Source organism: Streptomyces sp. NPDC050617 (genome assembly GCF_040654795.1).
In the GTDB taxonomy this organism is placed as follows: Bacteria; Actinomycetota; Actinomycetes; order Streptomycetales; family Streptomycetaceae; genus Streptomyces.
In genome coordinates, this window is sequence record NZ_JBFAIS010000033.1 from 1 (window position 1) to 57,671 (window position 57,671).

Here is a 57,671-nt window from a genome sequence, read left to right on the forward strand (position 1 = left end):
CCCCACCCAGCCCGTCCGGCGCTTGAGGACCGGGGCCCGGGGCGGAGCCCCGAATCAGCCCGTCCGGCGTTTGAGGACACCCCCCGCCCCCACGCCCACGCACCCACCGTCCGCCGCCCCACCCAGCCCGTCCGGCGCTTGAGGACCGGGGTCCGGGGCAGCGCCCCGATCAAGCCCGTCCGGCGATTGAGGACACCCCCCGCCCGCACCCGAAAACCCCTCCGGCGCCACGGGACCGGCGTCCGGGGCGGCAACGCCCCGAGTGGCAAGGCGGGGCGAAGCACCCCACAGGGCGCGGCCGCGCATCGGCCGGGAGTTAGGCTCGCGGCAAGCGCCTGGCGACCGGCACCATCCACCGGCCGGCCGAACTCAACGGAAGTAGGGACCCCACCACCGTGACTGCACTGACTCTCAGCACCTCCAGCGCGGCGACGCTGCGCGCCGACGCCCTCGTTGTCGGCGTGGCGAAGGGCCCGAAGGGCCCCGTCGTCGCGCCCGGCGCGGAAGCCGTGGACAAGGCGTTCGACGGCAAGCTGGCCTCCGTCCTGGAGACCCTCGGCGCCGCCGGCGGCGAGGGCGAGGTGACGAAGCTGCCGGCGCCGTCCGGTGTCAAGGCCCCCGTCGTCCTCGCGGTCGGCCTCGGCGACGCCCCGGCCAAGGGCGACGGCTTCGACGGCGAGGCGCTCCGCCGCGCGGCGGGTTCCGCCGCGCGCGCCCTGGCGGGCACGAAGAAGGGCGCGTTCGCGCTGCCCGTCGAGAGCGCCGCGGACGTCGCCGCCATCGCGGAGGGCGCGCTGCTCGGCGCGTACGCCTTCAACGCCTACCGCAACGGCAGCGCCAAGAACGGCAAGGACGACAAGAGCGCTCCGCTCGCCGAGGTCGCGATCCTCGGCGGCAAGCCGCGTGACAAGGCGTACAAGGCCGTCGCGGACCGCGCCATCGCGCTGGCGGAGGAGATCAACCGCGCGCGCGACCTGATCAACACGCCCTCCAACGACCTCACCCCGAAGTCGTTCGCCGCCGCCGCGCAGGCCGCCGGCAAGGAGCACGGCCTCACGGTCGAGGTGCTGGACGAGAAGGCGCTGGCCAAGGGCGGCTACGGCGGTCTGACCGGCGTCGGCCAGGGCTCCGCCAACCCGCCGCGGCTGGTCAAGATCGCCTACACGCACGCCAAGGCGAAGAAGACCGTCGCGCTGGTCGGCAAGGGCATCACGTACGACTCGGGCGGCATCTCGCTGAAGCCGGCCGGTCACAACGAGACGATGAAGTGCGACATGAGCGGCGCCGCCGCCGTGTTCGCCGCGGTCGTCACCGCCGCCCGGCTCGGCCTCCAGGTCAACGTCACCGGCTGGCTGGCGCTGGCCGAGAACATGCCGTCGGGCACCGCGACGCGCCCCGGCGACGTGCTCACGATGTACAGCGGCAAGACGGTCGAGGTGCTCAACACCGACGCCGAGGGCCGGCTGGTGCTCGCCGACGCGATCACCCGCGCCTCGGAGGAGAAGCCGGACGCGATCGTGGACGTGGCGACGCTGACCGGCGCCATGGTGGTGGCGCTCGGCGACCGCACGTTCGGGATCATGGCCAACGACGACGCCTTCCGCGCCTCGCTGCACGAGATCGCGGGCGAGGTCGGCGAGCAGTCCTGGCCGCTGCCGCTCCCCGCCGAGCTGCTCAAGGGCATGGACTCCCCCGTCGCGGACCTCGCGAACGTGGGCGGCCGGATGGGCGGCGGCCTGGCCGCCGGGCTGTTCCTCCAGGAGTTCGTGGGCGAGGGCATCGCGTGGGCGCACCTGGACATCGCCGGCCCGGCGTTCCACGAGAGCGCGCCGTACGGCTACACGCACAAGGGCGGCACCGGCGCCTCGGTCCGCACCCTGGTGCGGCTGGCCGAGCGCACCGCCGCGGGCGACCTCGGCTGACGTTTCGCGCACTGCCGTCCGTACGGCCCCGGGTCCCGTGCCCGGGGCCGTACGGACGTCATGCCGCCCCCGCTCGCCAGGGAGCGCGTTCCGTTCGTCGTTCCGTTCGTCACGTTCGCCCTCGACGAAATCCGTACGTCCGCGCGCCCGAGCGAGGTCGGGGAGGGTCATCGCGCCGCCCCCGACACCGGCCCGGCGTCCCGCCACCCGTCAACAAGTGCGAAGATGTTGTCACGGCAGGACAGGGCCCCCCTTACACCCAGGGCCGATCTAGAAGCGGCCGAACAACAGCCGCCGCCCGGTCACCGACGACCGGCTACGGCGTATCCATGCATGGAGGACGTGACGTGGCGAACGACGCCAGCACCGTTTTCGACCTAGTGATCCTCGGAGGCGGTAGCGGCGGTTACGCCGCTGCCCTGCGCGGAGCGCAGCTGGGTCTGGACGTCGCCCTGATCGAGAAGAACAAGCTCGGCGGCACCTGCCTGCACAACGGCTGCATCCCCACGAAGGCTCTGCTGCACGCCGGCGAGATCGCCGACCAGGCCCGCGAGGCCGAGAAGTTCGGCATCAAGACGTCCTTCGAGGGCGTCGACATCGAGGGCGTGCACAAGTACAAGGACGGCGTGATCGCGGGCCTGTACAAGGGCCTGCAGGGTCTCGTCGCCAGCCGCAAGGTGACCTACATCGAGGGCGAGGGCAAGCTCTCCTCGCCGACCTCGGTGGACGTCGCCGGCCGGCGGGTGGAGGGCCGCCACGTCCTGCTGGCGACCGGCTCCGTGCCGAAGTCGCTGCCCGGCCTGGAGATCGACGGCAACCGCATCATCTCCTCGGACCACGCGCTGACGCTGGACCGCGTCCCCAAGTCCGCGATCATCCTGGGCGGCGGCGTCATCGGCGTCGAGTTCGCCTCGGCGTGGAAGTCCTTCGGCACCGACGTCACGGTCATCGAGGGCCTCAAGCACCTCGTCCCGGTCGAGGACGAGAACAGCTCCAAGCTGCTGGAGCGGGCGTTCCGCAAGCGCGGCATCAAGTTCAACCTCGGCACCTTCTTCGAGAAGGCCGAGTACACCGCCGACGGCGTCAAGGTGACCCTCGCCGACGGCAAGACCTTCGAGGCCGAGGTGCTGCTGGTCGCGATCGGCCGCGGGCCGGTCTCCCAGGGCCTGGGCTACGAGGAGCAGGGCGTCGCGATGGACCGCGGCTACGTCCTGGTCGACGAGTACATGCGCACCAACGTGCCGACCATCTCGGCCGTCGGCGACCTCGTCCCGACCCTCCAGCTCGCGCACGTCGGCTTCGCCGAAGGCATGCTGGTGGCGGAGCGGCTGGCCGGTCTGAAGACCGTGCCGGTCGACTACGACGGTGTGCCGCGTGTGACGTACTGCCACCCCGAGGTCGCCTCCGTCGGGATCACCGAGGCCAAGGCCAAGGAGATCTACGGTGCGGACAAGGTCGTGGCCCTGAAGTACAACCTCGCGGGCAACGGCAAGAGCAACATCCTCAAGACCTCCGGCGAGATCAAGCTCGTCCAGGTCAAGGACGGCGCCGTCGTGGGCGTCCACATGGTCGGCGACCGTATGGGCGAGCAGGTCGGCGAGGCTCAGCTGATCTACAACTGGGAGGCGCTGCCGGCCGAGGTCGCGCAGCTCGTCCACGCGCACCCGACGCAGAACGAGGCGCTCGGCGAGGCCCACCTGGCCCTGGCCGGCAAGCCGCTGCACTCGCACGACTAAGTCCCGAGCGCACCACCATCCGCACTTTTCGTAAGGAGCAACCGAAACCATGGCGGTTTCCGTAACCCTGCCGGCGCTCGGCGAGAGCGTGACCGAGGGCACCGTCACCCGCTGGCTGAAGGCCGAGGGTGAGCGCGTCGAGGCCGACGAGCCTCTGCTGGAGGTGTCGACCGACAAGGTCGACACCGAGATCCCCGCCCCGGCCGCCGGTGTGCTCGCCTCCATCAAGGTGGCCGAGGACGAGACGGTCGAGGTCGGCGCCGAACTGGCGATCATCGACGACGGCTCCGGCGCCCCGGCGCAGGAGTCCGCTCCGGCCGCCGAGCCTGCCCCGGCGGCTCAGCCGGAGCCCACCCCCGCCCCGGCCCAGGCCGAGGCGCCCGCCGCCCCCGCGCAGGAGGCTCCGGCCCCGGCCGGCGGCTCCGCCGAGGGCACCCCGGTCACGCTCCCCGCGCTGGGCGAGTCCGTGACCGAGGGCACCGTGACCCGCTGGCTGAAGGCCGTCGGCGAAGAGGTCGCGGTGGACGAGCCGCTGCTGGAGGTGTCGACGGACAAGGTCGACACGGAGATTCCGGCGCCCGTCGCGGGCACCCTGCTGGAGATCGTGGTCGGCGAGGACGAGACCGCCGAGGTCGGCGCGAAGCTCGCCGTCATCGGCGCCGCGGGCGCTGCTCCGGCCGCCCCCGCCGCCCCGGCCGCGCCCGCCCCGGCGGCTCAGCCCGAGCCCGCCCCGGCTCCGGCGGCCCCGGCCGCTCCGGCGCCGCAGGCCCCCTCGGCCCCGGCTCCGCAGCAGGCCACCACCCCGGCGCCGGACCCGGCCCCGGCCGCTCCGGCCCCGGCGCCCGCCCCCGCGCAGGCTCCGGCCGCCCCGGCGACCGGTGAGGCGGACGGCGCGTACGTCACTCCGCTGGTGCGCAAGCTGGCCTCCGAGAGCGGCGTGAATCTCGCCGAGGTCAAGGGCACCGGCGTCGGCGGCCGTATCCGCAAGCAGGACGTCATCACCGCTGCCGAGTCCGCCAAGCAGCAGGCTCCGGCCGCCGCTCCCAAGGCCGCCGCCGCTCCGGCGCAGCCGTCGGCGCTGCGCGGCCAGACGGTGAAGATGACCCGCATCCGCAAGGCGACGGCCAAGCACATGGTCGAGTCGCTGAAGGTGTCGGCGCAGCTGACGACCGTGGTCGAGGTGGACGTCACCAAGATCATGCAGCTGCGTGCCAAGGCGAAGAACAGCTTCCTCGCGCGGGAGGGCGTCAAGCTCTCGCCGATGCCGTTCTTCGTCAAGGCCGCCGCCGAGGCGCTGAAGGTCCACGCGTCGCTGAACGCGAAGGTGAACGACGACGACACGATCACCTACCACGACGTCGAGAACATCGGCATCGCGGTGGACACCGAGAAGGGCCTGTTCGTCCCGGTCATCCACGAGGCGGGCGACCTGAACCTGGCCGGCATCGCGAAGAAGACCGCGGACCTGGCCGGCCGGGTGCGCGACGGCGGCATCAAGCCGGACGAGCTGGCGGGCGGCACCTTCACGGTGACCAACACCGGTTCGCGCGGCGCGCTGTTCGACACCCCGATCCTGAACCAGCCGCAGGTCGGCATGCTCGGGATCGGCGCGACGGTCAAGCGTCCGGTCGTCGTGACGACGCCGGAGCTGGGCGAGACCATCGCCATCCGCGACATGGTCTACCTGGCCCTGTCGTACGACCACCGGCTGGTGGACGGCGCCGACGCGGCCCGCTTCCTGGGCACGCTCAAGGCCCGCCTGGAGGGCGGCGAGTTCGAGGGCGACCTCGGCCTCTGAGGTTCGCAGCACCGTATGGAGGGAAGGCCCCGGCTCAGCGAGCCGGGGCCTTCCCCGTTGCCGGAAGGCGCTGCTGGAAGTTGCTGGAAGAGAAGAATGGCGGCCGACCGGTGCGCCCCGAAGGAGCCCTCATGACCCCGCCCGTCGTCCACTCGCTGCGTGAGCAGATCCGCGAGCACATCCTCAAGGGGATCGTCAGCGGCCGCTGGCAGCCCGGCGAGCGGATCGTGGAGCGGCGGATCGCCGTGGAGCTGGAGGTCAGCCAGACGCCCGTACGGGAGGCGCTGCGGGAGCTGGAGTCGCTGCGGCTGATCGAGTCGGCGCCCAACAAGGGGGTCCGGGTGCGCAATCTGACCGCCACGGATCTCAAGGAGAGCTATCCGGTGCGGGCCGGGCTGGAGCGGGTGGCCGCGGGGCTGGCCGCGGAGCGGCTGGCGGCGGACCTCTCCGCGCTGGAGCGGGAGGTCGCGGCGCTCCGCGAGGCCGACCGGACGGACGACGGCGAGGCGCAGGTCAGGCATACGGTGGCGTTCCACCGGGAGATCGTGCGGGCGGCCGGGAACGACGTGCTGCTGCACACCTGGGAGTCGCTGGGGATCGAGGTCTGGACGACGCTGTCGATCCGCTGGCTGAGCCCCGAGCCGCGCTCGTACGCCGACGATCACCAGGAGCTGGTGGACGCTTTCCGGCGGCGCGATCCGCTCATCGGAGACGTGCTGACCACGCATGTGCTGTGCTGCGCCCCGCAGGTCTGACACCGGGTGCCAGCCCCGGAGACACCCCGTGCCACCTGGGGTTTTTTCTTTTGATGAAACATTGATCGATCATCGATCAGAGGCGTATCGTCGATCGTGGGCGCAACCCCTGCCTGCCGCCTCCCACCTTCCTTTCGTCCGGAAAGGGGCCCACCCCATGCCCGATCCCGTGCGCCAGCCGTACAGCCAGCTCGACCAGCTCCCGGACGTCGACCCCGAGGAGACGGCGGAGTGGGGCGAGTCGCTCGACGCCGTCACCGCCGCGGCCGGCCCGCACCGGGCCGCCTACCTCATGCGCCGCGCCCTGGAGCACGGCGAGGGCGACGGCCTGGGGCTCCCCCCGCTGCTGGAGAGCGAGCACCTCAACACCATCCCCACCGCCGCGGAGCCCGCCTATCCGGGCGACGAGGAGATGGAGAACCGGATCACCGCCTACAACCGGTGGAACGCCGCCGCGATGGTGACCCGCGGCAGCACCCTCGGCCTCGGCGGCCACATCGCCACCTACGCCTCCGCCGCCTGGCTGTACGAGACCGGCTTCCAGCACTTCTTCCGCGGCAAGGACGACGCCGCCTCCGGCGGCTCCGGCGACCAGCTCTACCTCCAGGGCCACGCCTCCCCCGGCATCTACGCCCGCGCCTTCCTCGAAGGCCGGCTCACCGAGGGCCAGCTCGACCGGTTCCGCCAGGAGGCGAACGGCGACGGCCTGCCCTCCTACCCGCACCCGCGCCGGCTGCCCTGGCTGTGGGAGTTCCCGACCGTCTCCATGGGCCTGGGCCCGCTCTCCGCGATCTACCAGGCGCGCTTCAACCGCTACCTGGAGCACCGCGGGATCAAGGACACCTCCGGCTCCCGGGTCTGGGCGTTCCTCGGCGACGGCGAGATGGACGAGCCCGAGGCCACGGCCGCGCTCGCGCTGGCCGGCCGGGAGGGCCTGGACAACCTCACCTTCGTCATCAACTGCAACCTCCAGCGCCTCGACGGCCCCGTCCGCCCCAACTTCAAGATCGTGCAGGAGCTGGAGGCCCAGTTCCGCGCCGCGGGCTGGAACGTCGTCAAGTCCCTGTGGGGCGCCGCCTGGGACGACCTCTTCGCCCGCGACACCGACGGCGCGCTCGTACGCCGGCTGCGCGAGACCCCGGACGCCCAGTTCCAGACGTACGCGACGCGCGACGCCGCGTACCTGCGCGACCACTTCTTCGGCGCCGACCCGGCGCTGCGGGCCATGGCCCAGCAGCTCACCGACGCCAAGCTGCTGGAGCTGTTCCAGACCTCCCGCGCCGGCCACGAACCGCGCAAGGTGTACGCCGCCTACCGCGCCGCCGTCGAGCACAAGGGCGCGCCGACGGTGATCCTCGCGCAGACCGTCAAGGGCCACACCCTCGGCGCGGGCTTCGAGTCGCGCAACGCCAACCACCAGATGAAGAAGCTCACCGGCGAGCAGTTCCGCGACATGCGCGACCTGCTCGGGCTGCCCATCCCGGACAGCGCGCTGGCCGACGGCCCCGTGCCGTACGCGCACCCCGGCGAGAACTCCCCCGAGATGGCCTACCTCCGCGAGCGCCGCGCCGCGCTCGGCGGCCCGTCCCCGGCCCGCAAGGTCGTCGCCAAGCCGCTGCCCGAGCCGTCCGCGAAGCCCTTCGAGGCGCTCCAGAAGGGCTCCGGCACGCAGGAGATCGCCACCACCATGGCGTTCGTCCGGCTCGTCAAGGACCTGATGCGGGAGAAGGAGACCGGCCGCCGCTGGGTCCCGATCGTCCCCGACGAGGCCCGCACCTTCGGCATGGAGTCGCTCTTCCCGTCCGCCGGGCTCTACTCGCCCAAGGGCCAGACGTACGACCCCGTCGACCGCGACCAGCTCCTGTACTACAAGGAGGCCAAGGACGGTCAGATCCTGAACGAGGGCATCACCGAGGCCGGTTCGCTGGCCGACTTCACCGCCGCCGCGACCTCGTACGCGACGCACGGCGAGCCGATGATCCCGTTCTACATCTTCTACTCGATGTTCGGCTGGCAGCGCACGGCCGACCAGTTCTGGGCGCTCGCCGACCAGCTCGGCCGCGGCTTCGTCATCGGCGCCACCGCGGGCCGTACGACGATGACGGGCGAGGGCCTCCAGCACGCCGACGGCCACTCGCACCTGATCGCCTCCACCAACCCGGCGGCGATCTCGTACGACCCGGCGTTCGCCTACGAGGTCTCGGTGATCGTCCGCGAGGGCCTGCGCCGGATGTACGGCCCCGAGGCCGAGGACGTCTTCTACTACCTGACCGTCTACAACGAGACGAAGGTGCAGCCCGCCATGCCCGAGGGCGTGGAGGAGGGCATCCTCAAGGGCCTCTACCGCTACCAGGAGGCCCAGGGCACGGCCGCGGACGCCCCGCACCTCCAGCTCCTCGCCTCGGGCACCGCGATCCACTGGGCGCTGGACGCGCAGCGGCTGCTCGCCGAGGACTGGGGCGTCGCCGCCGACGTCTGGTCCGCGCCCTCCTGGACCGAGCTGCGCCGCGAGGCCCTGGACTGCGAGGCCGCGGCGCTGCACGGCGAGGAGCGCGTCCCGTACGTCACCCAGGCCCTGCACGGCGCGCCCGGCCCGGTCGTGGCCGTCAGCGACTGGATGCGGGCGGTGCCGGACCAGATCGCGCCGTGGGTCGAGCAGGACTGGACGTCCATCGGCACGGACGGCTTCGGCCTCTCCGACACCCGCGAGGCCGCCCGCCGCCACTTCGGCGTCGACCCGCAGTCGGTCGTGGTCTCCGCCCTGTCCGCGCTCGCCCGCCGAGGCGAGGTCAAGGCGTCCCTCGTGAAGGAGGCCGCGGAGCGCTACGGCCTCTGACCCTCCCCCACACTCGGCGGCCGCGCCCGCCTGTCCCGGTCGACTACCGAGGGCGCGGCCGCTGAACCACGCCTCCGGCGGGTCACCTCTTTTAAAGAGGGGGCCCGCCGGAGGTCATTGACGCCCCGGAGGCCACTGGCAGACGCCGGGGGCCGTCTGTCAGTGGCCCCCGGCATGATGGGCGCATGCGCGCTGCCCGGCTCATCACGATGGTGTTGCTGCTCCAGTCCCGGCCGACGATGACGGGGGCGGAGCTGGCGCGCCGCCTGGAGGTCTCGGAGCGTACGGTCGCGCGGGACGTCCTCGCGCTGTCCGAGGCGGGCGTCCCCATCTACGCGGACCGCGGCCGTACGGGCGGCTACCGCCTCGTCGGCGGCTACCGCACCCGGCTCACCGGGCTGGGCCGTACGGAGGCCGAGGCGCTGTTCCTGTCCGGCGTCCCCTCGGCCCTGCGCGAGATGGGCCTGGCCGACGCCGCCTCCGCCGCCCGGCTGAAGGTCTCGGCCGCCCTGCTGCCGGAGCTGCGCGACGCGGCCGCGGGCGCGGCCCAGCGCTTCCACCTGGACGCCCCCGCGTGGTTCCGGGAGGCGGAGCCCCCCGAACTGCTGCCCGCCGTCGCGGACGCGGTCTGGGACGACCGCCGGCTGACGGCCCGCTACCGGCGCGGGAACACCGGGACCGAGGCGGAACGGGACCTGGAACCGTACGGCCTCGTGCTCAAGGCGGGCGTCTGGTACCTGGCGGCGCGCGTGGCGGACGGCGGCGAGGCGGGTACGGACACGGGCCCTGACGGGGCGGCGGCGGACCGGCGGGACTTCCGGGTCTACCGGGTGGACCGCTTCACGGCGGTCGCGAGCGGCGAGGAGCGGTTCCGCCGTGCCGAGGGGTTCGAGCTGCCCGCGTTCTGGGAGGAGCGGGCCGTCGAGTTCGCGCGGTCGATTCTGCGGGAGCAGGTGGTGCTGAGCCTCACGCCGGCCGGCGCGCGGCGGCTGCCGCACGTCACGGACCGGCTGGCCGCGCAGGAGGCGCTGGCCGCGGCCGGGGACGCCGACGGGCAGGGGCGGATCACCGTCACCCTGCCCGTCGAGTCGTCCGACGTCGCGTACACCCAACTGCTCGGGCTGGGGCCGGAGGCCGAGGTGCTCGCCCCGGCGGCGCTGCGCGAGCGCTTCGCGCGGGCGGCGCGCGAACTGGCCGAGCGGTACGGACCGTACGGGCCCGTGTGACCACCCCCGCGCCCGCGACCCCGCCCCGCGCGTCCGTCAGCGGTAGTCCGCCGCGGTGGCGTCCCTCCCGCCGAAGACGACGTCACGGAAGTACGCCATGGCGTCCGGCCGCGACCCGTCGGTGTCCGTGAAGCCGTACTCCCTGGCCATCTCGCCGCTGGAGACCGAGGCGCCGTTCCACCGCGCCCGGTCACGGTCGGCGGCGAGCGCCACGACGGCGCGCCCGATCAGGGCGGGCGACTCGGCGATGGCGAAGTGCGGCACCTTCTCCACCGCGTCGCGCCAGGTGGGCTCGGTGACCCCGAAGTGGTCGAGCATCTCCTCGGAGCGCAGGAACCCCGGCGTGATGGAGAGCGCGGTGCCCCCGTATTCCTTGAGCTCCTCGGCGAGGCCGAAGGCCATCCGGTGCGGGGCGGTCTTGGCCAGGTCGAAGGGGAGGTTCCCCCGGTAGGTCTTGTTGAACTCGGCCGTGCCGTCGGTCACTTCGATCACCAGGCCGCCGCGGTTGCGGATCAGCAGCGGCAGCGCGTAGTGGCTGGTGATGAGGTGCGTGTCGATGCCGAGGCGGAGCATGCGCAGACCGTCCTCGATCTTCACCTCCCAGATCTTCTTGTCGAACTCCAGCAGGCGGTCGCCGCCCCAGACGTCGTTGACCAGGATGTCGAGCCGCCCCGCCTCCCGCTCGATGCGCTCGACCAGCGCCTTGACCTGCTGCGGCTCCAGGTGGTCGGTGACCACGGCGATGCCGTCGCCGCCGGCCGCCGTCACCAGTTCGGCCGTCTCCTCGATGGTCTCGGTGGGCCGGCCGACCTCGCTGACGCGGGCGCGGGTGGTGCGCCCGGTGGCGTAGACCGTGGCCCCGGCCCGCCCCAGCTCGACGGCCATCGCGCGCCCCGCGCCGCGGGTCGCCCCCGCGACCAGCGCGATCTTGCCGGCCAGTGCCTTCGCCGATGCGTCCGCGTCCCGTGTGCTCACGTCCGTATGTCCTCTCGCTCCGCCGGTTGGCTACGCGCCGACTCTGACAGCGATACCGGACACCTTCTGTCGCCTTTTCGCGGCGCATCGGACGTCGGCGGCGTGTCGGTCCCTCGCGGCCCGCCGACTCGCTGACTCGCTGACTCGTCGGCTCGTCGGTCTGTCAGCCCGTCGGCCCGTCGGCCCGGTGCCCGCCGCCCGCCGCCCGCCGAACTGAGGCAGGCTCAGCACCCCCGCGCCGCCCCGCCTCGAACGGTCGGTAACGACACAGCCGCATCTGGGCCGCTCCGCGTGCGTGGTCCGGCCCCAGGCCCGATGCTGGTGCCGTGATGGACGAGACGGAGTTCTGGTCGTTGATCGACGGCGCCCGCCAGGCGGCCGAGGGCGACCCCGAGGACCAGGCCGATCTGCTGATCGAGCGGCTGACGCAGCTCGACCCGGACTCCGTGCTGTACTTCGCGCGGCACTTCGAGGCGCGCTACAACCGCGCGTACCGCTGGGATCTGTGGGGCGCGGCCTCGGTGCTGCTGGGCGGGGCGAGCGACGACGCGTTCGACTGCTTCCGCTGCTGGCTGATCGGTCAGGGGCGGGAGGTCTTCGAGGGGGCGCTGCACGAGCCGGACGACCTGGCCGATCTGCTGGACGAGTTCGACGAGCGGGTCGACGGGGACGCGGAGGACCTCGGGTACGCCGCCGACGAGGCGTACGAGCAGCTGACCGGCGCCGAACTGCCGGACCTGGGGCTGCCGGAGCAGCCGTCGGAGCCGCTGGGCGCCCCGCTGGACCTCGAGAACGAGACGGCCCTGGCGGAACGGTTCCCCAAGCTGTGGGAGGGCCGCTCACGGCTGCGGCCCGGAGACTGACGGGGCCTACAGCGCCCGCGCCATCAGGACGTCGTCCACGTACTCCCCGGCCACCAGGAACTCCCCCCGCAGCACGCCCTCCACCGCGAACCCCTCCGACTCGTACAGCCGCCGCGCCGGGGCGTTGTGCCCGAGCACCCGCAGCGTGAGGCGGACCGCGCCCTGTCGCCGGGCCAGCGCGGCGGACTCCCGCAGCAGGGCGCGCGCGAGGCCCCGCCCGCGCGCGGCCTCGTCGACGGCGAGGCCCTGTATCTGCCGTACGTGCGCGTTGGACGGCAGCGGCGTCGCCGGTACGAGGCGCAGATAGCCGGCGACGCGTCCGTCGAGTTCGGCCACGAGGATGTGCTCGGGTCCGCTGCCGTCCGTGAAGAACGGCCCGTACGGCTCCGGCCGCGCCGTCACCGCGTGCACCGGCGACCAGGCGCGGCGGTCCAGCTCGGCGAGCGCCGCGTCGTCGGAGAGGACGGCGGGACGGATGATCGGTTCGGGCATGCGGGTCACTGTGGCACACCCGGCCGCGGCTCCGGCGGCCTTTATCCGGCTGCGGAGCAGCGCAGGGGGCAGGATGGCCCGTATGCGGATCGCGATCACCGGTTCGACCGGGCTCATCGGTACGGCGCTCGTACGCTCCCTGGAGGCGGACGGCCACCAGGTGGTGCGGCTGGTCCGGCGCGCGCCCCGCGCGGCGGACGAGGTCGAGTGGGACCCGAAGCGGCAGCGGGTCGACGCGGACGGGCTCGCCGGGTGCGCGGCCGTCGTGCACCTCGCGGGCGCGGGCATCGGCGACCACCGCTGGACGGACGCGTACAAGAAGGAGCTGCGCGACAGCCGGGTGCTGGGCACGGCGGCCGTCGCCGAGGCGGTGGCCTCCCTCGACGAGCCGCCGCGGACGCTGCTGAGCGGCAGTGCGATCGGCTTCTACGGGGACACCGGGGACCGCCCGATCGACGAGGACCAGCCGCCGGGCGACGGCTTCCTCGCGGACCTCTGCCAGGAGTGGGAGGAGGCGGCGGGGGCGGCCGTGGAGGCGGGCGTACGGACCGTGTACGCCCGTACCGGCCTGGTCGTCTCCCGCGCGGGCGGCGCCTGGGCACGGCTCTTCCCCCTCTTCCGGTACGGCCTCGGGGGACGCCTGGGCGACGGCCGCCAGTACTGGAGCTTCATCGCCCTGCACGACCACGTCGCGGCACTGCGCCACATCCTGGACACCGAGACGCTGCACGGGCCCGTCAATCTCACCGCGCCGACGCCCGTCACCAACCGCGAGGTGACGGAGGCGATGGGCCGGGTGATGCGCCGCCCTGCGCTCTTCCCGGCGCCCGCGCCCGCGCTGCGGATCGCGCTGGGCGAGTTCGCCTCGGATGTGCTGAGCAGCCAGCGGGTGCTGCCCCGCAAGCTGCTGGACTCGGGTTTCACGTTCGCGTTCCCGCGAATCGAGGAGGCCGTGCGGGCGGCGCTGGCGGAACGCGGCTGAGGGCGGCCGGGTCGGAGCGGGTCCGGGAAGGGGCCGCGCCGGGCAGCGCGCGGGACGCCCCTCGGCGGTACGCGCCACCGGCCTTGGACCGGCCGCCGTACGGCACGCCTCCCGCATCCGCCGTACGCCGTGTCCGCGCCCGTCGGTCGGCGTGCCCGTATGCGCCGTGCGGCCTCCGCGTGCCATCCGGACGGCCGCCGTGCGACCGGCGTGCGACCGTGCTCTGTCCGTGCGCGACTGCCGCGGCGGGGTTTTGTCCCTACCGTCGAGGCAACTCACGCATCCCCAGCTCTGGTTGGGGGCATCAGGCCACCGAGTGAGCGGACCGACCTCGGGGAGGGCACGTGCTCGACCGTGCACGATTTTCCGCGAACCATCCCGCCGACGATGCTGTCGACACCGCCGTCGCCACCGTCAACGCCGATATCGACGCGGATGTCGTCGATGTCGTCATCGTGGGCGCCGGACTCGCCGGACTTTCGGCGGCGCAGCAGCTCACCAGCGCCGGAGTAACAGTCACCGTCCTGGAGGCCGCCCCTTACGCCGGGGGCCGTATGACCACGGAGACGGTGGACGGTTTCCGCCTCGACCGCACCGGACAGCTGCTCAACACCGCCTATCCCGAACTGCTGCGCACCCCCGGCCTGGGGGCGCTCACGCTGCGGCCCTTCGCGCCCGGCGTGCTGGTCCACCACGACGGCGTCAGCCTGCGGACGGGGGCGCCTCGCGGCGCGCGGAGCGCCCGGAGCACGCGGGGCGCACTGACCACAGCACGCGCCCTGGCGCGCGCGCCCCGCGTGGGCGGGCTCGATCAGGCGCGGCTGGGCGCCGCGCTGTCCCGCTTCGCCGCCCTCTCCACCGACCGGCTGCTCACCCGCCCGGACCGGCCCGCCGCCGAGACCCTGGCCGGGCGCGGCCTCTCCCCCCGCGCCGTCGAGAGCTTCCTGCGGCCGCTGCTGATCTCGCTGCTCGGCGACCCGGCCCTCACCACGTCCAGCCGCGTCGCCGACCTGGTGCTGCGCGGGTACGCGCGCGGCCGGCTGTGTCTGGCGGCCGGCGGGGCGGCCACGATCCCCGAGCTGCTGGTCGCGGCCCTGCCGCCCGGCACGGTGCGTACGGGCGTGCAGGCCAAGTCGGTGTGCACCACGTCCGTCTCCACCGCGGGCCACGGCGACATCCGCTGCCGCTCCGTCGTGGTCGCCACGGGCGCGCGCGCCGCCGCCGAACTCATCCCCGGACTGCGGCTCCCCGCGTTCCACCCGGTCACGGTCCTGCACCACACCGCCGACGAGCCGCCGCTGCGCGGACCGGCGCTCGTCCTCACCGGCGACGGGCCCGGCCCGGTCGCGCACACCATGGTGGCCGGCGAGGTCGACCCGGACCGCACCCCGCCCGGCCGCACCCTGATCACCTCGACGGTCCTGGGGAGCGCGGCGGCGCTGCCGGCCGGCGAGCTGGACCGCGCGGCCCGCGCCCAACTGGCCGCCGTCTACGGCACGTCCACCGCCGGCTGGCGCCTGCTGGCCGCGTATCACGAGCCCGACGCGATCCCCGCCATGACCGCGCCGCACGACCTCCGCCGCCCGGTCCGGCTCCTCTCCGGGCTGTACGTCTGCGGCGACCACCGCGACACCAGCACCGTCCAGGGCGCCCTCTACTCGGGCCGCCGGGCCGCCCGCGCGGTCCTCCACGACCTGGGCGTCACCGCCGACGAACCGACGCTGCGCGCGGCGTAGCGGGAGCGGGCACGGCGAGCGCGGCACCGGGGTACGAGCGGTACAGCGGTACGGGCGGCGGCCGCGCCTGCTACCCGATCGCGGCCACCCGCTCCCGGTACCCGCGCACCGCCGCGGCGTCCCGGTACGGCTCCAGCCGCCGCTCGAAATCCCGCACGTACTCGACGGCCCGAGCGGACCGCATCTCGGACGCCTGCTGCGCGGCCTCGGCCCCCAGCACGCACGCCTGCTCCAGCTCCCCCAGTCCCAGCCGCGCCGACGCCAGCACCACCCGGCAGAACAGCCGGCTGCGCGCGAACCCGGCGCCCCGCAGCTGCAACGACCGTTCCGCGTGCAGCGCCGCGGCCCGGTACTGCTGCAAGTCCCGGTAGCAGTGGCCGAATTCGTCGGCCAGCTGCGCCTCGTCGAAGAACCGCGCCCAGTACGGCACGTCGTCGCCCGGCCGCGCCGTTTCCAGCGCCCGCTCCGCCCGCGCGAGGGAGGCGGTGCACGCCCGTACCTCGGTGAGCACGCCGTGCCCGCGCGCCTCCACCGCGTGCAGCAGCGCCTGCACCACGGGCGGCGCGCCCGACCCCACGCCCTGCTGGGCGACGCGCGCCAGCTGCACGGCCTCCCGGCCGTGTCCCAGGTACACGGCCTGCCGGCTCATGGTGACCAGGACGTAGCTGCCGTACGCGCGGTCCCCGGCGGCCTGCGCCAGCCGCAGCGCCTGCACGAAGTACCGCTGCGCCAGGCCGTGCGCGGCGATGTCGTACGAGGTCCACCCCGCCAGCCGCGTGAGGTCGGCCGCGGCGGCGAACAGCCGCCGCCCGGTGGCCTCGCCGTAGGCGCCGCGCAGCATCGGTTCCACTTCGTGTTCCAGATAGCGCACCAGCGCCTGGCGCGCGTGGCCGCCGCCGTAGGCGTGGTCGAGCGTCCGGAAGAGCTCCCCCACCGACCGCAGCGCGGCGACGTCGCCCATCGTGACGCGGGCGCCGGGGCCGCGCTCGGTCTGGCGCTGGCGGGGTACGGGCCCGCGCCCCTGTACGGGCACCCGCGGGGCCTCGCCCACGGCCCCGGCGGCGAACCCGCCGGGCTGCCCGCCGGCGCCACCGGCGGAAGCCCCGGCCGAGGCGCTGGCCGCGGCGCCGGCCGCACCGCCCGTACCGGCGGCGCCACCCACGCCGCGCGCCCCCGGGTCCCCCCGTGCCACCCGCTCGTCGGGCCGCCCGATGAGCCAGTCCCTGCTGGGGACCACCAGCCCGGCCGGGGTGAAGGCGATCTTCCGCAGCTCGGTGTGGCTGCCCGAGTCCTTGCGCCACAGCCCGCTGACGATGTCGACCGCCTCGTCGGGCGAGGCGGCGAACTCCAGCCCCGCGTACACCGGCGCGCAGGCGTCGAGCCCCATGTCCTGCGCGGAGAGCCGCCGCCCCAGCCGCCGGGTGAAGACCTCGGCGATCAGCGCGGGGGTGGTGCCGCGCGGCTGCTGCCCCCGCAGCCAGCGGGTCACGGATGTCTTGTCGTACCGCAGATCGAGCCCGTGTTCGAGCCCGAGCTGATCAACCCGGCGCGCGAGCCCCGCGTTGGAGAAGCCCGCCTCGGCGATGAGCCCGGCGAGCTGACGGTTGGGGGTGCGGTGCGGGGGTCGTTCCGTCATCAGCCTGTCGGTCTCCCTGATCGCCCTCTGGAACGGCGCGAATTTAGCGGCAGTCATGGCCCTGATCGCCACCTTCGCCCCGCATTCATCCGATCGTGTGAGCACAGCGGACGGCCGGTCGCGGGCCCCTCGGCCGCCTCCGAACTCCCCCTCGGCCGCCCCCGGACCCGGCCGCCTTCGGGGCTGTCGGCGCCCCGCCGTACAGTTGCAGAGCGCGATGGCTGCAAGACAAGGTTCGAAGAGGAGCTGCCGTGAGTGAGCTGCGCTTTGTCCACCTGGGCTTCGGGGCGGACGCCGTCGAATACCAGGAGGCGTGGCAGGAGCAGCGCCGGGTCCACGCCGCCCGCTTCGCGGACGAGATCCCGGACACCTGCCTGCTGCTGGAACACCCGGCGGTCTACACGGCCGGGCGGCGCACGGCCGACAGCGAGCGCCCCCTGGACGGCACCCCCGTCATCGACGTGGACCGCGGCGGCAAGATCACCTGGCACGGCCCCGGCCAGCTCGTCGGCTACCCGATCCAGAAGCTGCCGCGCCCGGTGGACGTGGTCGCGCACGTACGCCGCCTGGAGGACGCGCTGATCCGGGCGTGCGCGGAGTTCGGCCTGGAGACCACCCGCGTCGAGGGCCGCAGCGGCGTCTGGGTGCTGGGCGACCCGGTCGAGGAGCGCCCCGCGCCGGGCGGGCTGTCCCTGGACTTCGATCCGCGCGTGGCGGACGAGGAGTTCGACCCCCGGCTGAACGGTCCGGAGTACGCGCCGTCCAACGCCGGCCAGCGCCGCGAGGACCGCAAGCTCGCCGCGATCGGCATCCGGATCGCCAAGGGCGTGACGATGCACGGCTTCGCGCTGAACTGCAATCCGGACAACACCTGGTTCGACCGGATCGTCCCGTGCGGCATCCGGGACGCGGGTGTGACGTCGCTCTCCAACGAGCTGGGCCGCGAGGTGACCGTCCCCGAGGCCGCGCCCGTGATCGAGAAGCACCTGAGGGACGTCCTACAAGGGGCGGAGCTGCTTCCGCGGGCCGTCTAGCGGGAATGCGCCCCCAACCTTGGAGGTTGGCTTGGGCGTAAGAGCGTAGGTAGTACGGGCGTACCCTAGGGTTCGCCGACGAATCGAATGCCGTACAGCAAAGGGGAGTACCGGACGTGTCCGCTGTCGCACCCGACGGACGCAAGATGCTGCGCCTGGAGGCCCGGAACAGTCAGACCCCCATCGAGCGCAAGCCGGAGTGGATCAAAACCCGGGCGAAGATGGGCCCCGAGTACACCGAGCTGCAGAAGTTGGTGAAGACCGAGGGCCTGCACACCGTGTGCCAGGAAGCGGGCTGTCCCAACATCTACGAGTGCTGGGAGGACCGCGAGGCGACCTTCCTCATCGGCGGCGAGCAGTGCACCCGGCGCTGCGACTTCTGCCTGATCGACACGGGCAAGCCGCAGCCGCTGGACCGTGACGAGCCGCGCCGCGTGGCCGAATCCGTACAGAGCATGGGGCTGAAGTACGCCACGATCACCGGCGTCGCGCGCGACGACCTGGAGGACGGCGGCGCGTGGCTGTACGCGGAGACCGTCCGCCGGATCCACGGCCTGATGCCCGACACCGGCGTCGAGCTGCTGATCCCCGACTTCAACGCGGTGCCCGAGTCGCTCGCCGAGGTCTTCTCCTCGCGCCCCGAGGTGCTCGCCCACAATGTCGAGACCGTCCCGCGGATCTTCAAGCGCATCCGCCCCGGTTTCCGTTACGAGCGCTCGCTCGAGGTCATCACCAAGTCCCGTGAGGCCGGGCTCGTCACGAAGTCCAACCTCATCCTGGGCATGGGCGAGACGCGCGAGGAGATCAGCGAGGCGCTGCAGGACCTGTACGACGCGGGCTGCGAGCTCATCACGATCACGCAGTACCTGCGGCCGACCCCGCGCCACCACCCCGTGGACCGCTGGGTCAAGCCCGCCGAGTTCGTGGAGCTCCAGGAGGAGGCCGACGAGATCGGCTACGCCGGCGTCATGTCCGGCCCGCTGGTCCGCTCCTCGTACCGCGCCGGCCGCCTCTACCAGCAGGCGATCGACAAGCGGAGCGACGCTCCGGCGACCGCCAAGGCGAGCTGACCCCGCTCCCCCGCCTCCACCGCTGCACTACGCGGCCCGTACGACCACCCGCAAGAGCGCGCGATCGGACGGGCCGCGTCAACGTTTCATAGGTGTTTGACCAACAGGTCATCCGTTGGTAACACCGTTCAGTGACGATGTAAGCACGCACCGCTCCCCGTAATCCCCGTACATCCACATCCAGGCTCCCGAGGGGGACCCCGACATGCAGGCCGCGCCCGTACGCGCCTCTTCCGCTCTGCCCTCCGCTCTGCCTCCCACGCTCTCCGTACGCCCGCCGTCCGTGACCGACGCCCTGCGCGCCCTGGAAGGGCTGCTGCTGCGCGGCGGACAGCGCACAGCCCGCCGAAACGCCTGGACCTCGGTGCTGGAGGACCGGCGCCGGGCCAAGGACCGGCGCGAGGCACAGCACGTAATGGAGGCCGTGGCTGCTCCGGACCCACAGGCCACGTAAACTTCGCTGTATGGCGAGGAAGGAAACATCCGAGAACCCCGGGCGACTGAAGCAGATCGCTCTGACCTACAAGATGACCAAGAAGGCCGACCCCAAGGTCGGACTTGTCGTCGCGGCTGTGGGAATCGTCACCTTCGGTGTCCTCCTCGCCATCGGCTTCTGGATCGGTCACCCGATCTACCTGGGCATCCTGGGCTTCCTGCTGGCCTTCCTCGCGATGGCGATCGTCTTCGGACGGCGCGCCGAGCGAGCTGCCTTCGGGCAGATGGAGGGCCAGCCGGGTGCGGCCGCCGCGGTGCTGGAGAACATCGGCCGCGGCTGGACGACGACCCCGGCGGTGGCGATGAACCGCAGCCAGGACGTCGTGCACCGGGCCGTCGGCAAGGCGGGCATCGTGCTGGTCGCCGAGGGCAACCCGAACCGGGTCAAGTCGCTGCTGGCCGCGGAGAAGAAGAAGATGGCCCGCATCGTCGCGGACGTGCCCGTGCACGACGTGGTGGTGGGCGACGGCGAGGGCCAGGTGCCGCTGAAGAAGGTGCGTACGACACTTCTGAAGCTGCCGCGGGTGCTGCCGGGCGCGCAGGTGACGGTGGTGAACGACCGGCTGCGGGCGCTGGGCGACCTGATGAGCAATATGCCGATGCCCAAGGGGCCGATGCCGAAGGGCATGCGGATGCCGAAGGGCCGCTGAGACAGGCGAAGAGGCACCACACACAGCACAGAGCACAGCACACAGAGACAAAGAGGGCGGTCCGGGATGAGCCCCGGACCGCCCTCTGACGCGTGCGCCTGCTTCTCAGTACTTCTCAGGGCTTCTCAGATCCGCACCTGAACGGCGCGGGCGAGCTTGTCGTGGAGGCCGCGGGAGTCGCGGTCCCAGACGACGGCGGGGATGACGATGACGAGCAGGACGCTGCGCAGCGCGACGCGGGGCAGCGACAGCCGGCCGCCGCCCTCGCCGACGACGCGCAGGCCGAGGAGGCGCTTGCCGGGGGTGAAGCCGACGGTGCCGACGGTGAGCAGGCTCAGTACGAGAAAGACGAGGAGCGCCCAGTTGCCGGCGCGCTGGGCGCTGCCGTCGGCGAGGAACGCGTAGGCGATGAGCATGCACAGCGCCCAGTCGATGCACAGGGCCCCGATGCGGCGGCCGAGCGGGGCGATGGAGCCGGGCCCGTCCTTGGGCAGCCCGAGCCGCTCGCCCCGGTAGCCGAAGTCGACGCCCATGTCCTCGGCGGCCGCGCGCGGCCCGGAGAGCCACGATCCGATTGCTTGCCTGTTGTCCACCCGTCCACGGTACTGCGACCGCATACGTTCGCCCCGCTCCGGGTATGGACAGGCGGCTTGCTCGGGTTTCCGGGGAGCCGTACGCGCCGTCGGGACGGCACCGGGGGCACTCTCCGGTTAACCTCGGCGAAACAAATGGGTCATGCTTGGGAAATCCCGCCTGCCTAGGGTCGGGCCGAGCGCGCCACCGCACACAGGGACTGCGCCATCGAAGCAACCCCGACCGCACCTGGCCGGGCTAGGAGGAGTTGGATGTTCCAGAACGGCGACGACGCCAAAAAGTTCATCTCGGACGAGGATGTCAAGTTCGTCGATGTCCGCTTCTGCGACCTGCCCGGCGTGATGCAGCACTTCACGATCCCGGCGAAGGCGTTCGACCCGAACGAGGAGCTGGCCTTCGACGGCTCGTCGATCCGCGGGTTCCAGGCCATCCACGAGTCCGACATGGCGCTGCGCGCGGACCTGTCGACGGCGCGCGTCGACCCGTTCCGCAAGGACAAGACGCTCAACCTCAACTTCTTCATCCACGACCCGATCACGGGCGAGCAGTACAGCCGCGACCCGCGCAACATCGCCAAGAAGGCGGAGGCGTACCTGGCCTCGACCGGCATCGCGGACACGGCGTACTTCGGCCCGGAGGCGGAGTTCTACGTCTTCGACAGTGTCCGCTTCGAGACGAGCGCGAACCAGTCCTTCTACCACATCGACTCCGAGGCCGGCGCCTGGAACACCGGCGCGGTGGAGAACAACCGCGGCTACAAGGTCCGGTACAAGGGCGGCTATTTCCCGGCCCCGCCGGTGGACCACTTCGCGGACCTGCGCGCGGAGATCTCCCTGGAGCTGGACGCGGCGGGCCTTGAGGTGGAGCGCCAGCACCACGAGGTGGGCACGGCGGGCCAGGCGGAGATCAACTACAAGTTCAACACGCTGCTCGCCGCGGCGGACGACCTGATGCTCTTCAAGTACATCGTGAAGAACGTCGCCTGGCGCAACGGCAAGACCGCGACCTTCATGCCGAAGCCGATCTTCGGCGACAACGGCTCGGGCATGCACGTCCACCAGTCCCTGTGGTCCGACGGCGACCCCCTCTTCTACGACGAGCAGGGCTACGCGGGCCTCTCGGACACCGCCCGCTACTACATCGGCGGCATCCTCAAGCACGCCCCGTCGCTGCTGGCCTTCACCAACCCGACGGTGAACTCGTACCACCGCCTGGTCCCCGGCTTCGAGGCCCCGGTCAACCTGGTCTACTCCCAGCGCAACCGCTCCGCCGCGATGCGCATCCCGATCACGGGCTCCAACCCCAAGGCCAAGCGCGTCGAATTCCGCGCCCCGGACCCGTCCTCGAACCCGTACCTCGCCTTCTCCGCCCTGCTGCTGGCCGGCCTGGACGGCGTCAAGAACAAGATCGAACCGGCCGAGCCCATCGACAAGGACCTCTACGAACTCGCCCCCGAGGAACACGCGAGCGTCCCCCAGGTCCCGACCTCCCTCCCGGCCGTACTCGAAGCCCTCGAAGCGGACAACGAGTACCTCCAGGCGGGCGGCGTCTTCACGGCCGACCTCATCGAAACCTGGATCGACTACAAGCGCACCCAGGAAATCGCCCCCATGCAGCTGCGCCCGCACCCGCACGAGTTCGAGATGTACTTCGACATCTAAAGATCAGGTCCGGGTGACCTGGGCGACAATCCTGAAAGCATGCGTTGACCTGCGAAAACACTGCTCAGCAGTGCTCGTTGTTCCCGCTTGATTTCCGCCCTCTTGTGCACCGCGTGTGCACCGCCCGGCTGATTCTCTGACGTAGCGTCAGCGCCAGTGAGGCCGCCACTCCCCGTTGGGGTGGCGGCCTCATTCGCTTTACGGCGCGGCTCCACTCAAGACCTACGCATTACGAGGGCCTGCAAGATCATGACGGGCGGTGCCGCGGAGTGGCACGAGATCCTGTCTCGCCTGGTCAGAGATCTCTCGATCGCTTGCAGCGTGCCTTCTGATCCAGCACGTGCCGGTCCGTCCGCTCACGCACCCACTACCCAGTTGCCGTCATCGACCAGCAAGGCCCGCCAGCAAGGCTGGCCACGTAAGGTGATTCCTCATACAGCCAAGTTCTCCGGCACGAGACGCACTGGGGTGGGACAAACGATGAACGACATGGGGGATGCACAACTGTCGCTCGAATCGACGAGGCCATTGGACGACTCCTTGGAGTTGGCAGAGTGGCTCCGGCACGAGCGGGGGCTTCAGGGACATGTCCGCCTCACCCAGGCGGCGCCGGTGGTGGGGGAGCTCGGCGCCGGGCCTGACCTCCTTGCGGTGGCCCTAGGCTCGGGCGGAATCGGCACGGTGCTTGCCGGTTCACTCGCAACTTGGCTCCAGAGCCGCCGTACTCCAACGAAGGTGCGCATCACCCTCACCCGAGCCGACCGTACGCTCGAGATAGAGACCGGTGACGCGAATGAGGCCGAGGCCCTGATCACGCGCTTCCTGAGCGACGGCAATGGAGCCTGAGTCCGCCCACCACGCTGGGTCGCATGCAATTCTGATCGGGACCTCCAAGTATCGAGCGTCCGGCCTTCCCAACGTCCCTGCAGCATCCAACAGCCTGCATTCCATGGATCAGTTGCTCACTGATCCTGAGCTCTGCGGCTGGCCTGAGGATCGGGTCACCGTCCTTGAAGACTTTCAAGACGCCGCCCGGCTCGCGCTGGAACTCCGCAAGCTGGCTGAGGAAACCACCGAGACCCTGCTGGTCTACTTCGTTGGCCACGGGGTCATATCGGAGACCGGTGATCTCTGCCTAACTACTGGAGATACCGACCTTCGCTACCCCGACCTCACCGCGTTGGAATACGAAAGAGTCCGGCGCATCCTCCTCAATTCGCCGGCCCAGGTGAAGTTGGTGATACTTGACTGCTGCTATTCCGGCCGTGTCATCCATGGGCTGTCGTCTCCCGCGGAGAACCAGCTCGCCGCCGCGACCGAAGTCCGAGGCGTCTACACGCTTACAGCAGCAGACCGGACGGCCCACGTGGTACCGCTAGCCGAGCAGAAAGCCGCCTGCACATCCTTCACGGGGGTGCTGCGCGATATCATACGGCAGGGAGTCCCTGGCGGCCCTCCTACACTCGCTCTGGACGACGTGTATTTGGAGCTGCGCCGCGTATTGAAAGAGCGTGGGCTTCCCGAGCCCAATCGGCGTGGAACGGACACCGTCGATCTGCATGTCTTCAGCCGTAACGCCGCCTACCGTCCGCCGGACACAGAGGGCGCAGGCTTCCGACTGATTCCCCGAGACCGCGAAGACCTATTCCTCAAGGTGATGGCTGAGCAACCTGTCCGTGCCCTCACGACCGATGCAATCGACGCCCTGGGCGATTATCCCGGCATTTACCAACTCTACGTCGCTTCCGAAGGCGGGACTCGGGAGCTCGTCTATGTCGGGAAGGGAGACCGCTCGATCTCTGCACGCCTCACACGGCACCTGCGGAAGATCGACGGTCGCTGCAACATCGACTCGCATGACGTCTCCTTCAGCTACCTGCGGATGGATGACGATCTGTCCTACGTGGCACCGGAGCGCCTTGTTGTCAGGCAACTACACGACCAAGGTGTCGTGGTGCCCTGGAACCTCAACGGTTTCGGTAACAACGACTCTGGGCGACTGAGGGATACGACCCGGCTCAGGAGCCATCACTTCGATGCGCTCTACCCAATCGATCTATCGTGGCCCATTCGCACTGAGGGCGCCGAAGGCGATTTGACAGCCTACGAGTTCGCTAACTACCTCAGGTCCGAACTGCCATACAGCTTTCGGTTCCAACTCGCGAAGCGTAGGAATTCGATCGACGACGTGACGTCACTCGATGACATTCCGGTCACCGTCCCGGAGGGCCTGTTGACGGCCGACCGAGCCTTCCGTCTCCTTGCTGCCGCAATGGGTAAGCAGTGGCAGATCAGCGCCTTGGCCGGCCAAGTGCTGATGTACCGAGAGGAGAACCTGCGGTACCCAAGCGCCTTTCGGTACTACGTCGACACCATCACACTGGATGCAGTTCCCGACTTCCAGCAGGACGACTTCTAATATCCCGTGGTCTGGAGCGTGCATTCACTGGAGCCAGCCGTCGAGGGAGACCTCTGGCCCACCGGTGAGGTACCGGCGGAGGGCGCTGGCGGTGGTGTCCACGAATTCGTCGGGGATGGCGTCGGCGGCTACCCAACGGACCTGAGCGTGCTTGCGCGGTTCACGATTCTCGGGCTCGCCGGTCCACTCGTGAGCGGCGAAGACGACAGTAAGAAAGCCGTTCGGGGCCTCCACACCCCAAGCGCCGTGGATGATGTGGGCGACCTTGAGGGCCTCGGGTTTGACCGTGAGGCCGGTCTCTTCGTACAGCTCGCGGACAGCGGTCTCAGTGATCGGCTCGCCGGGTTCGCTCTTGCCGACCGGGAGGTCCCACATGCCCTGGGCGAACTTGGCGTTCTGGCTGCGTTGGAGGAGGACGACGCGATCAGTGGCCCTGTCGTGGACGATGACGGCGGCGACCAGCAGGGTCATGGATTCGAGGGCGGGCTTGAGGGCTTTTGGCTGCTGGGCGTCGGTTGTCGGGTGAGCCACGGTGGTCCCTTCGTCGGCCGGGTTGTTGGGCATGTTAGGCGAGTGCTTCGCGTGCGCGGCGGGCGAGTTCGGTGGCTCCGGGCACTCTGCGGCGCTGATAGACCGCGAGGGTCGAGCGGAGCGACGTGATGGCCTTGCGGGTGCGGTCGGAGGTCATGCCCTCCATGAGCCAGAGGGCTTGGGACCAGGCCGCCACCGCCTCGTCGGCCCGGGCCTGGGCAGCGAGGCTGTCGCCGAGGTCTGCGTACGTGAGGGCGTGGACGCGCTTGTACTTCTCCGGGTCCCAGCGGGTGAGCGCATCGCGGTGCTGCTGCTCGGTGCCGACATGGTCGGCGAGGTCGGTCAGGGTGCGGGCGGTGTGGCTGGCGACAGTGCCGGCGGCCGGGCCGCTTACGCGGGAGTAGCTGGGCTGTGGGCCGTCCTCGCGGAGCAGGGCGTCTTCTGCGGCGAGTAGGGCGCGGGCGGCGTGTGGTCGCTCGCCGGTGGCTGCGTAGGCACGGGCGTGGGTGATGTGGAGCAGGGCCTCGGTCTGGCCGTCGATGTGGCCGATGCCACCGGCGAGCGCAGCTTCGGCGAGGTCGATGCAATGGTGGGGCTGCTTGAGGCTGAGGGCCTGGTGGGCTAGGGCGCGCATCATCCAGGCGGCGTGGCCGTGCGGGTCGGCCTCGCAGGCGAGCTGGTAGCCGACTTGGTAGTAGCGCTGGGCTGCGCCCTCCTGGCCGAGGTCATGGTGCTTCCAGCCTGCCAGGTAGGCGAGTTCGGCCACCGCGCCGAAGGCGCCCCGGCGTAAGACTTCGGTCGGGAAGCGGGCGCGGAGCATGGGAGCGGCTGTGTCGGCGAGGTAGGCGGTCACGGTGGTCAGGCCGTGACCTCCGCCCAGGCGTTCGTCAGCAGCGCTGAAGGCTGCGGTGATCTGCCGTATGACGCCCACGTCCTCCGCACCCACCAGGGTCGTGCCGGTGCGGGCGCGGAGCATTCGGGCGGCGGCTTCATGCTCGTAGGCGAGCGGCATAGCGACGCCGGCGGTGGTGAAGGCGGCGATGGCGAGGAAGCGGTGGCGTTCGACGTCGGCGCGACCGAGGTCGGTTGCGGCGAGGACCGGATCCTGGTCCGGTTCAACGGCCGCGGATTCCGGGGTGGCCAGGCCGATCTCGACCTGAGTGATGTTCCTGTGCGACCGGCGGGAGAGGGCTTCGGCAAGGTACTGGCCAGTCCTCCCGGTGGGCTGGCGGGCTCCGCTTACCCAGTGGGAGATGGCCGACTTGTTGGTCTGCAGCATTTCGCCGTTCTCCGCGGCGACGCGGCGGACGTCCTTGGCGAGGGCTTCGAAGGTGCAGCCGACGGCCTCGATGGTCTCGCGCAGACGGGAGTTGGGCTCTCTCGGCGCTGCCACGATCCCTCCGCTCCGGGGCTGTAAACCGCGTATACCGCTTGGCCTGCCCTTCACCGTACCCACTGAGCGTGACCGGCGGTTCACTAATCATCAGCCGCCCGGAACGGTTCCAACTCCGACCGTGAATCCAGGCTCCCCACTTGGCCGGGCGGCACCCAAGTTCCGTACGCCCGCTCCGGGTTCGGGCATTTCTGTGCCCGAACCCGGCCGATCAGAGACGGAGACCCCGGTGACCACCATCGACACGGCAACCGCCACGGCCATCACGATCGAGCTGCCCACACCCTTCGACGAGCGCTGGAGCCGCCTGCCCGGCATTCAGGTCGAAGGCCGGCGCATCACCATCGATCCGGCCGAGTACTTCTTCCGCTTCGAGTCCCACACGTGGCTCGTCGCCGACTGGGAACTGGTCAAGTCCCAGCTCCTGGACGTGGCTGAGACCACGGAGAGCGCGGTCGAGCAGCTCGCCCTCGACTTCGTGAAGGCCAACGCCGGGCCCACCTCGGACGCGGCCCAGGTCCTGTCCACCGCCTACGAGGTGTATGCGTATCTGTTCCGCGACGAGCACCTCGCCAGCCTCGGCCTGCCCCAGATCACCGCCGAGCATCTGCGGATGCTGCGCGAGGCGGCCACGCTGATGGCGCTGAACAAGGTCGAGCTGGACGGGCACATCTCGAACGTCGGCCCGTGCTGGTTCTTCCCCGCCGCCACCTCCGTCGTCTTCGACCTCGACGACGAGACCGGCGGCATGCTCGACGAGGTCTACCACGGCGGTTGGTTCAACGAGCACCGCCGCATCGAGTCCATCAAGGCCCACGCCGCCCTCGGCGGACGCCTCGTGCACGGCTGCCAGTCCGTGCCGGACCAGTCCGGCGGCGTGGTCGCGCCCTACGGTGCGTCGATGGCCAACTTCCGTAACGACCTTGCCGAGTTCAAGGCCGGATGGATCGAGCAGGTCTACGCCCACCGCGTGAGCGCCCCCACCGCGTAACACCCGACCAGGCTCCGGGGCGGGCCGGCCACCTCGCCCGCCCCGGACGCCACCAATCCACGGAGCCCTCCATGGACGAGAAGCTGACCGCCGAACTCCTGACCCACCTGTGCGCGGTCAAGGGGTTGCCACTACCCGAGCGTGCCGAAGTGCGGGTGTGGTCAATGTCCGGCGTCGAACGTGTCACCTTCCCCGACCGGACCACCGCCATCTTCAAGTACGCCAAGCAGCCCTTCGACGACGAAGCCCAAGCCCTGCGCCTGGCCCACACCCTCGGCGTCCCCGTCCCCGAACTGCGCGCGACGGCGATCCTGGACAGCTGCCTCGGCATGCTCGTCGAAGACCTCGGTGTCCCCGCCCGCGAGGCGGATGACCTCGATGGTGTCGCTGCAGCCGTGGTCCTCCACGGCACCCGCACCGCGCCAGCCCTGTCGCTACTCGATGAGGAGCGCCTGAGCGGCCTGCCCGTGCGTGCAGCCCTGCACCTCGATGAGCTCTACGCGGCCGACCGCTGGTCGGACACCGACGACATCGCAGGTGCCCTCGATCAGATCGCGAAGGCCGCCGGTCCCAGGGCCACCGGCACCACGCTCGCCCCGTTCGGCTGGGTGCACTCCGAGTTCCACCCCACCAGCCTCCACATCGGGGATCACGGCTGGCGTCTGCTCGACTTCGCCCGTGCTTTCACCGGACCCGGCCTGCTCGACCTCGCCAGCTGGCACGGCACCCTCGAGACCCCGGACCCGGTACGGATGCGGGCCTTCCTTGACCAGTACGTCGCCGCCGGTGGTACCCCTGAAGCCCTCGCCGAGCGCGGCGGCCTGCCCGCTGAGCAGTGGGCGCTCGGGTGGCACCGCATGTGGGCGGTCGAGTGGTTCATGGAGCAGTCGATCCGCTGGATCAACGACCCGGCCACCGACCCCACGTACATCAAGGTCGTACGCCGCCACCTCACCGACGTCCTCCAACTCCTGGAGGTCTAGGTGCCCACCGCCCAGGCATCACCCTGGTACGCCCACGCCCTCCAGCGCACCGCGAGCGGTCCTGCCGAGCCGCTGGCCGTACCGGCGCGGATGGAGTGGTCGACGAGACCAGGACGCGGTCCAGGCGCTGAGATTCTCGGCCACGACCTAAGCGGCAAGCGGGTGTTGGAGCTCGGCTGCGGCCCCGGCCACAACGCAGCCCACCTCGCCACCCGGCACGGTGCCCGCGTCACCGGTCTGGACCTCGTAGGACTCCAGATCCGCCGAGCACGCTCGCACTACGGAAGGCTGAGCAACCTCACCTTCGTCGCCGGTCACGCACTGCACTACCTGCAGGGCTGCGACGAGCAGTTCGACGCCATCTACTCCGTGTTCGGCGCCGTCGGCCTCGTAGCCCCTGAGCTGCTGTTGCCCGCCATCGCTCAGCGCCTCAAGCCTGGTCGCACCCTCGCCTTTTCCACCCCGCACCCTCAGCGAGGAGGACGCCGCACGGCCACAGGCGACCGCCCCCGCCGGGACTACGTCGTTCTGCCCGACCGCACCCGACTGCCCGTTGCCCGCTGGGACTTCAGCGCCGAGCAGTGGCAGCGACATCTTGCCGACGCCGGCCTGTGGCTCACCGCCGCCCACGAGTTCCACGACGCCCGGCTCGGCCACTGGCCCACGACCTCGCTGATCACGGCCCGCAAGCTCTGACGCTGCGACCGCCACACCCTACGGAGGCACCCATGAACGTGCCCTACCTGCTGCTGGACATCGACGGTGTCCTCATACCTTTCCCTCAAGGCGACGGCAGCGTCCCTGCCACGCACGTCTGCCACGAGGTCGTGCCGGACGGCCGGCCCCCGGAGGATCCAGTCACCGTCTGGCTCAACCCGGCGCACGGGCCGATGCTCACCACCATGCTCCGGAGCGTGCCGCTCGCCCCGGTCTGGTGCACGAGCTGGCGCCGGGACGCCACCACGCTGATCGGCCCGCTCCTCGGCCTCCCGACCCTCGCGTACGTCGATCTCCCGCACCCCAAGATCACGACGCCTCATCCCAACGGCTACCTCTGGAAGCGCGACTACGTCGACGCGTGGCTCGGCGACGAACCCGCGGTCTGGATCGATGACGACTTCACCGCGCTCGACCACGAGTGGGCCGAGCGACGCACCGCTGCGGGCTCCCCCACCCTCCTCGTGCAGCCTGATGCCCAACTGGGTCTGCAATCTGAGCACCTCACTCAGGTCACAGCGTGGGCGAGACCGCTGAGCGGAGGCATGGCATCGCCTGTGCCGACGGCCTCGCCCGGGCGCGAAGTCCCGTAGGCACGGCACAGAATCTGCCGGGGCCTCGGGACTCGCAGGCACCGTGGCGCTTGCAGCTACCGGTGCCGACGACGTTCCTCGTGCGTCGGGCTCACGACCGGAGCCGAAGGCTGGACGGCGGGAGGTGCCGTTGCCGCACCCAAGACAGGGCTAGGCTGCCGCGCTGCCCTCGCTCGTTTGTTGGGTTGCGTGGTGATGCGCCAGTTGAGGACCTCGGCTGGGCGTTCGGCGGTGTCGAGTTCCCGGCTGGCGGCCACCTCGGCGAGGAGGACGCGGGGTGTATGACCGCCAGTTTCGGCGCGGGCGAGGGTGGTGGCCAGGGCGGGCCAGGCGGGGTCGGTGAGGATGCGGTCGGCGTGGTCGGGCATGGCCTCGCGTACGGCGGTCTCGAAGCGCTGGATGGTCCGGGGGCGTGGTGCGCGCTGGGCGAGGCCGGCCAGATGGGGTGCTGCGACCTGCTGGTAGCCGGTCTGGATATGGCGGAAGGCTTCCTCGGCTGCTGCCGCTTGCTGTTCGTGGCCGCGCTGGGCGTGCCAGTGAGCAGCGGCGCGTGCCAGGTGCAGGGCGGTGAAGACGAGCGCGATGGCGAGGCCGCCGGGGAGGTTGAGTGCGTAGGCGAGTTCCCTGGCGGCTTGGCGGAGTTCGGTTGCGGCTTGATGGTCGGCGCGGATCGCCGAGCGGCGGGCGCGGTTGAACGCCTTGGCTGCCGCTTGGAGTCCGGCCTGGTGCGGGCCTGGGGTGGCCCGTGCGAGGTTGTGCAGGGTGTCGGCGAAGGCATCCAGCTGTCCCTGGGCGGTGGCGTCGTCGCCCGAATCGAGCGCGGTGAGAACCTCACGTGCAGCGGAGTCCGTACGACGCCACGGCTCGGCCGGGTCCGCGACCGCGTTCGGCCTGTCCGCCACGTCCTGAGTGGGGAGGCGTTCGGTCAAGCGGTTGTAGGACAGGTCGGGGGCGAGTTTGGAGCCGCCGAAGAAGATGTTGTCGCCAGGGGCAGCCAGGCTGTAGCCGGTGACCTCGCCGCTCTCGGGGCCGATGCGGGTCTTGACCTGGATCCCGAGTGAGGCGAGCACGGTGAAGTAGTCATCGATGCTGTGGACGGCGGCGGCGACCGTGTAGGCGCGTTCCCACAACCACTCCCTGGCGGTCACCTCCTGGCCTTGGCGGTCGACCCTGGCGCGTTCCGCCCCCGTCGGGGTCTTTGGGGCGGTCAGGTCACCGGACTTGAGACGGCGCAGCCCGAACTCTGCCTCGATCTTCCGGCATTCCGCCTGCGCACGCTGCCCGTCGCGGTTCGTACGCGGGCGGCGACCGTCGGCACGGACGGTGGTGGCCACGATGTGGATGTGGTCGTCCGCATGCCGCACCGCGATCCACCGGCAGGCAGTGTCATCGCCCACCGGGGCGATTCCGGTCGCCGCGACAACCCGGCGGGCGACCTCAGCCCACTCCGTGTCGGTCAGGTAGCGGTCACCTGGCGCGGTACGCACCGGACAGTGCCACACGTGCTTCGGCGGCCTCGTACCGAGTTCGCGGGTTCGCAGGTCGACATGGTGGTCAAGGCGCTTGGCCAGCTGGCCGTAGGTGACCGTGGGGTCGCGGCCGGGGTCGGGAGCTCCGGCCATGTCCCAGGCCCCCACGATGTGCGCATCAGTGTGCTCGTCCCGACGTCCGGGGCCGAAGAGGTAGACGAGCAGCCCTTGGGTGTCGGAGCCGGTGGAGACATCAGGCACCATGCCGGGCTCCGTCCGCCAGGAGCCGGTCCATCAGCTGGTAACTGGCCTGTGCGGCCAGCTCGATGTGGTCGAGCACGGTCTCGGCGCGTTCGGGAATGGCGCCGGAGTGGATGGCCATGGTGATCTGGTTGAGGTTGATTCCGATCCGGTTCAACGCCCTGGTGTGCGCCTCGACGGCCTCCACGAGCGGGCGGATCGGATCGTCTTCCGGGCTGCCGGCCATACTCGCCTTGCCGAGCGCGACCGCCAGGGCGGCATCGCCGACGAAACCGGCGAACGTCGAGTGCCGCCGCTCGGCAGCCTCGTCGATGATCCGGACCGCGGTCGGAGTGAATCGGATCTTCTTCTCCTGATCACGCTTCTCGCCCGTGCGCTTCCGGTTCAGCCTCGCGGGCAGCGCGGGGGCATCGGGCTCGCGCCACGAGGGCTGTTCAACTGGCGACAGTGTCTGGGCAGATGACTCGAGCTGCGGGGCGGCGGTGTTCGCGGGCTGCTCGTCGTGTGGGGCGTTGGCGACGGGATCGGCATCGGGTTCGGTATCGAGTTCTGTCACCCCTTCCTCTGGCTCGGGCGCCCGCTGGTGCCCGGCCGTCACCCCCTCCTCCGCCTCCCCAGGGGCGGGGGCAAGCGCGGACGAAGCCCCGTTAGGGGCTCGAACGCTCCAGCTTGCTGCTGTTCGTCGGCCCAGGCCGAGCCACCCCCTGCGGCGGGCGGGATGGAGGTCGCTGCTGTCGTTGTCGGGCATCGTGGTGCTCCCATGGCAGGGGTTGGTGCGGTGTCGCATCCGTTGCATGCGTCGCGTGCCTGGTCAGCACAGGTACGGACAGCCGGGCAGGTACGGATACGTCCGTCCCGGTGAGAGAGTCCGTCCCCGCGCTGACCTGCGCGGGGACGGTTGCGACGCAGTAATACGGATTACGGCCCAAGTGCGTTACGCGGCTGGGGTCAGAGAGTTCGCTTCGGCCCGGCGGGGCTGCCGGGCGGGCCGACGGGCAGCGAGCCCGCCGGCGCGGAGGGCGGCTTGCCCTGCGTCGGGCGGGCAGGTGCCGTGCCGGGTGAGGGCTCGGGCTTGACGTCCGTGTCCGCGAGGTCGGGGCAGTGGCGGGCCCAGGCATCCAGGAATCGGTTGCGCAGGTATGCCTTGGCCTGTCGGCCTTGGTCGAAGCGGTAGTTGGCGGGGCGGATGTCGAAGTCCCGCAGCAGGTTGCCCAGGTGGTAGGCGTTCAGCCCCTTGGCGCCGTGCTCCGCCCACGGGGCGTCCGCGTCCTGGATCAGGGCGGCGACCAGGTCCTGGGTGGAAAGGGCTTTGGGGTTGTTCGCCCGCTCGAAGACGCGGTGGATATCGCGCAACAGCCGTGTCTTCAGGCTGGTCTGCTCGTCCTGGACCGCCTCGTGCCGGGTCATGGTGAGGCAGGCGGCACGTGCCTGGGCGGGCCAGTGCTCGCCGGCCAGGTCGGCGATGATGACCAGCGGCTCCCAGGTGTCCGCTGCTCGGTCCTCCACCGGCATCTGCGGAACCATGCGAGCAGCCGTGCCACGCAGCGGCCCCAGCCAAGCGGCCAGCCGGTCGCGCAGCGCGTTGAGTTCAGGCGCCGCGTACCGCGTGCGGAACGGGGCGACCTTCTCGCCGGGCTTGCGCTTCTGCATCCGCAGCACGACCGACCGGTCTGTGATCGTGTCCGGCAGGTCGCCGATCCCCGCGATCGCGGCCATCGCGAAGGTGGGGAACGGGGTGGGCTTGTGTTCCGGGCCAGAGATCCGCCAGGCGGGCCGGTTGCGCTGGTGGCCGGCGTTCAGCAGGCCGCGCAGAATCTCACTGTCGCCGCTGGCCTTGGGGCTGAAGATGGTGTCCGCCTCGTCGACCAGCAAGGTGGGCGGGATCTTGCCGATGGTGCGGAAGATGACCGCAGGAGAGGTGTTCACCGTCATCATCGGGTCGTGGACGGTCTCGTAGAGCACGTCCAGAACACGGGACTTGCCGCAGCCCTTGGTCGGGCTCATCACCGCCAGACGGGGCGCGTGCTGCAGGGCGGTCTGGATATGCGTGGCCGCCACCCACAGGGTGACCGCGGTCAGCGCCTCCTCGTTCGGCAGCACCACGTACTTGCCGATCGTCGTCCGCAACTCATCCAGGAGCGCCGCTCCCTCACCGGTCAGCGCACCCCCTTCGTCGGTCAGCGCACCCCCTTCGTCCCCGGTCCCCGAAGCGCCACTGGAATCAGCGGTGCCGCCCGTCTCGGACCCGGTCCCCGCCCCCGTCCCCGTCCCCGTCCCCGTCCTCGACGGACCATCGGTCCCCATCGCTTGGCCGGTCCCCAGAGACCGTTGGGGACCGGAACCCCCGTCCCCAAACGCTGGCGGTACGTCCCCGCCACCGTCCTCAAGTTCGGTCCCCGCCGCGCTGACCTGCAGATCAGCAGCGAGCGCGGGGACCCGGTTATCGGTTGGGGACCGGTCCCCAACCGCGGCTGAGGATGTCCGGTCCCCGACTTCCCGTCCCCTCACGTCGGTTTCGCTTCGGGGACCGTGCTGGTCCCCGTCGACAGCAATGGCCATCTGGCCGGGGACGGCTTCCGTAGTCCGTGCGTCCCCGTGGCCCCCAAGGAGCCAGGGAATTCCCTCACCGGGGACGGCGGCCGTGGGCCAGACTGCCCGGTGGGATGCGTCGGCGGCAGCGGCGGACGTAGAGTCCTCCATAGACGTTCCTCTCCGGTGAGGGCAGGTCCGGCAAGACCCACCCTCACCCGTTCGTTCCTTCAGATTTGGGCGATCAGTTGGGGAATCCTCGGCCCTCGGCGGTGGCTCGCCGGGGGCCGCTTCGTTGTCCCCGCCAGGTGCGGAGTCAGACCGTGAGGTCGTACGAGGTCTGCGCGTCCAACCACGTGTCCACCTCCCGCCACCGGTAACGCAGATGCCGACCGACCTTGTGCACGGTCGGACCGGTACGGCGATGACGCCACTGATAGAGCGTCTTCACCGGCACGCCCAGGTAGATCGCGACCTCCTCCGGCGTAGCCAGCGGGACAGGACCCGCACCGTCGGCGGCTGCGGGGAGAGGGGTTCGGGGCATAGGGGCTCCTTCACGGAAGTGGTGGGGTGGACAAGACAGCCACAGGTTTACCGGCGGCGTCCAGCGGCATTGTGCGGAAATTCCACGGCCGCCCCAAACGGCCTGTCGCGGAGTGGGACCAAAACCGTAGACCCGAATCCCCGGTTGCCGAAATCAGTCCGAAATCCAAGGGGATCTGTCCGCTTTCCCGCCGGAGCACCCCAGCCGCCCGCTTCAGCCCCACCCTGCGGAACGAAACCGTCACCGCCCAGGTCAGCAACCGCCCGCAGCACTCCCAGGGAACAGCGGCGCGGGACCATAGCACGAGAATCCGGCTTCACCGAACCGCCGAAATCTCTAACGCCGCCGAGTTTTCACGAGTTCTTGAGTAACCCCTTGCCATGGCCGCCGAATGCGAGTTACAGCTATCTGTCATGGCAACCCGACCCATTGAAATAGGCCCCGCCGGAATTCAGGCAGCGTGCAATATCGAGCGCCTGCGTCTGCTGTGCGGGCTCTCCCAGCATGACGTCGCCGAGCGCTGCATCGCCCTCGGCCGCCCCATGACCAACACCACCCTCAGTCGCACCGAGCGCGCTCGCCGCCGTTGCGACGTCGATGACCTCGTCACCATCGCCGCCGCACTCGGCATCTCGCCGAGCGCTCTGCTCGCGGACTGCTTGGCGGCGCCGCGTGGCTGAGCCGTACGACCGCTGGCACAAGAAGCGGCCGCAGGCCGGCGACGAGAAGTGCACAACCCACAACAAGGTTCCGTCCCGCGAACACAGTCGCGGCAAGCGGTGGTTGGCCCGGTGGCGCGATCCCGACGGGCAACAGCAGAGCGAGAGCTTCGACCGGTACGAGGACGCCCGGCAGCACCTCACCAAGATGCAGGGCAGCGTCGACGACGGCACGTACATCGACCCGAGGAAGGGCGAGGCCCAGCTCAAGGCAGTGGCCGATCAACGGCTGGAGAACCAGACCTTCGACAACCCTCGGACCTACGCCCAGTACGAGTCCCGCGTCCGGAACCACATCGTCGGGCCGCTGGGTTCGCTCAAGCTGCGCCAGATCAAGGCGTCCACCGTGCAGACCTGGATCAAGCGACGGCTGCAGGTGCTGGACGAGACGACGGTCGGGCTGGCCTTCACGCACCTGGCGTCGATATTGGCCATGGCCGTGGACGACGACCTGATCGCCAAGAACCCCTGCGAGACAGGGTCGGTGAAGCGCGTGAAGCCGAGGCGGTCAAAGAAGGCGGCGAAGGACGTGCCGCTGTCCTGGGAACAGACAGACGCAGTGCGCCAGCACCTGCCCGACCGCTACCAAGCCACGGTCGACTGCGGCCGGGGGCTCGGCATGCGGCAGGGCGAGATCTTCGGCTTCAGCCCCGAGGACGTCAACTGGCTGCAGAAGGACAAGGTCGTCCTCATCCGCCGCCAGATCACCCACGACCGCGGCACGCTGGTCTTCGCTCCGCCGAAGGGCGGCACGGATGACGATCCCAAGGACCGCTTCGTACCGGTCGGAGATGCGCTGGCCGCACTGCTTTCCGAGCACATGCGCAAGCACCCGCCGGTCGAGGTCACCTTGCCTTGGATGACCAAGGACGGTGAGCCGGTGACCGTGCGCCTGGTGTTCACCACGCGGGAGCACAAGCCGCTGAACAAGAACTACTTCAACTACCTCTGGAAGGACGCCCTGGAGGCGATCGGCACGATAAAGGCCCTCAACGACAAGCCCGTTGGCAAGGGCCGCAAGTGGGAGGAGTGCCGCGACAAGATGATGCACGCACTGCGGCACCTCTTCGCCTCCGAGGCGATCAACGAGGGTGTTGATGTCTATACCCTCGCCGACCTTCTCGGCCACGAGGATCCGGCCTTCACGCTCCGTCGGTACGTGCACCGCGTCAAGGGCGCGGTCGAGAAGGCCCGAAAGGCGATCGGTCAGCGGTACCGGCTCACCGCATGATGACAAAGTGGCCCTCTCCAACACCCCGAGGGCGCCCACCGACGGACCGTGACAGGGCTCGCGTCACCGGCGCCCCTTCTTCCGCCCGCGTCGAGTCGTCGTTCGGGGCTGATTGCGTGCAGCTTCTGGGCCCCGTTGCTGCGTGTCCGGTTTGCGAGAGAACGGCTTCACACGCACAGACACGAGCGCTCCGGCGAGCAAGCCCTGGTCCCTTGCTGCGTGGAATAGTTGGGCTGCTTCGGCAGGCGAAGCCATAATGCGCTGGTGCTCGGTGCGATCATGGATTTCGAATCCGTAGCCGAAATAGACCATCGCGGCGCGGCCGGCATGTGCTGCCTTACGCCAGGGCCCCGATGCCTGCACGAATGCGCGAGCTAGGACCGTGCCGTCCGCGTGCCCAAGTATCACACCCTGACTGTTCAAGGTGAGGGTCAACTGCTCGGCCGAAGGCACCGTGGGTATCGGCCCAATTAGGCGTCGCATCCCCTTGGTGCAGGCCCGCTGAATCTGCAACTCGACCGACTTGCCAGTCTCGGGTGACGTGGCGGCAAGCATTGCGTTCGGCTGCAGAATCACCAGTGGTCTTGTTTTCGGAAGCCACTGACGCGCTTCTGGCAACAACACATCAATGTTCGAGGTCCCGTCGAGGACTCCGTAGACAGGATCGGTTGACAAGGCCAGCACCGCATGGCAAGTAGCTGCTGCGTACGTAGCTGCCAGGATGGGCTCCTCCAAGAGGAGACCGCCATCGGCAGGCATCATGGCTTCCATTTCTGCCTGATAGTTGCGCTCTACCGTATCTCCGAGAACTGCTGACATCCGTGACATCAGGCCGCCGTAAATGCGCTCCCACACACTGCTGGGATCATGCGGATCCGTGAAGGTCTTGTCGTGGAGCTGGCCCATCAGCTCCACGACCCCTCTGCCCTGTGCATCCCCTTTCATGGACCGCCAGCCGCCGTGCACCACCTGAAGCAGTAGGAACCGTGCATGATCGGTAGCTGTCTGGAGTGCCGGATTTTCACGGATGCCGGTCTCTTCCCAGAGGCGACCGAGCAGTTCGACCGCCTGCTGCTCACCCGTCACTACCCATTTCCAGGCACACTGGCAACCAACGTTATGCACGAGATGGTGGACGGCGAACCCGTACAAGGTCCGAGAACCTGCGTAAGGCAGGAAATCAGCAAGCGCGGCATTCGCTTCCTCCCACCTGTCCTGCATGACAAAAGCCTCAACGAGCAGACGCTTCAAGTCCGCCGTGGTAGCTGCCCAGGGGTTGGGGCTCTGAGCCAGCGCGGCAGTGATGGCCTGCTCGGCACGGTCAGCAGCACCGCTACTCAGCAGGTCTTGGATGTTGGTGAGATCCTTGACCGCCTGCGATGCCTCGGTGGGCGGCAACCTACGAGCCACTGCGCGGAAGCCCTTCAGCACCTTGGCTAGACCGTCGTCCGAGGCAATACGTATCTGGGTCTGCAGCATCAGCAACGCCTCGGTGGCGAGGTCGGCGACTGCTGGGCCCAAAGGGTCAGGAAGCTGCTGGAGGTAGCCAAGTACAGGGCGCAGATGGGCAGTGAGCTTTTCAGCGGTATCGGTGTGCTGACGTAGCTGAGCGAGGCGCGCCAGAACAGTGTGCGCCTGGGCCGCCAAGCTCTTATCCGGGTCACCAGCCCGACGAAGCCACTCCAACTCCAGCTCCAGCAGCCTCTGCGCAGCATCGTATTGACCGTGGGCGTGATGGAAGGCGGCGAGGTTGCCCATGAGTAGCGACGTGTACAAATCCGCTACCTCAGCTGCCTCAATGTGCCGGACCAGCGCTGCCGCGTGCTGGGCCAGTTCCCAGGCACGCTCCGCTTGTCCGGTATGCATGGCCCCGCGAAGCCAGCGGTCGGTGTGACTTGCCACTAGCGGCAAACCGTCAGAGGCGGTTTCGGACAGCCGCAGGCGCTGCGCCAGGATCACCTGCAGCACCGCGTTCATCGACAGGGTGTCCTCGCTACCGGGAAACGCTTCCACGCGTGCCGGCAGCGGCTCGTCGTACCGCACGAGGGAGACGTTGAGCAGCTCGCGGATCACTTCCCTGACTGGGATATGAGTCTCGTCGAACACTGCCCATCCCGGTGCTGGCGGCAGCTCCTCTGGTGCAATGAACGTTCCCGCCAGGGCTAGATGAACCGGTACCCGGCGCGGGCCAAGCCAGCACAAGGCAGCCAAGGTGTTCAGCGTCTCCCGTAGAAGGTTCCTGGCCCGTGCCCCACTTACCAGGCGCTCAACGCTCAATGCGACGGCGGCCGCCAGGGTTCGGGGATAACCGGTCGGCACCGAATCCTCATCGTCCGCAGCGCGCATAAGCAACGTATCCACGTAGGCGGCGAGTCGGCTCACACCGATTTCGCAGCTGACCAGATAGCCACAGGCGACTTCAATCGCCAACGGCCAGTGCTCCAGCGTCTGCGCGAGCTGCACCAACGGCGCCTCGTACTCCGTAGCTTCCTGCTCGCTCAATCCCAACCGCAGCCGCAGCAGTTGCATCGCTTCACCACTGCTCATCGGGCTCAGTTCAATACGCCCCTGCACACTGCGCCAGTTCCCGCCCAGAGACGTCACGATGACCCGGCCTCGTCCACGGCGCGGCAGCCACGGCGCAGCAGTGCGCGCGTTGGCGTCGTCGAACACCATCAGCCACGGGCCTGGCAGAGACTGCAACTGGGCGTGCACACGCTCCCGCAACAACTGCGGATCCGTCACCTCGGCCGGTTCACCGGAGCCGGTCAAGTGCGCCAGGACGCGGGCAAACGACGCGATCAACGATTCCTCGGTCTCCGCGTCCACCCAGTAGATCGCGTCGTAGCGGAATGCCTGATCAGCGATATGCGCCGCTGCCAGGCTGGACTTGCCCAGCCCCGATAGGCCCGTGATGACGCAAATCGCCGCATTCTCACCGCCGACGTCAGGCGCGCCGAGGACGACACGGATACGGTCCACCAGATCCGACCGCTCTACATCAGGCACCACCGGCATCTGCCCGTAGATGAGGCCAAAATCCTGTCGCCCCACAGCCGCGAGCAACTCCCCATCGCCCACCAGCACGCACCGCCGGAAGTCCTCTACATCCCAGCAGGCCAGGGCAGGGTCCACCGCCCGACGCATGACCTCCGCCACCAGATACCCCAACACCAGGCCACCGGACCGGTGCGAGAGCCCACAGCCCGCCTGCTCCCGCTGCCGGCGCAACGCGCTGCTGAGATCCTCACGCAGCTGCGCTTCACCTCGCCCGTCGAACTCGATCCCGGCTTGCCCCAGACGCTGCCATTGCTGTGCCGAGAGCGCCTCGCACAGACCCCACGCTGCCGGAGCCCGTGTCAGCAACTTCTTGATTTCCTCCTGCAGCACTGCGACGTCATCACCGTGGCACCGAAGCAACTCGGCGAGCCGCAGGCAGCCTTCGTCCGGAACAGCTGACGTGATCAATCGGTACTCCCGGGCTTCGAACCCGGTGACCAGATGCACCAGCACCGAGACGGCCTCCCGTGCCCGGACCACGCGCGCTGAGCCAGCACTCTTGACCTGCACCGCCATCAACGAACGACCGGCAGCATCGACCAGGTCAAAGTCGACCGCATCCACATGCTGCAACGACACCGTGTCCCCGGGGCCTTCAATACGGCAGGCCGTAACCTCCGCGTCTCGAATGCTGGCCAGAAGCGCCTCCACTGTGCGCAGGTACTGGTACTGGAACCCCCGAGCAGCAACCCGCCCACCATCCAACGCCACGCAACGCCCCCTGCGTCGAAGCCGATCCGTAACATCAGATTACGCACAGCCGCTAACAACACGTCTGCTCTCGATGAACTCCGGGCCTTGGTGGACTTCAAAGGGTGCACGACGGGGCCAATCGAGCACCCGTCCACAAGGCACAGGCCGATCGTTGGCATTCCTGCGGACTGCTCGGACAGTTGGACACCCACCCCGGACAGTGTTGCCTGCCGCTGACAGGCCAGAAAGCGAGATCCTGCTGGAGTACTAGCGGCCGCGGCGCCCGGTTCCCTTGCCGTGGCTGGTCTGTGCTGCGACCCATGCCGTCAGCTGGTGGGGGGTCATGACAGGTACGTCCGATGTAAGGACGCGTGAGGTCATGAGGTCACGGCTGGTGACCACAACGGGGGCGACGGTCCAGCCGCGGGTATCGGCGCTGTTGGCGAACTGCTTCAAAGTGGGGGCCAGGTGGGTGCGGATCCATTGGGCTCGTCTTGCGATCTTGAATGCGGCGCATTTGTCTCCGCGCAATAGCGCGTCGGCTTCGTTGGCGAGCTCAGAGGGGTTCCGGGCCATCTCGAAGTCCTTGGCTTCTACGATGAAAATCATCCTCAGTTGAGGGTTGATGCCCATGGCGTCGATGTCACCGAGGTCATCTCCCTGGGGGGACATGAGACGGCGACCTGCGATCTTGCTCACGCTGTGGGCCGTGATCGGACAGCCCGCGATGGCCAGGGCCCTTTCGGCTTCCTCCTCGAACTCCTTGTTGTGGTCCTGCCGGATGGACCCCATGAGCTTCTTCATCGTCGCTGAGGTGGCCTTGAGCCTGCCTGAATACACCAGGTCGACCCAGTAGGAACCGGTGTTCCATACGTGCCTGGGCCCCCAGGTCAACATGTCGCCGTCCGCGCTGGCCCAGCGGACCAGAGGACGCCTCGCGTAGGACCACTCACGGTTATACCGCCAGGGCCATGCGGCGGCGCCTACGGACAGAAACTTGGCGCGTGGGCGCAGGCTGAGACGGTCGAGGAAGGCGTGAGCTCTATCGTCGGCCCATCCGAGGACGGAGCGCAGGTGTTGTTGGACACGGGCGACAGGCACAGCAAACGGTTCGTTCTCACAAGTGTCATCGCCCAGAGCGATGATCTCGCCGATGCCGTGAGCGAGTTCGGTCAGGGTGAACCCGAACTCGGCGATCATGGCTTCCTCGACCTTCGCAGAAGGCGCTGTGGCCTTGCGCGGCACCGTGGTGAGAGGGTCGTGGTCCGCTCCCGCCATGGCTGCGTGGGCTCGGGCCAATGCCAGGGCATCGGTTCCCGTTTCGTAGCGGTCGCCGCGAGAGACGCCGAGTCGGCCCGATTCCAGCAGGGACAGCTGCGCGGTGGAGAATTCGTGCCGGATGGCATCGGAGAGCGTGGCTCGGGAGATGAGTTCGGCGGCGATCGCCAAGAGTGTGTCGTAGGTGTCCAAAGTCAGGGGCTGGTCCCCTGAGGGCGGGGTAGCAGCCGAATACTCGATGAGGAATCGGCTTGCCTGAGCAGAGGCCACTCGTTGTCTGCTGTCTTTGGCGAGTTGTGTGGCGGGCCGACTGGATGTTCCGAAGCAGGCGAGTCTGGACGGCAGCACCTTGTCGTCGTGAGCCTCCGCACGGATGAGTGCCTCGTGCCGTGCCATGAGCTGGCTCATCAGTCCCTCGGGGGCCAGGTTGGCGATCACGTCCTGAATGCGCTGGAAGTAGTGCTGGACTGTCTTGTTGAGGACCTCAAGGCGCTTGCCGTCCGGGACGCTTCCCTTGGCGATGCCCTCAGCCGCGAGCCATCCGCCCAGCTCGTCCAAGACGACTGCGGAGACCGCCGGCTGCACGAGGCGGGCTGCGGGCAGCGGGCCAGGGCGCAGTAGCAGCGGATGGGCCTGCGCGTGCAGCATCTTCTTGTGACCGTAAGGAGCAATTCGTTCGACGAGGACGCCAGCCTCGAGGCAGTCGTCCTCGCGCGCGGCGGCCTCGGCCAGGGCCTGAACGATCATGCGATCGGCGCTGTTGTCCTCCAGTAGCAAGGACGGTGCGCCCGCGGCCAGCAGCTCAAGGTGAATGAGCCCTGCACTGCTCGCCTGCCATGCGATCCACGACACCTCTTCCCCAGGCCGGGTGTCCTGCCCTGCCAGAGCCCTCTGCCAGGCATCCGGGGCGTCGAAGGACACCGTAATCCGCACACGCCCCAGGTCATCGGCCAGTGCGCGCAGCCCGTCTGGCGCCACGAGCGAGAACTGCCAGACCCAGTAGGCGACGGCTTCAACAACCATGTCCTGGAAGGGTTCCAGCCCCTCGGCCCTGTCCCGGCCGGGCTCCACCCAGACGTGAAGGCCGGCGGCCTCCACAAGCAGTTCGTCTTCCGGAACGCTGGGGTGCGTGCGGTAGATCGGAGCGGTGTCCACGCCGTAGAGGGCGACAACCGGGACGAGGGCCGGGCGGTGAGGGCTGGCCACCACACGGTGGTCACAACGCCGGTGGGCCTCGGCTCGCAATGCCTGGCTGAAGTCGGAGTTGACCATGACGGCGTTCGGCCTGCCCTCGTCCGACAGGTAGTAGCTGTACTCGTGGTCGCGGTACAAGCCGTAGTTGTCGAGGATGCTGAAGGATTGCACCATGGCGTCAGCGTGCAGTTTCTCGTCCGCCTGGGCGAAGCGCCACAGGAACAGCGGGTCCGTGCCATCCAGTTCCGCCATGACACGGAGGTCGTCAACGGTGGTGACGAGACGAGGACCCACACGTGACGACTTTCGAAGACCAAAGACCGAAGATCGGCCCAGGCCTTGGTTGATGACGAGCCGCAGGCACTGCGCATCATCCTGCAGGGCATCCACGGGCGTGTCGAGCAGCTCGTGCAGCCGCTGCACAAGTCCAGCCGCGTCCCAGTATCCGAAGGGATCCTGGGCGTCGTAGTCGGAGAGATCATCGGTCATGACCGCCAGGTCGAGGAGCTTGTCGTCGGCGAACGTGAACTGGCGACGGCTGATCTTAGGATCTTCAGCGACCGGTGCTGCCGGTCGCAGCGGCGTGGCTCCGCAGCCCATCAGGATCTCAGTGGCTTCTTGGAAGACGCATTCACGTACGAGCCGGGCCAACTGCGGGCAGCAGTCATGACCTGCGGCGACGATGAGGAGATGGTGGCGCAGGGCTGTGGCCAGCTCCCCCGGATTCGCGATGATCACGGTGGGGCCAGTGGCCAGCAGCGGGGTGAGGATCATCCCGTCGTCAGGACCGAGTTCCGTTGTGAGAACGTGCGCGCCCGGCCGCGCACTGAGGCTATCCAGGGCCTGCAACGCCTGCGGTGGCGCGATCGCGGACAAGGCGGCCTCGTCGAAGGTGACGGCCTCGCGTAGTGCGCTCAGTTGCCGCTCTCCCGGTACGAAGACCTCCTCCCTGGTCGCTGCGGGCGAGATGACACCACGAGCGAGCCCGGCGCGGAGAAGCATCGAGTGGCTCAGGCGCAGCACTACCTGGACCAGTTGGCGTGCCTCGCTCCGGTAGGCGGACGGTAGCGCCTCGCCCTGTGCTCCGAAGATGCTTCGCAGGATCAGGCTGAGCGTGTATGCCGATCTTTCTGTCAGGCCCTGAGCGAGCAGGTAAGGCCCACCATGGAACGGGACTTCTGCCGTGTACAGGTCGTTGTAGGGATCTTCCTGGGACCGGACCGCCGGGCTGCTGATCACAGGATCCTTCAACAGTGACCGAAGCCTGCTCGGTGACAGGCGTGGAGCCTCAGGACGGCTTGGCAGACAGGCGCCGACAGCCGCGAGCCGCTGCAACCGGACCAGGCAGGGAACGTTTTCGGGGATTAGCTGCAACGCGGCAGCCGACCGCACCAGGGACGGGCCGTCCACCGCATTCCACGGCTTCTTGTCAGCAACGACCTCTGCCACACCCGCTCCCCTTCTCCGGTGTGCCCAGCACCCCTGCTGCCAGCACGGCACACGAATGACGTGAGCTGACGTTACTGGCCTCCACTGACAGAGGGCGCCTGCCAGCTGCGGACCTGCCGGATTCTGACTGCTTAGCGGTCTCCCGGCAGTCCTCCGACCAAGCTGGCTCCCGGACATCCCCCATCGGCACCATTTCCCGGAAGTATGGGCCGACGCTGTGGGCCGGGATGCCGTACACCGCGTCCCGGTGGCTGACGTGGAGGCGAGGCCGTCGCGCGAGGCAGTCGCGGGACGCTGATGGCCAGTTGGTGCGGGATAGCGTCCGCGTCCCTATGCGCGCCCTTGGTGGGAAGCAAGGGCGTCGCTCCGTCAAGTTCCGCACAGGGCGGGACCTTCTTGCTCAGCTGCGTCGACCCACGGTCTTGTATCCCCACGCCCCGCGTCACGAACGCGCTGTCGCATCGGGGCTCTACTCGTCGGTTCCCAAGGCAGACGCTGCGTAGCGGCGGTCTGCCTACACAGTCGAGTGCACCCGTTGTGCACCGCACCGCCTCAACAGACACCATTTGCCCTGGCCACAGACCTGCCGTAGCTGTACTTCGACCTCTGAGTCACGGACTCCGCCCGAGGCCGCCATCCCGTTCCGGGATGGCGGCCTTTGCCGTGGGTCTTCGGCCGGGCGCTTCTCGTTCTCAGACCAGCCCCAGAGCGAAAGCCGAGAAGCCGACGGCCAGGGCTCCGGCGAGAATGCGGGGGCCTCGGGATAGGGCGGTCCACGGGGGTTCGAGGTGGCGGGTGGGGTGGGCGAGGGTGATGAGGAGGAGGGCGAAGAGGGGGAGCCAGGGGAGGCGGGTCAGCATCCAGGTCGGGGAGTCCGGGGCTGTGGTGAGGCCGGTTATCGGGCCCAGGACGGCGGCGGGGATCGCGGCGGCGAGCATGGCCGTCTGGTGCCAGCACAGGCTGGTCATCGCCGAGGCGTTGACCGCCGATACCGGGGCCCACAGCGCCGGCCTGCGCATCAGGGCCGCTATGCGGTCGCGGAGCAGGATCGCCGCTCCGCACTGCGCCGCCGCCAGGGCGATCACCAGGAGGGACGGCGGGTGGGAGTTCGTACGGTCCTGGCCCGGCACGCCGACCATGCTCATCGGGTAGTGGAAGACCAGCAGCAGCAGCGCGAACAGTGTCGCCCCGCCCGCGCACAGCAGCCAGGCCCCCGGCCTGCCGAGGCGCTTCTCACCCCAGGAGACGCCCAGTTGGTAGCCGAAGAGCCAGCCGGGGAAGAGGCTGATGAGGCCCACCCACTCGGGTATGGACGCGGCGTACGGGCCGTAGCGCAGGAAGTCCACCACGGCCACGGTCAGCACCAGTGGCGCCGCCGCCCAGCCGCCGAGTCGTCGGGTCGCCGCCACGCAGTACGGCGTCAGCGCCGTGACCACCGCGTATACCAGGACGAACCACAGGGGCTGTACGACCAGGGTGGCGGCGGTGCGCAGGGTCGTTTCGGGGACCCCCAGCACGTACAGCAGCGGGGCGAGCAGCGCCCAGACCGCCGTGACGCCCACGGCCGGCCGCAGCAGGCGGACCAGGCGGCCGCGTATCCAGCGGCTGCGCGTCTCGCCCCGCGCGGCCGAGCGCCGGTAGGACAGCACCGAGGCGTAGCCGCCGACCAGGAAGAAGATGCCCAGCATCTGGAGCACCCAGGTGATGGGGGCCAGCGGGGCGTAGGACGACAGCGGGCTGGCGTTGTGCAGCGCGCCGTTCCCGTCCAGGCTCAGCCCGCCGACCAGCCAGTGGCCGGTGGGCACCGCCAGCAGCGCCAGTGCCCGCAGCGCGTCTATCGCCCTGTCCCGTTGCGGGGCCGGCGATGTCCGCGGGGCCGGCGCGGCCGTGGCCTGGATGTTCTCTACGCGCTGTTCGTAGGCGACGCTCATGCTCGCGCTCCGTCACAGTCCGGTTTTCTCTCGGGAAACGGCATGACGGGTCCTTTGCTCGGCCGGCGGCGTGATGATGGAGTGCCTCAATGCTCTGCCGGATCGCCGCGCAGGTCAGTGAGGGCAGGGCCCCAACCCCTTGGGGGTGGACCGGTGTTGTCCGGCGGGGGGCTGTCGCCCTCGGAGCGGGGGGATAACCCCACCAGTCCTCCCGGCGGCGCCGCCGCGTGGCCAGCCGCGGCTCCTTGACGCGGCCCCGGGCCGCGCGCGCTCTTGGCGGGTACGGCGCGCGGTGGCACCGTCGAGCAGAGCAGGTCTCACGCACGCCGTGTACATCCCGCACGCCCCACACGCGCGATCCGTCGCAGGCTCCGCCTAGGAGGCACGTACGTCATGGCGAACATCCCCGAGGACCTCTCGTACACCAGGGACCACGAGTGGCTGCGGATCAAGGGCGACCAGGCGACCGTCGGCATCACCGACTTCGCTCAGCGGCAGCTGGGCAGCATCGTCTACGTCGAACTTCCCAAGCCGGGCGAGCGGTTCGAGGCGTCCGAGCCATTCGGGTCGGTGGAGTCGGTCAAGGCCGTCACCGAGATCTATATGCCGGTGACCGGCGCCGTCATCGCGGTCAACGAGACCACCAACGACAGCCCGGAGCAGATGAACGACGATCCGTACGGCGAGGGCTGGGTCATCTACATCCAAGTGCCTTCCCCCGGCGCCTACAGCGGTCTGCTCAGCGCGGAGGAGTACGCGGGCTACCTCGCCCAGGAGGAGGGCGGCGCGTAGGAGCGGAACCGGACGGCGTGTGTACAGGCGCCGTCCTTCCGAGGGATACCCGGTCGTAACTGCCCCTGCTTTGATGTACGGCGGCTCGTCCCCCACCCACCCAGGGAGTCCCAGTGCCGCCCAGGAAGCTCACCCGGCTCGCGGTCCTCGTGCCCGCCCTCGCCGCTGCCGCCCTCACCGCCGCCCCGCAGGCGGTCGCGGGCCCGGCCGCCGCCCCTGCCGCCGCGCCCTCGCTCAGAGTGCTCACGTACAACACGTTTCTCATGAGTCAGTCCCTTTACCCCAATTGGGGCCAGGAGCACCGCGCCAAAGCCATCCCCGCCGCCGGCTTCTTCCAGGGCAACGACGTCGTCGTGCTCCAGGAGGCATTCGACAACTCCGCCTCCGACGCGCTCAAGCGCGGTGCCTCGGGCCAGTACCCGTACCAGACGCCCGTCGTCGGCCGGAGCAGGAGCGGCTGGGACGCCACCGGCGGCAGCTACTCCGCCACCACGCCGGAGGACGGCGGCGTCACCGTGCTCAGCAAGTGGCCGATCGTCCGCAAGGAGCAGTTCGTGTACAAGGACGCCTGCGGCTCCGACTGGTGGTCCAACAAGGGCTTTGCCTATGCCGAGTTGAACGTGAACGGCGCCAGGGTGCACATCGTCGGCACGCACACCCAGTCCACCGACTCCGGGTGCGGGGCGGGCGAGGCGGTCGCCGACCGCGCGGCGCAGTTCCGGCAGATCGCCGCCTTCCTCGACGCCAAGCACATTCCGGCCGACGAGGAGGTACTGGTCGCGGGCGACATGAACGTCGACTCCCACGGCCCGGAGTACCCGTCGATGCTCGCGAACGCCGGCCTCGCGCCCGCCGACGCCCGCACCGGCCACCCGTACTCCTTCGACACCAAGGAGAACTCGATCGCGGCCTACCGCTACCCCACCGACCCCCGCGAGGACCTCGACTACGTGCTGCACCGCAAGGGGCACGCGCGGCCCGGCGGCTGGCGGAACACGGTCGTCAAGGAGACATCCGCGCCCTGGACGGTGAGCAGTTGGGGCAAGGAGTACACCTACACCAACCTCTCCGATCACTATCCGCTGGTCGCCCACGGCGGATAGCCGGCGCGTGGCCGCACCGGGCGGCCGGGGGCCCGCCGCTCGCGGGCGGCCCCGGCAACCCGGCCGCCGAGACTGCTGCTCAAGCGGCCCGCATGCTTCAATGGGGGCATGGCCAGCCTTGAGAAGAACACCGCGACAGGTCGCAGCGACCTTGAGCCGTTCTGGCCGTCACGCCAGCATCACGATTACGACCGAGTGTGTTGCCGCGCGATCCCCGCGCAGGCCCGCTCCCCCCGCTGACGCCCGCAGTCGACGTCAGCCCGCCGGTCGCCAGTACCGGCCAATGGCCAGCGCGCACGTAACGCCCCTCGACGGCATCTCGCGCGAAAGAGCTGAGTCCCCATGACGAATCTCCGTACTCTGCCCCCCTCCCCCGCCGGCCCCGCCGTCGGCGGCCCCCCGCACCGCCACCGGCTCCGGGCCGTCGCACCCGACGAGGTGCCGCCGGTCGCCGAACTGCTGCACTCCGGTGCCACGTGGCTGCCCGCTCCCCCGCACACGCTGCCCTCCCTGCCGGGCCAGCCGCCGATGGTCGGCTATCTGGTGCTCGTACCGGCGGAGCGGCAGCCCGCCCTGTCCGGCGAGGCCGCTTCGCCCCCGGCCGGGGGCGACGAGCTGGTGCGCATCGACCCCGAGCAGCGCACCGCGCACGTCGCCGGACGCCTCCTCGACCTCACCTATCTGGAGTTCGAACTGCTCGCCCACCTCGTCGCGCACCCGCAGCGCGTCCACACCCGCGATCAGCTGGTGACCACGGTCTGGGGGTACGGGCACGTGGGCGACGGCCGGACCGTCGACGTCCACGTCGCCCGGCTGCGCCGCAAGATGGGCGCGGAGCACCGGGGGTCGATCGTGACCGTGCGGCGGGTCGGCTATAAGTACGTGCCGCCGCTGATCTGACCAAGCCGGCTGTCTGGCGGGGCGGGCGGCCGCACCCCCGTGTCGGCCGCCCGCCCCGCGCTCCCCGCCCCGGCTCAGCGGGGACCGGCCGCCACCGGCGGTACGGCCCCGGCCGAGGCCGTGGTCGAGGGCGCGGGCAGCGGCGCGGCCTCCGGCTCCCCTCCGTGCTCAAAGTCCGGAAGGCGGCGGAGCCAGCGCGGCAGGTACCAGTTGCGCTCGCCGAGCAGCGCCATGACCGAGGGCAGCAGCACCATCCGGACGACTGTGGCGTCCAGCAGCACGGCGACCGCGAGGCCGATGCCCATCTGCTTCATGTCCTGCATGGACAGCGTTCCGAAGACCGCGAACACGGCGACCATGATGGCGGCGGCCCCCGTCACCGCGCCCGCTGTGGCCCGTACTCCTTCGCTGATCGCGTTCCTCGTGGTACGGCCGCTGGCGCGGGCCTCACGGATGCGCGAGACGACGAAGACGTGGTAGTCCATCGACAGGCCGAACAGGACGACGAGGACGAACAGCGGCATCCAGCCCTCGATCGCGCCGACCGCCTCCGTGCCGATCAGTCCCGCGCCCCAGCCGTGCTGGAAGACGGCGACCATCACGCCGTAGGCGGCCGCCACCGAGAGCAGGTTGAGCACGATGGACACCACCGCGATCGGCAGCGAGCGGAAGGAGACGAGCATCAGCAGGAAGGTCACGCCGACGATGAAGAGGAAGACCGGCACGATGCCACTGGCCAGTTGGTCGTTGAAGTCCACGGAGGAGGCCAGCTCACCGGTGACGTAAGCGTGCTGCGAGACGGGGGCGAGCGTGTGCGGGATCAGCTCGTCGCGCAGCGTGGAGAGCGCGTGCTTGGAGCGCTTGTCCGTGCCGTCCCCGGCCAGCGGCACCTCGATCTCGACGAGGTTCGCACGCCGGTGCGGGGTGACGGTGATGTCCTTGCCGTACTCACCCGTGGCGGCGGCCTGCCGCTTGAACTCCTGGACCGCGTCCGTGAAGCGCGCGAAGGTGATGTCGTCGGCCGTCACGACGACGCGCGCCGGGTCGGGGCCGCCCAGGAAGGTGGTGGTGATCTGCTCGTACGAGGTGCGCAACGGGGCGCCGGCGGGCATCTGCTTGTCCAGGCCGAGCTGTTCGGTCTTCATGCCGAGCGCGGGCGCGGCCAGTACGAGCAGTACGGCGGCGGCGCCGATCGCCATCAGCTTCGGCCGCTTGAGCACGGGCCCCAGGACGGCGCCGGAGACCCGGCCGCCGCTCCGTGCGGAGCGCCGGCCGCGACTGAGGAAGGGCACCTTGCCCTTGTCGACGCGGTCGCCGAGCCAGGAGAGCAGTGCGGGCAGCACGGTCACGGAGCCGAGCATCGCTATGAAAACGACGAGGATGGTGGCGAGCGCGAACCCCTCGAAGAGCATCAGCCCGGACAGGAACATGCCCGCCATCGCGACCATCACGGTCAGCCCGGAGACCAGCACGGCCCGGCCGCTGGTGGCGGCGGCGATGCGCAGCGCGGTCTCGGCGTCCCGGCCGGCGGCCCGTTCGTCGCGCTCGCGCCGCAGGTAGAAGAGGCAGTAGTCGACGCCGACGGCAAGGCCCATCAGCAGCATCACGGAGTTGGTGGTTTCGAAGATGTGCAGTTTGTGACTGGCCAGCGCCAGCAGGCCGTTGGCGGCGATGAAGGCGGTCAGGGCCAGGCCGACCGGCAGCAGGGCGGCGACCAGCGCGCCGAAGGCGACGAGCAGGATGCCCAGCGCGAGCGGTACGGCCGTCCACTCGGCCTTGGCGAAGTCGTCGCCGAGCATGTCGCTCAACCACTTGCCGCCGCTGGCCTCACCGTACTGGTAGACCTTGACATCGCTGTGGGCGGCCTTGGCCTTGTCGACGGCGTCCAGCACCGGCTGGACCCGGTCGGGGGCGGTCTTGGCGTCGCCCTTCATCTCGAAGCGCACGAGCCCGGACTTGCCGTCGGCGGAGGGCAGCGGGGCCGCCACGCCGGTGACCTCGCCGGTCCCCTCGATCACGTGGGCCAGGTCGCGGGCCGCGGCGCGCCAGCCGTCGGGGGCGGCGCTGGTGACCATCACCGATTCGGCGGCCGGGTGGGTGATGCCGGCGTCGTCGAGGATCTTGGCGGCGCGGGCCGAGTCGCCCGCGCCCTGTTCGGACGCGGACATCTCGGAGGTACCGACCATCCCGCCGACCGCGGAGGCCAGTACGACGAAGAGCAGCCAGCCGAAGATGGCGGTCCTGCGGTGGCGGGTGCTCCAGACGCCGAGCCGGGCCGCGAGGTTCCGCTTCGCTCCGCCCGGGCCCGCTTCATCCCGGCCCGCTCCATACCGGCCACCGGCGCCCCGGCCCGTCCCATCACGGTTCATGGCGTCCCGGTCCGCGGCGTCCCCGCCCCCCGCGCCCCATCTCCCGCTGTTCCGCTTCATCGCGTTCGTCACGATCCGCCCCCGGCATCCGTACGGCTGAGCCCCGAATAAGTCATGGCTCGAACGTAGAAATCCGCAGGCCGCCGACCCAGCCGCTGAGCACCCCGATCACGGGGGCGAATAACGAGGTCAGAGGGGTGTCGCTAGGTACACCATCGCTCGGGTGCCGAGCCCAGTGACCGATAATGGGCCGATAAGCAGACTGGAGCCGTGCCCGATCGCCGGGCGACAGGGAAGAGCGCAGGGAGAATACAGATGAGGGTCCGCAGCGCACTGCTGGCCGCTGCACGGGGGCTGTACCTGTCCGTCGTCGGCATGGCCGGATCGATCATTATCTTCACGCTCACGATCGTCTCGATCGCCTTCATCCCGCTGGGCCTGGGCGTCTTCACCACGCCCGCCATGATCAAGGCGATGCGCGGATTCGCCGATATACGGCGGGTCCACGCCTACAACTGGTCGGGGGTGCACATCCCCCGGCCGTACCGGCCGCTGCCCCAGGGCTCCGGCGGCGTGATCGGGCAGATGGAGCAGTGCAAGGCGCTGCTCAAGGACCCGGCCACCTGGCGTGACATCTCCTGGCTGCTCGTGGACGCGACGGCCGGCTTCTTCCTGGCGCTGCTGCCGCTCGTCCTCGTCGGGTACGCGCTGTGGGGCCCGGTGCTGGCCTTCGGCGTCTGGCGGCCGATCGTGCACGCGGGCGGCAACGAGTGGTTCGCGTTCATCCACATCACCGGCCAGACCAGCGCCAACCTGGCCGCCGGACTCGGCGTCTGCCTCGGCGTCCTGAGCCTGTTCGTCAACCCGGCGCTGCTGCGCGCCCACTTCACGCTCGCCATGTCGCTGCTCGCGCCGACCGACGCGGCCGCCCGCGAGCGGGCGCTCGCCCAGCGCGTCGACCGGCTGACGGAGACCCGCCACGACGCGGTGGACACCTCCGCCGCCGAGCTGCGCCGCATCGAGCGCGATCTGCACGACGGGGCCCAGGCCCGGATCGTCGCCATGGGCATGAGCCTGGGCACCATCGAGGCGCTCATCGAGAAGGACCCGGAGCAGGCCAAGAAGCTGCTGGCGGCGGCCCGCGCCGACTCCGCCGACGCCCTGACCGAGCTGCGCGACCTGGTTCGCGGCATCCACCCGCCGGTGCTGGCCGAGCGCGGTCTCGGCGACGCCGTACGGGCCCTGGCGCTGCGCATGGCGCTGCCGGTCGAGGTGGACGTCGAGCTACCCGGCCGGGCCGAGGAGCCCGTCGAGTCGGCCGCGTATTTCGCGATCAGCGAGGTCCTCACCAACGCCGCCAAGCACTCGGGCGCCGAGCAGGTCTGGCTGGACATCCACCACGACCAGGGCATGCTGCGCATCAGCGTCACCGACAACGGCCGCGGCGGCGCGAGTACCGCGGGCGGTTCCGGCCTCGTCGGCGTCGAGCGGCGGCTCGGTACGTTCGATGGTGTGCTGGCCGTGAGCAGCCCGGTGGGCGGGCCCACGATGGTCACGATGGAGATCCCGTGCTCCCTGGGCGCCGCCCCGGCCCGCGGCAGGTGACCGCCCACGGCAGATGAGAGCACCACCGCGAGAGCGCCCTCGGTCCGACCGGGGGCGCTCTGCTCTGTCCTGCTCCGCCATGCCCCGCCTACGGGTTCTGCCCTGCCTACGGGCTCTCCCCGGCCCCCCTCCGCCGCGCCGATGAGAACATAAGCTCGCGGGGCCCGCCCCCGCATGGCCCGTCCAGCGTCGGCGCGGTCCGCCGATCGGCCGCCGAACCGGCCGCCGGCCGGCCCCGTCGCCCTCCCGACCATGGAGATTCCGTGCGCGTTGTCCTAGCCGAAGACCTCTTCCTCCTCCGGGACGGCCTGGTCCGGATGTTGGAGGCGTACGACTTCGAGATCGCCGCCGCCGTCGAGAGCGGACCCGAGCTCACCCGCGCGCTGGCCGAGCTGAAGCCGGACGTCGCGGTCGTGGACGTCCGGCTGCCGCCGTCCTTCACCGACGAGGGGCTCCAGTGCGCGCTGGCGGCCCGGCGGGCCACCCCCGGCCTGCCCGTGCTGGTGCTGTCGCAGCACGTGGAGCAGTTGTACGCGCGCGAGCTGCTCGCCGACGGCAGCGGCGGCGTCGGCTATCTGCTCAAGGACCGGGTCTTCGACGCGGAGCAGTTCGTGGACGCCGTACGGCGGGTGGCCTCCGGTGGTACGGCGATGGACCCGCAAGTGATCTCTCAGCTGCTGTCCCGGCGGTCCCAGGACAAGCCGATGACCAAGCTGACGCCCCGTGAGCGCGACGTGATGGAACTGATGGCGCAGGGGCGCTCCAACGCGGCGATCGCCGCCCACCTGGTCGTTACCGAGCGTGCGGTCGCAAAGCACACGTCGAACATCTTCGGGAAGCTCGACCTGCCGCCCTCCGACGACGACAACCGCCGCGTCCTGGCAGTCCTCGCCTACCTCGATCGCGGCTGAAGCGCCTCATTGCCCCCGTGTGCGACGGCGGTTAACGTGCGCTGCGCAAGCGTCCATTGTTGCCGCTGCACACAGGGAGCGTTGCCATGACCGACCTGTCCAGCCTGCCCGGACTGTCCGGACCTTCCAGACGCACGCTGCTGGGGACCGCCGGCGCGCTCGGCGCCGGAGCCGCCCTCGGCGGCGTCACCCCCGCCGCGGCCGCGGACGGCGCCTCCGGCAGAACCGCGACCGCGACCCCGTTCACCACCGCCCCGGCGCGAGCAGCGCTGGGGCGGCTGCTTCCCCGGCACGCGGACCAGTTCCGGCTCGTCCCGCTGCACGGCGGGGAAGAGCGCTTCGAGGTGTCCGGCCGGGCGGGGGACGTGGAGGTGGCCGGGACCAGCCCGGCGGTGCAGCTGACCGGCGTGCACTGGTACCTGAAGTACGTCTGCGGGGCCCATCTCGCCTGGAACGGCAGCCAGCTGGACCTCCCCCGCCGGCTGCCCGCGCCGGGCCGCCCGTTGGAAAGATCCACGTCGTTGGCGCACCGCTTCGCGCTCAACGACACCAACGACGGCTACACCGCCCCGTACGCCGACTGGGCGTTCTGGGAGCGGCGCATCGACCTCCTCGCGCTGCACGGCTGCAATGAGGTGCTGGTGATCGCCGGGCACGACGAGGTCTACCACCGCGTGCTGATGGACTTCGGCTACAGCGACGCCGAGGCCCGCGCCTGGCTGCCGGCCCCCTCCCACCAGCCGTGGTGGCTGCTGCAGAACCTCAGCTCGTACGGCGGCCCACTCACCCATGAGCTGCTGGCGAAACGTTCCGAGCTGGGCCGGCGGATCGCGGACCGGCTCCGGGAGCTGGGCATGCACCCCGTGCTCCCCGGCTACTACGGGACCGTGCCGGACGGCTTCGTCGCCCGCAACCCCGGCGCGCGCGTCGTCCCGCAGGGCGAGTGGCACGGCTTCAAGCGCCCCGACTGGCTCGACCCCCGCACAGCCGTCTTCGGCGACGTCGCCGCCTCCTTCTACCGGCACCAGCGCGACATCCTCGGCGCGGCCGAGCACTTCAAGATGGACCTGCTGCACGAGGGCGGCACCGCGGGCGACGTGCCTGTCGGCCCCGCGGCGCAGGGCGTCGAACGGGGGCTGCGCACCGCGCACCCGGACGGCGTCTGGACGATCCTGGGCTGGGAGAACAACCCGCTGCCCGAACTGATCGCGGCGGTCGACAAGTCGAAGATGGTGATCTTCGACGGGATCTCCGACCGCACCACGGCCGAGCCGGACCGCGAGAAGGACTGGGCCGGGACCCCGTACTGCTTCGGCACCATCCCCAACTACGGCGGCCGCACCACGCTCGGCGCCAAGACCCACGCCTGGAACGACCGGTTCTTCCGGTGGCGCGACAAGTCGAACAGCGCGCTGGCGGGCACCGCGTACATGCCGGAGGCCACCGACCGCGACCCGGCGGCCTTCGAGCTCTTCTCCGAACTGGCCTGGCGCGAGCGGCCCGTGGACCGCGCCGAATGGTTCGCCGACTACGGCGAGTTCCGGTACGGGGAGCGGGACCGCGGCGCGCGCGCCGCCTGGGCCGCGCTGCGCGACACCGCCTACCAGCAGCACGCGCCCGAGCGCAGCGACCCGCACGACTCCCTCTTCGCCGCCCGCCCCGACCTCGACGCCAACCGCGCCGCCGAGTACGCGCCCCGCGACCTGTCCTACGACCCGGCGCGCTTCGACGCGGCACTGGCGGGGCTGCTGGACGTCGACGACGAGCTGCGCGGCAGCGACGCGTACAAGGCCGACCTGGTCGACGTCGCCCGGCAGGCCGTCGCCCACCGCAGCCGCCAGCTGCTGCCGCAGCTGAAGACCGCGTACGTGCGCAAGGACCTGTCGGCCTTCCGCGCGCTGTCGGCGCTGTGGCTGAAGCTGATGCGGCTGGCCGACGACATCGCGGGCGCGCACCGCGCGTTCCTGCTCGGGCCGTGGAACGAGGCGGCGCGGGCCATGGGGTCGAGCGCGGCCGAGTCCGCGGAGCTGGAGCGCACGGCCCGCGTGCTGATCACCGTCTGGGGCGACCGGGCCACCTCCGACCCCGGCAAGCTGCACGAGTACGGCAACCGCGACTGGAACGGCCTGATGGCCGACTTCTACCTGCCGCGCTGGGCGAAGTGGCTCGGGGAGCTGGAGGACGCGCTGCGCGAGGGGCGCGCGCCGCGGCCGGTGGACTGGTTCGCCTTCGAGGAGCCGTGGACGCGCGAACGCAAGCGGTACCCGCTGCGGCCGGTCTCCGACGCCTACCGCACGGCGCGCCGTGTCCGGGACACCCTGGCCGCCGCCCCGTACCAGGGCACGCTCTCCGCGAGTGCCGACCCGGCCGCCGTGCCGCCCGGCGGCCGCGCGACGCTCACCGGCGCGCTGCGCAACGTCAACGGCCTGCGCCCCACCGGCCGCGTCGACTTCGAGCTGGCCGGCCTCGACGCCGCCGCGCAGGGCCCGACCTCGCTGCCGTCCATCGCGCCGGGCGGCACGGGCACGGCCCGCTGGCGCGTCACGGCCCCGGCCGGCCCCCTCGACCGGCCGCTGAAGCCCCTGCCGTACGAGCTGACGGCGCGGTACGGGCCGCGGGGCGAGGAGCGGGTGACGGCCGTCCAGCCCGGCACGCTCTACGCGGCGGGCCCGCTGGAGGCGGGCTGGAAGACGGTCACCAACAACGCCGCGGTCTTCGGGCAGCTCGGCGACCGCTTCGCGATCGAGGGCGGCGGCAGGGACCTGTGGAAGGGCACCGCGGAGTTCGGCGCGGTCTACCGCGAGGGCGCGCTCACCGCCGGCCGCTCGGCCACAGTCCGGGTGGACAGCCAGGCGAACACGAACCCCTGGGCCCGTACGGGCATCATCGTCCGCAACTCCCTGGCCTCCACGGCTCCTCCGGGGTCCGCGGGCTTCGTGAACCTGGCGGCCACGCCGGAGCAGGGCGTGGTCCTCTCCTACGACACCAACGGCGACGGCACCGTCGACACCTACCGGCGCATCACGGGGCTCAAGGCCCCGGTGCTGCTGCGCCTGACGCGGACCGCCTCCGGCGCGTACACCGCCCAGTGCTCGACGGACGGCGGCGCGACCTGGCGGACGGTGGCGACGGTCTCCGTGCCGGGCGCTGCGGCGGTGCAGGACGTGGGGCTGTTCATGACGGCGGGCAACGAAGGGAGCGGGAAGCGGGGGCTGGCGGAGTTCAGCGGGTGGGCCCTGGCGTAGGCGCACCGGCACAGCGGCTGGTGTCCGGTGCCCGATACCGCTGATCATGGGCGGATGTTCACCGCACTCTCCCGGATGCCCCGGCTCGCCCCCGCGTACGTAGGGGGCGTGCAGCTCGGCGCGTACGCCCTGCGCCGTGTCGCGCCCGCCGCCCGGCGGCGGCTGCTGCGCGGCTGCTCGACCAACGTCGACAATCTGCGCCGCGGCCGCTGGGACACGCTCGCCGCCAGCGCCGTGCTCGTCGAGGAGCCGATGGAGCTCCCGTACGCGCTGCTGCTCCTGGCTGTCCTCGGCCACGCC

Annotated in this window: 43 protein-coding genes (1 of these 43 running past the window's edge); 29 read left to right on the top strand and 14 right to left on the bottom strand. The window is 70.3% G+C overall.

Annotated features, from left to right (window positions below):
• Positions 1-395: 395 nt before the first annotated feature.
• The 6 genes from AB0I49_RS32445 (at position 396) to AB0I49_RS32470 (ending at position 10,273) form a co-directional block, all read left to right on the top strand.
• Positions 396-1,922 carry a leucyl aminopeptidase gene (locus AB0I49_RS32445; RefSeq protein WP_363230746.1) on the top strand — a complete coding sequence of 509 codons (1,527 nt, stop codon included), beginning with the start codon at positions 396-398 and terminating at the stop codon, positions 1,920-1,922.
• A 347-nt stretch (positions 1,923-2,269) separates the two neighbouring features.
• Positions 2,270-3,658 carry a dihydrolipoyl dehydrogenase gene (gene lpdA / locus AB0I49_RS32450; RefSeq protein WP_363230747.1) on the top strand — a complete coding sequence of 463 codons (1,389 nt, stop codon included), beginning with the start codon at positions 2,270-2,272 and terminating at the stop codon, positions 3,656-3,658.
• Positions 3,659-3,707: 49 nt separating this feature from the next.
• Entirely contained in the window at positions 3,708-5,456 is a 1,749-nt protein-coding gene (gene sucB, locus AB0I49_RS32455; protein ID WP_363230748.1) for a 2-oxoglutarate dehydrogenase, E2 component, dihydrolipoamide succinyltransferase, read from the top strand.
• A gap of 131 nt (positions 5,457-5,587) precedes the next feature.
• Entirely contained in the window at positions 5,588-6,211 is a 624-nt protein-coding gene (locus AB0I49_RS32460; RefSeq protein WP_363230749.1) for a GntR family transcriptional regulator, read from the top strand.
• 157 nt (positions 6,212-6,368) lie between these two features.
• Positions 6,369-9,047: a pyruvate dehydrogenase (acetyl-transferring), homodimeric type gene (gene aceE, locus AB0I49_RS32465; RefSeq protein WP_363230750.1), complete on the top strand. Its 2,679-nt coding sequence runs from the start codon at positions 6,369-6,371 to the stop codon at positions 9,045-9,047.
• Between the two features lie 185 nt (positions 9,048-9,232).
• Positions 9,233-10,273, top strand: a complete 1,041-nt coding sequence (locus AB0I49_RS32470; protein ID WP_363230751.1) for a WYL domain-containing protein — start codon at positions 9,233-9,235, stop codon at positions 10,271-10,273.
• 36 nt (positions 10,274-10,309) lie between these two features.
• Here the strand turns inward: AB0I49_RS32470 and AB0I49_RS32475 are convergent, their stop codons facing one another.
• On the bottom strand, positions 10,310-11,248 hold the full coding sequence (locus AB0I49_RS32475) for an SDR family oxidoreductase (RefSeq protein WP_363230752.1): 939 nt from the start codon (positions 11,246-11,248) through the stop codon (positions 10,310-10,312).
• A gap of 329 nt (positions 11,249-11,577) precedes the next feature.
• Here AB0I49_RS32475 and AB0I49_RS32480 point away from each other — a divergent pair, with 329 nt between their 5' ends.
• On the top strand, positions 11,578-12,111 hold the full coding sequence (locus AB0I49_RS32480) for a DUF4240 domain-containing protein (RefSeq protein ID WP_363230808.1): 534 nt from the start codon (positions 11,578-11,580) through the stop codon (positions 12,109-12,111).
• 6 nt (positions 12,112-12,117) lie between these two features.
• On the opposite strand, the gene AB0I49_RS32485 is transcribed toward AB0I49_RS32480, so the two are convergent.
• Positions 12,118-12,603 (bottom strand): GNAT family N-acetyltransferase, encoded by a 486-nt coding sequence (locus AB0I49_RS32485; protein WP_363230753.1) that lies wholly within the window; start codon positions 12,601-12,603, stop codon positions 12,118-12,120.
• Positions 12,604-12,676: 73 nt separating this feature from the next.
• On the opposite strand from AB0I49_RS32485, the gene AB0I49_RS32490 reads away from it, so the two are divergent.
• Positions 12,677-13,585 carry a TIGR01777 family oxidoreductase gene (locus tag AB0I49_RS32490; protein ID WP_363230754.1) on the top strand — a complete coding sequence of 303 codons (909 nt, stop codon included), beginning with the start codon at positions 12,677-12,679 and terminating at the stop codon, positions 13,583-13,585.
• A 425-nt stretch (positions 13,586-14,010) separates the two neighbouring features.
• Complete coding sequence (locus AB0I49_RS32495) at positions 14,011-15,321, top strand: NAD(P)/FAD-dependent oxidoreductase (protein WP_363230809.1); 1,311 nt, start codon at positions 14,011-14,013, stop codon at positions 15,319-15,321.
• A gap of 70 nt (positions 15,322-15,391) precedes the next feature.
• Here AB0I49_RS32495 and AB0I49_RS32500 read toward each other — a convergent pair whose 3' ends face one another.
• A complete protein-coding gene (locus AB0I49_RS32500; RefSeq protein ID WP_363230755.1) occupies positions 15,392-16,957 on the bottom strand; it encodes a regulator in 1,566 nt (521 codons plus the stop codon).
• A gap of 251 nt (positions 16,958-17,208) precedes the next feature.
• On the opposite strand from AB0I49_RS32500, the gene lipB reads away from it, so the two are divergent.
• The 4 genes from lipB to AB0I49_RS32520 all read left to right on the top strand — a co-directional run bounded on the left by lipB (position 17,209) and on the right by AB0I49_RS32520 (position 20,206).
• Positions 17,209-17,991 carry a lipoyl(octanoyl) transferase LipB gene (lipB, locus tag AB0I49_RS32505; RefSeq protein ID WP_363230756.1) on the top strand — a complete coding sequence of 261 codons (783 nt, stop codon included), beginning with the start codon at positions 17,209-17,211 and terminating at the stop codon, positions 17,989-17,991.
• A gap of 116 nt (positions 17,992-18,107) precedes the next feature.
• A complete protein-coding gene (gene lipA / locus AB0I49_RS32510; protein ID WP_363230758.1) occupies positions 18,108-19,061 on the top strand; it encodes a lipoyl synthase in 954 nt (317 codons plus the stop codon).
• Between the two features lie 205 nt (positions 19,062-19,266).
• On the top strand, positions 19,267-19,515 hold the full coding sequence (locus AB0I49_RS32515) for a hypothetical protein (protein WP_363230759.1): 249 nt from the start codon (positions 19,267-19,269) through the stop codon (positions 19,513-19,515).
• A gap of 10 nt (positions 19,516-19,525) precedes the next feature.
• The gene (locus AB0I49_RS32520; RefSeq protein WP_030875774.1) at positions 19,526-20,206 is read left to right on the top strand and encodes a DUF4191 domain-containing protein; all 681 of its coding nucleotides are present in this window, start codon (positions 19,526-19,528) and stop codon (positions 20,204-20,206) included.
• 125 nt (positions 20,207-20,331) lie between these two features.
• Here the strand turns inward: AB0I49_RS32520 and AB0I49_RS32525 are convergent, their stop codons facing one another.
• Positions 20,332-20,799, bottom strand: coding sequence for an RDD family protein (locus AB0I49_RS32525; protein WP_363230760.1), 468 nt, complete (start codon positions 20,797-20,799; stop codon positions 20,332-20,334).
• Between the two features lie 252 nt (positions 20,800-21,051).
• Here AB0I49_RS32525 and glnA point away from each other — a divergent pair, with 252 nt between their 5' ends.
• The 3 genes from glnA (at position 21,052) to AB0I49_RS32540 (ending at position 24,880) form a co-directional block, all read left to right on the top strand.
• Entirely contained in the window at positions 21,052-22,461 is a 1,410-nt protein-coding gene (gene glnA, locus AB0I49_RS32530) for a type I glutamate--ammonia ligase (protein ID WP_363230761.1), read from the top strand.
• A 480-nt stretch (positions 22,462-22,941) separates the two neighbouring features.
• On the top strand, positions 22,942-23,307 hold the full coding sequence (locus AB0I49_RS32535) for a hypothetical protein (RefSeq protein ID WP_363230762.1): 366 nt from the start codon (positions 22,942-22,944) through the stop codon (positions 23,305-23,307).
• Entirely contained in the window at positions 23,297-24,880 is a 1,584-nt protein-coding gene (locus AB0I49_RS32540; RefSeq protein WP_363230763.1) for a caspase family protein, read from the top strand. The genes AB0I49_RS32535 and AB0I49_RS32540 overlap by 11 nt, the downstream gene beginning before the upstream one ends.
• 24 nt (positions 24,881-24,904) lie before the next feature.
• Here AB0I49_RS32540 and AB0I49_RS32545 read toward each other — a convergent pair whose 3' ends face one another.
• Both AB0I49_RS32545 and AB0I49_RS32550 read right to left on the bottom strand, forming a co-directional pair.
• Positions 24,905-25,444 (bottom strand): NUDIX domain-containing protein, encoded by a 540-nt coding sequence (locus AB0I49_RS32545; protein WP_363230764.1) that lies wholly within the window; start codon positions 25,442-25,444, stop codon positions 24,905-24,907.
• 1 nt (position 25,445) lies between these two features.
• Positions 25,446-26,804, bottom strand: a complete 1,359-nt coding sequence (locus tag AB0I49_RS32550) for a tetratricopeptide repeat protein (RefSeq protein WP_363230765.1) — start codon at positions 26,802-26,804, stop codon at positions 25,446-25,448.
• 229 nt (positions 26,805-27,033) lie between these two features.
• Between AB0I49_RS32550 and AB0I49_RS32555 the strand changes: the two genes are divergently transcribed.
• The 4 genes from AB0I49_RS32555 (at position 27,034) to AB0I49_RS32570 (ending at position 30,088) form a co-directional block, all read left to right on the top strand.
• Positions 27,034-27,795: a hypothetical protein gene (locus tag AB0I49_RS32555; protein WP_363230766.1), complete on the top strand. Its 762-nt coding sequence runs from the start codon at positions 27,034-27,036 to the stop codon at positions 27,793-27,795.
• 71 nt (positions 27,796-27,866) lie between these two features.
• The gene (locus AB0I49_RS32560; RefSeq protein ID WP_363230767.1) at positions 27,867-28,778 is read left to right on the top strand and encodes an aminoglycoside phosphotransferase family protein; all 912 of its coding nucleotides are present in this window, start codon (positions 27,867-27,869) and stop codon (positions 28,776-28,778) included.
• Entirely contained in the window at positions 28,779-29,474 is a 696-nt protein-coding gene (locus AB0I49_RS32565; protein WP_363230769.1) for a class I SAM-dependent methyltransferase, read from the top strand.
• Between the two features lie 32 nt (positions 29,475-29,506).
• Positions 29,507-30,088 (top strand): HAD domain-containing protein, encoded by a 582-nt coding sequence (locus tag AB0I49_RS32570; protein ID WP_363230770.1) that lies wholly within the window; start codon positions 29,507-29,509, stop codon positions 30,086-30,088.
• Between the two features lie 56 nt (positions 30,089-30,144).
• Here AB0I49_RS32570 and AB0I49_RS32575 read toward each other — a convergent pair whose 3' ends face one another.
• The 4 genes from AB0I49_RS32575 to AB0I49_RS32590 all read right to left on the bottom strand — a co-directional run bounded on the left by AB0I49_RS32575 (position 30,145) and on the right by AB0I49_RS32590 (position 34,891).
• Positions 30,145-31,821, bottom strand: coding sequence for a mobilization protein (locus AB0I49_RS32575; RefSeq protein WP_363230771.1), 1,677 nt, complete (start codon positions 31,819-31,821; stop codon positions 30,145-30,147).
• On the bottom strand, positions 31,811-32,374 hold the full coding sequence (locus AB0I49_RS32580; RefSeq protein ID WP_363230772.1) for a hypothetical protein: 564 nt from the start codon (positions 32,372-32,374) through the stop codon (positions 31,811-31,813). Before AB0I49_RS32580 ends, AB0I49_RS32575 begins: the two co-directional genes overlap by 11 nt.
• 392 nt (positions 32,375-32,766) lie before the next feature.
• The gene (locus AB0I49_RS32585; RefSeq protein WP_363230810.1) at positions 32,767-33,999 is read right to left on the bottom strand and encodes a DUF3631 domain-containing protein; all 1,233 of its coding nucleotides are present in this window, start codon (positions 33,997-33,999) and stop codon (positions 32,767-32,769) included.
• A 664-nt stretch (positions 34,000-34,663) separates the two neighbouring features.
• The gene (locus AB0I49_RS32590) at positions 34,664-34,891 is read right to left on the bottom strand and encodes a helix-turn-helix domain-containing protein (RefSeq protein ID WP_363230773.1); all 228 of its coding nucleotides are present in this window, start codon (positions 34,889-34,891) and stop codon (positions 34,664-34,666) included.
• 413 nt (positions 34,892-35,304) lie between these two features.
• Here AB0I49_RS32590 and AB0I49_RS32595 point away from each other — a divergent pair, with 413 nt between their 5' ends.
• The gene (locus AB0I49_RS32595) at positions 35,305-35,571 is read left to right on the top strand and encodes a helix-turn-helix transcriptional regulator (protein WP_363230811.1); all 267 of its coding nucleotides are present in this window, start codon (positions 35,305-35,307) and stop codon (positions 35,569-35,571) included.
• Positions 35,564-36,841, top strand: a complete 1,278-nt coding sequence (locus tag AB0I49_RS32600) for a tyrosine-type recombinase/integrase (RefSeq protein ID WP_363230775.1) — start codon at positions 35,564-35,566, stop codon at positions 36,839-36,841. The genes AB0I49_RS32595 and AB0I49_RS32600 overlap by 8 nt, the downstream gene beginning before the upstream one ends.
• 63 nt (positions 36,842-36,904) lie before the next feature.
• Here AB0I49_RS32600 and AB0I49_RS32605 read toward each other — a convergent pair whose 3' ends face one another.
• The 3 genes from AB0I49_RS32605 to AB0I49_RS32615 form a co-directional block, all read right to left on the bottom strand.
• On the bottom strand, positions 36,905-40,612 hold the full coding sequence (locus AB0I49_RS32605) for a hypothetical protein (protein WP_363230776.1): 3,708 nt from the start codon (positions 40,610-40,612) through the stop codon (positions 36,905-36,907).
• Between the two features lie 249 nt (positions 40,613-40,861).
• Positions 40,862-44,515 carry a hypothetical protein gene (locus tag AB0I49_RS32610; RefSeq protein WP_363230778.1) on the bottom strand — a complete coding sequence of 1,218 codons (3,654 nt, stop codon included), beginning with the start codon at positions 44,513-44,515 and terminating at the stop codon, positions 40,862-40,864.
• Between the two features lie 692 nt (positions 44,516-45,207).
• Positions 45,208-46,446 (bottom strand): acyltransferase family protein, encoded by a 1,239-nt coding sequence (locus tag AB0I49_RS32615; protein WP_363230779.1) that lies wholly within the window; start codon positions 46,444-46,446, stop codon positions 45,208-45,210.
• A 393-nt stretch (positions 46,447-46,839) separates the two neighbouring features.
• Here AB0I49_RS32615 and gcvH point away from each other — a divergent pair, with 393 nt between their 5' ends.
• The 3 genes from gcvH to AB0I49_RS32630 all read left to right on the top strand — a co-directional run bounded on the left by gcvH (position 46,840) and on the right by AB0I49_RS32630 (position 49,241).
• Positions 46,840-47,238, top strand: a complete 399-nt coding sequence (gene gcvH / locus AB0I49_RS32620) for a glycine cleavage system protein GcvH (protein WP_363230780.1) — start codon at positions 46,840-46,842, stop codon at positions 47,236-47,238.
• 113 nt (positions 47,239-47,351) lie between these two features.
• Positions 47,352-48,341: a sphingomyelin phosphodiesterase gene (gene sph, locus AB0I49_RS32625; RefSeq protein WP_363230781.1), complete on the top strand. Its 990-nt coding sequence runs from the start codon at positions 47,352-47,354 to the stop codon at positions 48,339-48,341.
• Between the two features lie 342 nt (positions 48,342-48,683).
• Positions 48,684-49,241, top strand: coding sequence for a winged helix-turn-helix domain-containing protein (locus tag AB0I49_RS32630; protein WP_363230782.1), 558 nt, complete (start codon positions 48,684-48,686; stop codon positions 49,239-49,241).
• A 74-nt stretch (positions 49,242-49,315) separates the two neighbouring features.
• Here the strand turns inward: AB0I49_RS32630 and AB0I49_RS32635 are convergent, their stop codons facing one another.
• Positions 49,316-51,682: an MMPL family transporter gene (locus AB0I49_RS32635; protein ID WP_363230783.1), complete on the bottom strand. Its 2,367-nt coding sequence runs from the start codon at positions 51,680-51,682 to the stop codon at positions 49,316-49,318.
• A gap of 243 nt (positions 51,683-51,925) precedes the next feature.
• On the opposite strand from AB0I49_RS32635, the gene AB0I49_RS32640 reads away from it, so the two are divergent.
• The 4 genes from AB0I49_RS32640 to AB0I49_RS32655 all read left to right on the top strand — a co-directional run.
• On the top strand, positions 51,926-53,215 hold the full coding sequence (locus tag AB0I49_RS32640; RefSeq protein WP_363230784.1) for a sensor domain-containing protein: 1,290 nt from the start codon (positions 51,926-51,928) through the stop codon (positions 53,213-53,215).
• A gap of 263 nt (positions 53,216-53,478) precedes the next feature.
• Positions 53,479-54,126, top strand: a complete 648-nt coding sequence (locus tag AB0I49_RS32645) for a response regulator transcription factor (protein ID WP_363230785.1) — start codon at positions 53,479-53,481, stop codon at positions 54,124-54,126.
• An 86-nt stretch (positions 54,127-54,212) separates the two neighbouring features.
• On the top strand, positions 54,213-57,371 hold the full coding sequence (locus AB0I49_RS32650; protein WP_363230786.1) for an alpha-N-acetylglucosaminidase: 3,159 nt from the start codon (positions 54,213-54,215) through the stop codon (positions 57,369-57,371).
• 54 nt (positions 57,372-57,425) lie between these two features.
• On the top strand, positions 57,426-57,671 hold the 5' portion of the coding sequence (locus AB0I49_RS32655) for a rhomboid-like protein (protein WP_363230787.1). The gene runs 378 nt beyond the window's last position; 246 of the gene's 624 nt are visible here — the first part of the coding sequence; its start codon is at positions 57,426-57,428; its stop codon lies off the right edge, out of view.

Excerpts from the sequence above, each read along its gene's own strand:
- sucB (WP_363230748.1), top strand. The coding sequence starts at position 3,708 with ATGGCGGTTTCCGTAACCCTGCCGGCGCTCGGCGAGAGCGTGACCGAG.
- AB0I49_RS32460 (WP_363230749.1), top strand. The coding sequence starts at position 5,588 with ATGACCCCGCCCGTCGTCCACTCGCTGCGTGAGCAGATCCGCGAGCAC.
- aceE (WP_363230750.1), top strand. The coding sequence starts at position 6,369 with ATGCCCGATCCCGTGCGCCAGCCGTACAGCCAGCTCGACCAGCTCCCG.
- AB0I49_RS32470 (WP_363230751.1), top strand. The coding sequence starts at position 9,233 with ATGCGCGCTGCCCGGCTCATCACGATGGTGTTGCTGCTCCAGTCCCGG.
- AB0I49_RS32480 (WP_363230808.1), top strand. The coding sequence starts at position 11,578 with ATGGACGAGACGGAGTTCTGGTCGTTGATCGACGGCGCCCGCCAGGCG.
- AB0I49_RS32485 (WP_363230753.1), bottom strand. The coding sequence starts at position 12,603 with ATGCCCGAACCGATCATCCGTCCCGCCGTCCTCTCCGACGACGCGGCG.
- AB0I49_RS32490 (WP_363230754.1), top strand. The coding sequence starts at position 12,677 with ATGGCCCGTATGCGGATCGCGATCACCGGTTCGACCGGGCTCATCGGT.
- AB0I49_RS32500 (WP_363230755.1), bottom strand. The coding sequence starts at position 16,957 with ATGACGGAACGACCCCCGCACCGCACCCCCAACCGTCAGCTCGCCGGG.
- AB0I49_RS32515 (WP_363230759.1), top strand. The coding sequence starts at position 19,267 with ATGCAGGCCGCGCCCGTACGCGCCTCTTCCGCTCTGCCCTCCGCTCTG.
- AB0I49_RS32520 (WP_030875774.1), top strand. The coding sequence starts at position 19,526 with ATGGCGAGGAAGGAAACATCCGAGAACCCCGGGCGACTGAAGCAGATC.
- glnA (WP_363230761.1), top strand. The coding sequence starts at position 21,052 with ATGTTCCAGAACGGCGACGACGCCAAAAAGTTCATCTCGGACGAGGAT.
- AB0I49_RS32535 (WP_363230762.1), top strand. The coding sequence starts at position 22,942 with ATGAACGACATGGGGGATGCACAACTGTCGCTCGAATCGACGAGGCCA.
- AB0I49_RS32540 (WP_363230763.1), top strand. The coding sequence starts at position 23,297 with ATGGAGCCTGAGTCCGCCCACCACGCTGGGTCGCATGCAATTCTGATC.
- AB0I49_RS32545 (WP_363230764.1), bottom strand. The coding sequence starts at position 25,444 with ATGCCCAACAACCCGGCCGACGAAGGGACCACCGTGGCTCACCCGACA.
- AB0I49_RS32560 (WP_363230767.1), top strand. The coding sequence starts at position 27,867 with ATGGACGAGAAGCTGACCGCCGAACTCCTGACCCACCTGTGCGCGGTC.
- AB0I49_RS32570 (WP_363230770.1), top strand. The coding sequence starts at position 29,507 with ATGAACGTGCCCTACCTGCTGCTGGACATCGACGGTGTCCTCATACCT.
- AB0I49_RS32575 (WP_363230771.1), bottom strand. The coding sequence starts at position 31,821 with ATGGTGCCTGATGTCTCCACCGGCTCCGACACCCAAGGGCTGCTCGTC.
- AB0I49_RS32590 (WP_363230773.1), bottom strand. The coding sequence starts at position 34,891 with ATGCCCCGAACCCCTCTCCCCGCAGCCGCCGACGGTGCGGGTCCTGTC.
- AB0I49_RS32595 (WP_363230811.1), top strand. The coding sequence starts at position 35,305 with ATGGCAACCCGACCCATTGAAATAGGCCCCGCCGGAATTCAGGCAGCG.
- AB0I49_RS32615 (WP_363230779.1), bottom strand. The coding sequence starts at position 46,446 with ATGAGCGTCGCCTACGAACAGCGCGTAGAGAACATCCAGGCCACGGCC.
- gcvH (WP_363230780.1), top strand. The coding sequence starts at position 46,840 with ATGGCGAACATCCCCGAGGACCTCTCGTACACCAGGGACCACGAGTGG.
- AB0I49_RS32630 (WP_363230782.1), top strand. The coding sequence starts at position 48,684 with ATGACGAATCTCCGTACTCTGCCCCCCTCCCCCGCCGGCCCCGCCGTC.
- AB0I49_RS32640 (WP_363230784.1), top strand. The coding sequence starts at position 51,926 with ATGAGGGTCCGCAGCGCACTGCTGGCCGCTGCACGGGGGCTGTACCTG.
- AB0I49_RS32650 (WP_363230786.1), top strand. The coding sequence starts at position 54,213 with ATGACCGACCTGTCCAGCCTGCCCGGACTGTCCGGACCTTCCAGACGC.